Raw genomic sequence first — 57,671 nt, forward strand, 5'->3', positions numbered from 1 at the left:
CGACTGGCTGGAGAAGTTTTTTTAGCTATATAACCCTAAATCAAAAACTAAATACACATGAAATTCTCTTATTCACTGGCTTTACTCTTGTTAAGCATAATAGGCTATGGTCAGGAAAATCCTTACTGGTTTACAGATGATATCAAAAAAAAGGTAGCAGACTCTACCCAAAGTCAATCCTGGAGAAGCCAGATGACAGCAACATACTACTCAATAAGCGGACAATATAAACCGGCATTGGAAAGTTGGGATGAGACTTTTGGACGTGTAAAAAAGTTGAGTACTGAAGATAGTCTGAGATTCACAAAATTAATCCCTGTCAATGCAAAAGATTATATCTTAGCCAGAGCTGCCAGTGAACAGATTATCATCATTAATGAAGCTCATCATAATGCCAGTCACAGAGCATTTGCCTCTTCCTTACTCCAAGGGTTGTATGACAAAGGCTACAGATATTTGGGCCTCGAAACATTGGCGAGTGATTCTTTAAATATTACAAAATTTGCTGCTCTCAGTAGCGGATATTATTCCAAAGAACCGGAATTTGGAAATTTTATCTACAATGCTTTGAAAATTGGATTTAAACTTTTCCCCTACGAAGCAGAAGGAAATAACAAAGAAAGAGAAATTGGAGAAGCAAAAAATATCTTCGATTTTATGCAGAAAAATAAAGATGGCAAATATCTCATCTACTGCGGTTATCAGCATGCTTATGAAGGTATTCATAAATCCTGGGAGAAAACAATGGCAGGACGACTTTCAGACCTTACGGAGATCAATCCTTTTACGATTGATCAGACTCAGTTTTCAGAAAAAAGTAGCCTGAAATTTAATGACCCTCTTTTAAGACTTGTGAAAAATACTGTCCCTGTTGTTTTAAAAGATCAGAATCATGGAATATACAATGGGGAAGACAAAGAGTTGTATACCGATATTAAAATCATTCATCCCGTTACAAAATATGTTGAAGGCAGACCCAATTGGATGTTGAACAAAAACAGAAAGTTTTATAAAATTCCAGCCTCTAAAGTTTCGATATATCCGGCCTTGGTTTTAGCATACAGAAAAGGAGAGTTTGAAAAACAGGGAATTCCTGCTGATACTATTGAGCTCAAAACGTCCAATGACAGTCGTTTTTTAATCCTGGATAAAGGTAATTATGAAATTGTTATCAAAGACAAAGAGTATAAAGTCATTAATAGATTTGAAAAAAAGATAAAATAATAGCTAGAATAGCTTGATAAAAAAGGGTAATGAAAAATAAGTTAAGAAAAATAACTGTCAATGCTGTAGAATACTTGTATTTAGTTGCAGATCAATATTATTTCGAATCTAAAACTAATACTTTGACTGTAAAAGTTTTTTTAAACGGACAAAAACAAACCCCTTTAATCATCAAATTTATGACTGTCAATGATTATGTGATGGGACAACCTTTAAAGTCAGGGGTAAAGTTATTTAATAAAATAAAAAACACTGAAGAGGTGGTTAATCTTAATGAGCCTAAATATATTAAAGAGCTTATTGTTCTTGGATTAAAGGATGGATGGTCAGGAACTAATTTAATAATAATAAAAAACGGACTTAATTATTTGAGTGAATTAGGCTTTCAAACCGATCAATTAAAACCAGAAAATAACAAATAATTTTTTTCCTAAATGTAATACAAAAAGGCCCGCAGTTGTTTTTAATAAGGAAACATCAAACAAACATCTCCATGAAATCATCTATTTTAACAATATTATTTTCAGGCTTTTTCGTTACAGCTTATGGTCAGACTGCAGAACAATCGAAAGCGATAGACAGTTATATAAAGAAAGTTATTCAAATCAACGAGATACCGGGAATGGCCGTAGGAATTGTAACGAATAATAAAGTGACTTTCCAGAAATATTATGGAACAGAAAATTTGGAAAGCGATAAAAAAGTAGATCAGAATTCCATGTTCAGGGTGTATTCTAGTACAAAACTGATGTCAAATGTTGGGCTTTTTCAGCTAGTGGAGCAAGGAAAACTTTCTGTGGAAGATAAAATTTCAAAATATATTGACAATATACCGGCAGAATGGCAAAATGTTAAGGTGAAAAATCTTCTTTCCCACTCTTCAGGACTTCCGGACTGGATTAATTTCAATGATATTGCAACAGATGCTACCAACGCTGAAGTTATTAACCGCTTATCAAAAGAAAAAATGGAATTTGAAACCGGAAGTGATTACAGATATAATCAGACCAACTACATGCTGATTACGATGATCATTGAAAAAATAACAGGAGAGAAATTTGAAGATTATATCCTGAAGAATCAGTTTTCAGACTCCAAAAATAAGGTAGTGTTTTCATCGAATTCCGTTGAAAAAATCCCTAATAGAATTGTAAAATATAACTACAACAAAAATACACATCAATACGAAAAATCCACATTTGTAGAAGGGAGAAGAGCGCATTCAGCGAATGGCTTAGCGATTGCATTGCTTGCATTTTTACAATGGAGCATTCATTTGAGTAAAAATGATTTTCTGAAACCTGCCACACAAGCGTTGATGTGGAAACCGTTTGAATACAAAAATAAAGAGATCACCTTTACTCATGGTTGGGATACGGACATCTTTAATGCTATAAAATCCTATGATTTCTCAGGAGGAAATGTGAGTGCTTACAGAATTTTTCCGGATCAGAATATAGCTATTATAGTGATGTACAACGGATATAAAGAATTTCCTGTTTTTTATCCTATGATCAATCAGATTGCCGGCATGATGGATAAACGAATGCTGAACCCATATATGGTGGCAGAAGAATATACAAAGTCTGAACCTATTGTTCATCCCAATCTTAAAAAAGAAAATTATGGCTACCGGACTGAAAAGGATAATATCATTTTTTCTTATCAATTTCCAGAAGGGAAAAGTGTAGAGTACATCAAAAGTATTTCTGTGACAGGTTCTTTTAACAACTGGAATCCTGATGATCAGGTGTATTATATGAATCTGAAAAGGAACAATGCTTTTGAATTAACACTCCCAAAATCTCATTTCGAAAGTGGGAAAACTTACCAGTTTAAATTTGTTATGAATAAAAAAAACTGGCTTTCTGTACCTTACAATGCTGCTAATGTAGATGGAACCAAGGATCATAATCTGACTTTCAAAATTGATTAAAAAGAATATTTTAAAATCGCTGTAATAGAAACAGTCTTTTCTGTATTAAGCTGTTTTATCCTATCTTTGTATTATGATACGTATTACAAAAATTTTTACATTCGAGACGGCTCACGTGCTTTACAACTACGATGGGAAGTGTAAAAATATGCATGGACATTCCTATAAACTGTTTGTAACAGTGAAAGGAAAACCGATTAATGATATTGAAAATCCTAAAAATGGAATGGTGGTAGATTTCGGAGATATCAAAAGTATCGTAAAATCTGAGATCGTAGATGTATGGGACCATGCGGTTCTTGTCAATGCACTGTCTCCACACAAAGAACTGGGAGATGACCTTGAGCAGAAAGGCCATAAAGTAATCTATTGCAGCTTCCAGCCGACTTGTGAAAACATGTTGTATGCTATTGCTGCTAAAATCAAATCAAGACTTCCCGAAGGAATTTCTTTAGCTTATCTTAAACTTCATGAGACAGAAAACTCTTATGGAGAATGGTTTGCAGAAGATAATCAATAATTTTTCACAAAACTCAGAAAGTGTTAAAAACAACAATTAATTTAGAACCTGGGAAAAAAGTATACTTCGCTTCGGATCAGCATTTTGGTGCTCCTACACCCAAGGAAAGCAAGGTGCGCGAGGAGAGGTTTATACGCTGGATGGATGAGATCAAAGAGGATGCTCAGGTTTTGTTTTTAATGGGAGATCTTTTTGATTTCTGGCATGAATGGAAGCATGTTATTCCTAAAGGATACGTTCGTGTGCTTGGAAAAATTGCAGAATTGAAAGACAGAGGAATTCATATTTATTTCTTTGTAGGAAATCATGATCTCTGGATGAAAGATTATCTGGAAGAAGAAATCGGATGTACCGTATTCTATCAGAAACAATATTTTGAAATGGGAGGAAAGCAGTTTCTGCTGGCTCATGGAGATGGTTTGGGACCTGGTGACAAAGGATATAAAAGAATGAAGAAACTATTCACCAATCCGGCGGCTCAATGGTTTTTCAAATGGCTTCACCCTGATATCGCGATGAAAATTGCATTATACCTTTCACAAAAAAATAAAATGATCTCCGGAGAAGAAGACAAAGCTTTTTTGGGAGAAGATAAAGAGTTTCTGATTATTTATTCCAAAGAAAAGCTGAAAACTCAGAAGATTGATTATTTCATCTATGGTCACAGACACCTGCCAATGGTACTGGATCTGCAACAAAACGCAAAATATATCAACCTTGGAGACTGGATATCCTATTTCACTTACGGAGTTTTTGAAAAGGATTTTGAACTCAAGACATTTGAAAAATAAAGCAAAAAAAATTACCCCTAAAAAGAGGTAACTTTCGAACGGGTGGAAAAACCCACTCTTGTTTTTAATCCATATTCCAAGTAATACATTGCAATAAGTCTACCAAAATAGGTTTTATATAGTAAAAAATTATTAAATAACAATATTTTATCTCTGTAATTGCCTTGTAGTAAGGGATTAAGGAATTTAAAAATTATGGAATTGAAAAATATATTCAACATAAAGACAGAACAGGATTTTCTAAGTGCATCATTGAAAACATTTCGTTATCAATATGAAAATGTTGAAATATACCGGAAATTCGTTGATTTTCTGAAGGTGAACCCCGATGAGGTAGATAGCCTGGTGAAAATTCCGTTTCTTCCTATTGAAATGTTTAAAAACCATCAGATTCTGGATAAAAATGTGGATACGGATCTTTACTTTCAAAGTTCGGGAACCACCCAGATGAACCTTTCCAAACATTTTATTGCAGATCCGGAGCTTTATGAAGAAAGCATTTATAAAAGTTTTGAACAATTTATCGGAAAACCGGAAGATTTTATTTTTCTTGGGCTACTTCCAAGCTATCTTGAGAGACAAAACTCATCACTGATCTATATGGTAGACTATCTGATGAAGAAGTCTGCAAAACCGGAAAACGGATATTTTCTTTATAATCATGCTGAGCTTTTTGAATTATTAAATACACTGCAGGGCAAAAAAGTTATTCTTTTTGGGGTTTCTTTTGCCCTATTAGACTTTCTTGATTACTGTCATTCCGAGCAAAGCGATGAATCCCTGAACTTCCCTGAAAATTTAATCGTAATTGAAACCGGCGGTATGAAAGGGCGAAAAGAAGAAATGACCAAGGATGAATTGTTGAAAATCTTGCAGGAAGGACTTAAAACGGACAGAATATATTCAGAATATTCCATGACAGAGTTACTTTCACAGGCTTATTCCCTTGGAAATAATGAATACGAATGTCCGAACTGGATGAGAATCATGGTTCGGAATGCAGAAGATCCTTTGGCTTACGAAAAAGAAGGCCGTACAGGAGCTATTAATATCATTGATCTTGCCAATACGCATTCCTGCTCATTTATTGCAACACAGGATTTAGGGAAAATAATGGGTGATAAATTTCAGGTCTTAGGAAGAATAGATCATTCAGATATCAGAGGATGCAGCCTGCTGGTGAGTTGATGATTTTGGACATAAGAGAACAATTGTGAATGGTCAATTCGCTTCGCTTGTCAATTTTTGTATCATAAAATAATTTGCGACTTTTGCTGAGTGAAACGCCCTTGCGAACCTTTAAATACTTGGATATTAAAGATTTTGCGGGCATTGCGTTTTATTAAAATATTTTTACCATCATAAAAAATGATCAAAATAGAAGAACTCATACATGCCTACATCCATTCCCATTGCGATTTTGAAAAAGAAATTGTACTGACGAATTATTTTCAGGCAGATTGGGAAGCGGACATATTAATCATAGATTCGGAAGGTGGAAGTCATGAAATTGAGATCAAGCTTTCAAAGAGTGATTTTAAAAATGATTTTAAAAAATCATATATCAACAAAGATACCGGGGAAAAATTTCTGAAACATGATAAAATTTCCTGTGGAGATTATGTATGCAATTCCTTTAGTTTTTTGCTCCCGATGGGAATGGTAGACGCAGCTCTTATCCCTGAACATTGTGGAATCATCGAATTCTATCATAATGCAGATACCTGGGAAACTGAATTCTATCTGATCCGCCAGCCTAAAAAGCTTCATGAAGATTCTTACTGGAAACTGAATGACAAAGATCTTTTCATCAGGAAAATGGCGCTTAATCTTCTTCAGCGCAAAATGGAAATTAAAGGGAAACATGAAGAGCTCATCTTTAAAAATCCTTTTGAAATCAAAAAGCTGAAATAAAAAAATGTTGGGTTTAACGAAAAGTTTAATCTCTATTTTTAAGTTTTATGGAAGCAAAGGTGAAATCAATGACATTGATTCTTACTAATCCAACATTACAATTAGCCTCATAAGCAAAATAGTTGTAACAACTTTGCCCCTTTTAAATAAAAAGTTTCTCTTATAAAAAACTTTGCGTTTACAAGAATTTCAAAACAATTTATTCAAATCAGAAATAAAAAAATCCTGCCGCCTGACAGGATTTTATCATTAAATATTATTTTAAAATTAATCTGCAATTTCAGCAGTATCTCTCTGAAGTAAGAACTTGTAGATCAATCCGCCTACAACTCCTCCCAAAATAGGGGCTACCCAGAACAGCCAAAGCTGTGACATGGCAATTCCTCCCATAAAGACTGCCTGAGAAAGGGACCTCGCAGGGTTTACAGAGGTATTGGTAATCGGGATAGAGATCAGGTGGATCAACGTAAGCGCAAGACCGATGGCAAGACCGGCAAACTTACCGTTAGCCCACTTATCTGTAGCTCCCATGATTACAATTAGGAAAAATGCGGTTAATAGAAACTCGGCAAGAAATGCTGCTCCCATACTGAAAGCTTTTCCATTGTAAACGGCTTCACCGTAAAAGTTCGTGGCAAAATCTCCGGGTTTTGAGAATTCTACCGCTCCGGCACCGTTAAGGATTGTGTACAGACATCCTGCTGCTACAATCGCTCCCAAACACTGGGCTACAATGTAAGGAATAAGGTCTTTAGCAGGAAATCTTCCTCCTGCTAAAAGCCCGAAAGAAACTGCCGGATTAAAATGCCCTCCTGAGATATGCCCTACAGCGTAAGCCATGGTAAGAACAGTAAGACCGAAGGCTAAAGCAACGCCTAAAAGTCCGATGCCGATGTCTGGAACACCCGCTGCGAAAACAGCGCTTCCACACCCTCCGAAAACAAGCCAAAATGTGCCGAAAAATTCAGCGAAAAGTTTTTTTATCATGTTGTTTATTGTTTATGTATCTCAAATGTAAAATTTAAATCTTAAAGTAAAAAGTTAAAACTGAAAAAATATTTCAAAAAAGAGGGAACAAAAATTGCAAAATCTGTAATTTGGTGTAATGTTTGTTTGGGATTTATTGAGAGAGTATTATCATCAGTCTTGAAAGATCTAACATAAATGTTTTATCTTTCATTTGTAATTTAAAAGGAAGGTGAATGAGAAAGTTTTTTTGTGTGGTCTTTGTACCTTTTATTTATAGTTTACATTATTCGCAGGCAGCCAAAAAAGCTTTTCCCTGCTATGATCTTGCCACTGTATTAAAGGTAGAACCTACACCGCTTTATAAATCTCATCTTGATGCTTCAAAGGGTTTTGGAGTGCAGTTATTGAAAGATTCCAAAACCGTACAGAAATATATCAACAACGGAAAATTCCACAAAATAAAAAAATCCGGCAAAGGGTATCAGGTTCAGAGACTTGATTACAGCAGGGCTTATATGGTATCCAAGGCAAAAACTACTCTGGAAAAAATAGGGTCAAAGTTCAGTAAGGATACAAAAGGCGGTACATTTACGGTTTCATCCATTACCAGAACCCTTGAAGACCAGTGCAGGCTGAGAAGAGTGAATTCTAACGCCTCACTAGGAATTAGTTCTCACAACTATGGCAACTCTTTTGATATTTCTTACATAAGATTCAACAACGTTTTAAAATACAATCCGAAAATGGAAATAGCTCTGGAGAAAGTTTTAAAGCATTATGAGAAGGCTGGTAGAATATATTACATCAAAGAGAAGCAGCAGAGCTGTTATCATATTACTGTGAAAAATTATTAATTAAAATCCTCTTGCATAGCATATTTAGTTTGTATATTTTATACGACTAAAAACTATGCTTATGTCAACATTAAACATTGTAGACTATATGCTGCCTGTAGAAGAATGTAGAGCAGCGTCAAACCAGTGGAAAGCATGTCTTTCTGACTTTTCCAAAATTCAAAAGCTTATCCCTACCAACTATGTTTTTAATATTTCCAGAGAACACCTTGAATGGATGAAGGGGTTTAAGGATTATAAAGACTTCTGTGCTGCAGTAGGAATTTACAGAGACCGATTGATTCTTATCTTTTATCCTATGAACAATGATGGGGTAAAAATAGATGTAAAAGAATATCCATATAGTTTCCTTACCGAACTTGAAAAAGATCTGAGATTGCAGGAAATTCAGGAGTATACACTTATTAGAAACGCCGTTCTATCCAAAGATCTTGAAAGCATGGAAAAAATACCAATATGGGATTGCCTGTTTCCAATACACCCATTCTTGAACAGGACAAAGCTGTAGATGCTATTGAACGTTGGAGAAATCAAGGTATGGATTGGTTTTATAAAGAGACCAGAGAAAATCAGGGAAGTGGAATTTTCAGAAAATTCTATGTTCCTACAGCAGACCTTTGTCTTTCAGATGAAGGATTGGCAGGTATTACCTGTTCTTTTGGGATCAGATACAATGATATTTACGGAAAAATGTTGGTAACGCTTATCTTTATCTCTTTCCGTGAAAACCTTAGAAATGCAGAACTGGGAGCAGAATCAATTTCCAATACTTACGACTGGGCAAAACCATGTCCTCCTATTTGCCGTATCCCGGATGTAGATGTAGGAAGTGAATTTTAAAACGATCTATTGAGGAATGGCTGAACTTTATAAGGCAATTTTATTCCTGAATTATGCACTGCTCCTGTCCGTTATACTACTGGGAGCAGCAAAATACCGCATATTAAATCATAAAGAAAAGCAATATTTTCATTGTATTGCTTTTCTTTTTTTTATTGAATTGCTGAATCTGGCGCTGCCTTATATCTTCAGACTGAATGATACCTCATTCCTTTATCCCTTATACATTGCGGGAGAGTTTTTCCTGCTTACAGGTTTATTTATCAGAAAGCTAGACTGGCCAAGATATGTTTTGTGGATTGTAGGTGTATTGGCAACAGGTTTTATGATCTCGAAATACGGATTTGATTATCCTGCCAATGCTGATATAGCGAAAGTGGTTTCCAATATTATCATCATCTGTCTTTCCGGATTTACTCTGATTCGGGAGATTAAGAATACCTCTACACAGAACCGCTTTCTTTTGGTAGATGCCAGTATTTTTTTCTATTACTCTGTCTCAGTGTTTATTTTTATCATTCAGCACCAGATCGCCAATCTGTCCGAAAACGATTATTATACTATTCTCAGTGCCAATAATATTCTTTCGAGTATTTTGTACTGTTCATTTTTATATACTTTTTTCAGATTAAAGAAGTAACACTAAATATCAATCTGCTGATCCTGATAATTGTTACCATAACAGTTATCGTATCCTTTATTCTGCTAGCTTACAGAGCTTTTATTACCAGAATTATTAAGGAAAAAAATGTACAGCATGAAGCGGAAGTTCTTCATCAGAAAAAATTAGTTCTGGAAAACATCAAGGCCCAGGAAGAAGAAAGGAAAAGAATTGCTGTGATGATTCATGATGATATCGGAAACCGCCTCAATATTCTTTCTTTGTGGTTGAATAACCTCGATACTCAGGGTGATGAGCTCATCAAAAAAATATCTACGGTCAGATGTCTTCCCTGATTGATGCTGCCAGAAGTATTTCCCATTCATTATATCCTGTAAACCTGGAATCTGTGGGTCTGGTTTTATATGTTGAAGAATTAATAGCCAACCTTTCCCATAAAATCAATATTTCCCTGCAGGTAATGTCTGGATATGAAAAGAAAGATCTTTTCGTGGAAGTACAGCTGTACAGGATTATTCAGGAGTTTACCACCAATGTGATCAAGCATTCCGATGCAACGGATATTTGGATTTACATTAAAGATTATCCTGAAAATATGGCCGTTGTAATTTCTGATAACGGACAGGGATTTGAATATGAAGAAGTGAAAAAAGGGATGGGAATCAAAAATATTGAATCCCGTATCAAATCAATGAACGCCACACACAAATGGAAAAAACATTTTCAAATAAAGGAAGTCGTTTAATTATAAAAATTCCAAAATATCATGAGTTCCCAAATCAAACTAGCACTGATTGATGATGAACAGCTCATCCTTGAAGGGGTAAAAATGTTGCTGTCCAATGAAAAAAATATATCGGTTTGCCTTACCGCAGATAATGGCCCCGATTTTATAGAAGACCTCGGAAAACTTTCAAAAGATGAATTTCCTGATATTGCTCTCGTAGATGTTCAGATGAAACCTATGAATGGTTTTGAACTGGTAGAAATCCTGAAAGAAAAATATCCGGATCTTAAAATTATTATCCTGTCATCCCATTATAAAACCTCTATTCTCGGATATATGGTTAAGCTGGGAGTATCAGCATTTCTTCCCAAAAACTCGAATAAAAAAACCTTTATTGAAGCCATCACAATGGTAGATAAAAATGGTGTCTTTTTTACGGCCGAAGATCATCAGATGCTGTTTACTTATATGAACAGCTCTGCCAAAAAAAAATCTCTTTTTGAAACAGAAGATGAATTATCCGAAAGAGAAAAAGATGTGGTAAAACTGATCTGTCAGGAATTGACCAACAATGAAATCGGAGAAAAACTCTTTATCAGCCCCAGAACTGTAGAAAGTCACAGACAACGTATCCTGGAGAAAATCGGAGCCAAGAATACTGTGGGTATAGTAATCTATGCCATTGTCAACAATATTTACTCCCTTGAAAAAATCTAAATTGATTCCGTAGAAATACGGATTTTTTTATTTGGTACTTTTCACTCTAGCGAACCTTATTTTTCTTCTGTTATTTTGGAATGTCTCTTTCAGAGATGGTAGTTGAAAAAAAACACAAACAGGATCTTTAGTAAAAATTAAAGTAGAAACATGAATGGTAACAGAGTGATTTCCGTCGGAATTTTCTTTGACGGTACAGGAAATAATGGAGCAAATATTCTTTCACCGGATAAACCGCTGAACAATAATGAAAGCTATTATGGTACTTTCAGCAATATCTATAAATTATACAGTTTATTCGTTGGAGATGAAAAATATATATTGAAGGAATTGGTACCGCGACAGGCAGTGAAGATAATAATTTTGCCATGGCAACCTGTGCAAATCCACCCTATGGAAGCGGATATTCGTCAGATGATAAACTTCAGAAAGCCGGAGATTTTGTGCGGAAAATAATCCATGATGAGACAAAGGAATACCATTTCTATATCTATGGATTCGGGAGAGGAGGGATGCTAGCAAGAACTTTCTGTAATCAGCTTCTGACTTTTTATGCGGTAGGAAATTGCAGAATAAAATTTTTGGGGCTTTTTGATACGATTGAGTCTAAGCCTTTTAATAATTATAACATGAAGATCTCTGCACAGGTAGAGAATGCTCTGCATTTCTGTGCAGTTAATGAGGGCAGGTTTTTCTTTCCATTGACAGGTTTGTTTGAGAATTCGAAAACAATGCAGGATCAGAAATTGGAAAATCAGTCTTCAGTTTGGAAAGAAATATTTGTTCCTGGAGATCATGCTGATATTGGAGGAGGATATCTGGAAGGTCCACAATCTGTTTATATTTCTACAGATTTCATTAATGTTGATGATCTGCATGACTACGTTTCAGATATCAGAAATGCAAAAACCAATGCTGATGGAAATAAAATATGGGATGCTTTACTCTCGGAATATAAAGTGGAAACGGTGGATGGCCTTTCACAGGCCTATGTTTGCCGGGATAAAGTATATAATGACCTGTCAAAAGTATATGGAAAACTCATGATGGACGAAACCAATACCATATTATCAGTATTTAGTACTGAGAATGAAGCGTATTTTGGAACAGATTATAATAAGCATGCTTTTCTCAATCGGTTTTATATCAAAATGAAAGAATATGTAAAGGATCTTTCTACAAACAAAAAACCGATATATGATTTCGAAAGATTTGTGGATTATACCCATATTTCTTCAAACTTCGGATTGTATAGTGATAGTTTCCGGTACAGAACTCAGCGTGAAATTAATATTGAGTTGATTAATAATGGATTAAATGTATCAAGTCGTACCTCCGTTGATGAAACAAGCCGTACAAAAAGGCTTTCCGTAGAACTTCATCTTCCGGAGGACAGCTTTGTTGCAGATTTCCTATATGGAACAAACGTTCCCAATAATGATATCTGGGTTCGTTCTATTATAAAAGCACCGGCAGCTACGATATTAAATGAATGGAAGAATTAATGAAAAAACTTCTCAGTTTTAAATTTAGGTTAGGGGACATCTGAGGGTGTCTCCTTTTTTTCGGTTTAATGTATTACATATAAAGGAAAAACTGCTGAATCCTGACCACTTTTTTTATTTCTCGGCTATTCATTTCTTTTTCCGTATTTTTGCACCCGAAAATTCATTATTCATTACTAATTATTAATTAAGATGCTTTCGGTTCAAAGTTTAGGATTACACCATTCAGGAAATTATTTATTTCAAAATGTCAATTTCACCATTAAAAAGGATGATAAAGTAGGTCTCGTTGGTAAAAATGGAGCAGGAAAATCCACTTTGTTGAAAATGCTTTCCGGAGAAATTAATTTCTACGAGGGAGAAGTTGTCACTGAAGGAAGTGTTACCATTGGTTTCCTTAAACAGGATCTTGATTTCGTAAAAGGAAGAACGGTCTGGGCAGAAACCATGCAGGCTTTTGAACAGATCAATGCCTGGAAAAACGAACTGGAAGAGGTGAATCACCAGATGACAGTAAGAACAGATTACGAAAGTGATTCCTACACGGATCTGATTAATAAAATGACCGAGCTGAACGACCTTTTGATGAATCATGATGCCTACAATCTTGAAGGTGACATGGAAAAAGTGTTATTCGGTTTAGGATTTAAAGCAGATGACTTCCAGAAAATTACCGATGAATTTTCCGGAGGATGGAGAATGAGAATCGAATTGGCAAAATTACTTCTTCAGAAGAACGACATTATGCTTCTCGATGAGCCTACCAACCACCTGGATATGGAATCTATCATCTGGCTGGAGAACTTCCTGAAAGATTATCCGGGAGCTATTGTTCTGGTAAGCCACGATAAACAGTTTATGACAGCGGTGTGCAACCGTACTTTTGATATCAACAATAAAAAAGTTGATGATTATAAAGCGAATTACTCGAAATATCTTGTCATGAGAGAAGATCGCCGTGAGAAACTGATTCAGGCTAAAAAGAATCAGGATGCGGAGATCAAACAAATGGAGGATAACATTAATAAGTTCCGTGCAAGTGCTACCAAAGCATCTTTCGCGCAGTCACTTATTAAAAAATTAGATAAAATCGAACGTATCGAAGTGGATAACGAGGACGTTTCGAAATTCAATATCCGTTTCGTACAGTCTATGGTTCCGGGGAAAGTGATCTTCGAAGCCATCAATCTTGGAAAAGCTTATGGACAGAAGCAGATTTTTGATGATGTAGACTTTATCGTTCAGAGAGGAGACAGAATTGCCCTTTTGGGACAGAACGGACAAGGAAAAACGACATTGGCTAAAATTTTAGCCGGAGATATTAAAGATTATTCCGGAACCTGGAATCTTGGACATAATGTTAACATCGGATATTTCGCTCAGAATCAGGAAGAGGTTTTAACACCTAATAAAACGGTTCTGGAAGAAGCTGAAGATGCAGCAACAGAAGAAACAAGACCAAGAGTAAGAGACTTATTAGGATCTTTCCTTTTCCAGGGAGATGCCGTTACTAAAAAAACAAAAGTACTTTCCGGAGGAGAGAGAAACCGTCTGGCACTTTGTAAACTGTTACTTCGTCCTTTCAACACGCTGATCATGGACGAACCTACCAACCACCTTGATATCCAGTCTAAGGAAATTATCAAGCTGGCACTGCAGAATTTTGAAGGAACTTTAATTGTCATCTCTCACGACAGGGAATTCCTTCAGGGACTTTGTGATAAGATCTACGAATTCCGTGATGGGAAAATGAAAGAATTCCTTGGAGATATCAACGAATATCTTGAGTACAGACAGAAAGAAACCATCAGAGAGATTTCTGCAGAAAAAGCCAAACTTCATACGGAAGTAAAGGTGGAACCTAAGAAAGTAGAGGAGAAGCCTGTTGTAAGCAGTAGCCAGTCTTCCAATATTGTAAGTAAAGAACAGAAAAATATTCAGAATAAAATCAAGAAAGTGGAAGAGAAAATTTCTGAGCTTGAAACAAAAGTAGAGCAGATGGAAGCATCTTTTGCCAAAGAAAATCCTTCAGATGAAACCTTAGAAGAATACAACAAAGCTAAGGAGGAGCTGGATACCGCTTTACAGGAGTGGGAATATCTTGGAACCCAACTGGATTAAACTACAATAGAAATGCTTCATCAAATCAGTAAGATGAAGCATTTTTTTGTAACAAAATTGTACTTGTTTCTACCTATTGTCAACAATCATTAAGTAATTTAATAAAAGTTTAAGGAAACAATTAAATTATTTTCATAATTTTGAACCATGATTTTTAAAGAAAGCAGAAACCTAAAGAGTTTTATCTCCAAGCTGTTGTTTGGAGTGTATTTTCTCGCGCTGCTTTCTCAAAGCTTTCACCATCATGATTCTGTAGACTATTTTAAGGCTTTTCATCTTAAAAAAGCAGAGAATACGATGACGAAAGCCGTTACTAAAGAGAAAGCTGGCGACTGTCTGGCCTGCCACTTTTTGGTTACCGGACATACATTAGCTCCTGAAGAATTCAATTTTACTTTTGAGCATTACAGCCATGAAGTAAAACAAATCATCGCCATCCAGGAGAAAATCTGGTCACAGACCAAATTCACCTTCCAGCTTCGGGGACCGCCCGCACTTGCATAATTCATAGATTCTATAGGGTTTAAAGTTCAATGTTTACTGCTTTAAATTCAATGTTTAAAGTTTAAGGTTTCAAGATGTTGGGAAAAATACCTGATAATCTGTAATTGATATTTAATATTTAATAATGTTCAATTACTATTTTCCGGTTTCTTAACTTCTTATCAAGATACATTGTACCATCAAAACTAACCCTTCCCACAAATTTTAACGAAAAATGTACCCTGTTGAAACGGGTACGCAATCAATCTATTTACAATGAAATTGATATATTGCCTGCTGCTGATCTTTTGCGGATCAGTATTTACAAGTGCACAAAAAAATTATACTGTAGAGGGAACCGTTCAGGATTTCCATGATAAAACATTGCTGGAAAATGCAGTGATTAAAATCGGGAACTTTACAGCCAAAACCAATAAGAAAGGTCAATTTTCTTTTGATAAAATTCCTGCAGGAAAGTATACACTCATTGCACAGCATCCTGATTGCAATGATTATACTGAAAATATAGGAGTTGATAAGGATGTTCAGCTGGTGATTACACTGGAACACCACATTAAAGATATTGAAACCGTGACTATTCATGGTAGTCATAAAAACAATGGAAGCATGGTGGTTAAAACACTTGATAAATCAACGCTTTCAAGAAATGTTACCGAAAACTTAGGGAATTTATTAACTAATATTTCCGGTGTTAACGTTCTTAAAACAGGAAATAATATTGCTAAACCTATTATCCATGGGCTTTATGGAAGCAGGGTTTCCATTATGAATGATGGGGTAAAGCTTGCCGAACAGGAATGGGGAGTAGAGCATGCTCCCAATGTGGATGTCAACAATTTTGAACATATCGACGTGATAAAAGGGGCATCAGCCTTGAAATATGGAGCAGGAGCTGTAGGAGGAGTTGTTGTTTTACAACCTCAGGTTTTACCTAAAAAAGATACCATTATGGGAAGTGTTTCTCTTTCCGGAATTTCAAACGGAAGAGGGGCTGATCTTAATGTAAAACTTGCAAAAACCTGGGAAAATGGCTGGGGTATAAAAACCAATGGAAGCTATAAAAAACTGGGAGATCTTGAAGCTCCGGATTATGGCTTGATGAATACTGGTCTTGAGAGCTCAGGATTTAATTTTGGTGTACAGAAAATGACATTTGAAAAAGGTTTTTCTTTTGATTATTATCTGACTAAAAGCACAGTCGGGATTCTTAGAAGTTCTCACGTTGGGAATTCCGAAGATCTGCGTAATGCTCTTACATCACTAGCGCCAATCTATCAAAGAGATTTTAGCTATGATATTGACAATCCTAAACAGGAAATCGAGCATCATATTGCTAAGGTTTCAGCGTATAAAAGGTTCGAAAATTTTGGAAAAATAACCGCCACTTACAGCTTTCAATACAATCATAGAAAAGAATATGATATCAGACGTACAGAAGCTTTGAGCAAAAAACCGGCATTGGATCTTGAACTGATCACCAATGATCTGAATGTGAACCACCTGATAGAAAGAGGAAATTGGAATCTTGAAACAGGGATTAATGCTGGATACCAAAACAATTATTCCAATACTCAGACCGAGGCGAGACGTCTTGTTCCGAACTATGACAGGTACTATGCAGGAATTTATTCCGTATTGAAATATAAAATTGCACCGGAGCTGGATCTTGAACTGGGAGGCAGATACGATTATGATCACTACGAAGTAACAAAATGGTATGATCTGAGTGACTGGAATAAAAAGTATGCAGCAGATTATTCAGATTTTGTAGTAAGAATCAACCAAAACAGAATTCTTACCAAGCCGTCTTTAAGTTATAATAATATTTCAGTAAACGGGGGAATTGTTTATCATCCATCCGAATATTTTAACCTGAAATTCAATTACGCCAGGGTTTCAAGATCTCCGAATATCGCAGAACTTTTTGCAGACGGACTTCACCATTCTGCAGCTATTATTGAAAGAGGAGATATGAGAATGAAAAGTGAAACCGGAAATCAGTTTAACTTGGTGGCAGATGTAAAAGCAAATGTCTTAAAAGGACTGAATATTTCTGTTAACCCATATTTCTTTTATACTCAGAATTTTATCAACCAGATTCCTACAGGATATCAGAATACTCAGTGGGGCGGAGCTTTTGTGGTATACAACTATCAACAGATCAATGCAAAAATGTATGGATTGGATATTGATGCTCAGCTTAAGATCACAGATAATCTGACTTACAAAGGAAGCGGATCTTACGTTTATGGGCAGGATCAGACTCATGATGTACCGCTTATTCTTATGATGCCTCCGAACTTTAACAATTCATTGGAATTCAATAAAAAAGAATGGAAGAACTTCTATTTCACCGTAAGTAACAATACATATCTGAAACAGACGAGATTTCCTGTTTATAACGTTCCGATCAGATTATTTGATTCAGACGGAAATCCTTACAATGAAGAAGTGGATATTTCTACACCTCCAAACGGATATTCCCTTTGGAACCTTCAGACAGGGGTAAATCTGTCTAAAAATTTCGGAATTGATTTCTCAGTTCGAAATGTATTCAATACGTCTTACAGAGATTATCTGAACAGACTTCGTTTCTTTTCCAACGAAATGGGAAGAAACTTCATTTTAACTCTTAAATATCAATTTTAATTATTTAAAATCAAAAACATGAAAAATATTTTTAAAAATACAACACTTATCTTAGGACTTTTATTCTTAGCTGTTTCTTTAAGCTTAACATCGTGTAACAGAAGCGATGATGAAGCAGATGACCTTCCTCAGGAAGAATTGTCAGATGTCCTTTTAAGAGTAACAGATCAGGCTGACCCTAATAATCCTATTGTTTATGATTATCAGGTGAACAGTACTACTAATCCTAATGTTAAACTGATCAACGGACATACTTATAATGTAGAAGTTATTTTCAAAAACGGAGATGAAGATGCTACTCAGGAAATTAAAGACGCAAAGGATGAACATTTCCTTGTATATAATTTTCCTAACTCAGATATTACCTTAACCCGTACAGATGACGAAAAATCAACCAGAGATGATGGAAACCGTGTTGGGTTGAAAACAAAATGGGTAGTCAATACTGCGGTAAAAAATGCTTCTGCACCTAGTCAGCTGGTACTTACATTGTTCCATGAGCCGGTAACGGTTTCTGAAGCTTCTGCCGTAAGTGGAAACGGAGTGATTTACGGAACTCATACAGGAGGAGAAACTGATGCACAGGCTAACTATAATATTGTTAATTAATATACCTTTAATCTTGTTTGGACCACCGGAATTCTCCGGTGGTTTTTTATTTAACAATATTTGGCTTTATTAGTTGATTTTAAATGGGCTTTTTTCATAAAAAATTCCTATTTTTGCAACCTAAAATTTTAATCAATAATGAAGGTTACCGCACAAAACCATGATGACGTAAGTGCATTGCTTACAGTAACATTGGAAAAATCTGACTACAAAGAAAAAGTAGAGAAGCAGTTGATTAATTATGCTAAAAATGCGCAAGTTCCTGGATTCAGAAAAGGGAAAGTGCCTTTGAGTATGGTTAAAAAACAATATGAAGCAGGTATTGCATTTGAAGAAATCAACAGACAAGTTTCTGATGCTTTAAACAACTATGTTAATGAAAACAAATTAAGATTAGTTGGTCAGCCTGTTCCTCAGCCAGTAAACGAATTAAATTACAACGCTGATCAAATAGAAGTTGCTTTCGAAGTAGGATATGAGCCTGAATTCACTATAGATTTAGCTAAATATGAAGCTCCTCATTACAAAGTAGAAGCTTCTGATAAAGAAATCAGTAAGAGCATTGAAAACATGCAGAAGCGTTTCGCTGAGCAGGTTCCTCAAGATAAAATCACTAAAGATTCTTACATTGCTTTAGAAGTTTCTCAGGTTGTGGAAGAAGATGCTGAAGGAGAGCACCACCACCACCCAAAAAACCTTACTATTACTGCTGAAAACAAAGAAGCTTTCAAATTGGTAAAAGGTTTGAAAATGGAAGGTTCTGTAAAAGTAACGAAAGAAACTCTTGCAGGTGACGAAGAATTAGCTAAAGAATTAGGATTCAGCAAAGAAGAAGTTGAGTACCTACACCACAATGAAGTAGAAGTTAAAGTAAAAGATTTCTATTCATTAAACTTAGCTGAACTTAACCAGGATCTATTCGACAAAGTATACGGAGAAGGAAACATTAAGTCTGAAGATGAGCTTAAAGATAAAGTGAAAACTGAATTAGACGAGTATTTCCAACAGAATGCTGATGTTCACTTCGTGAATAAAGTATTAGAGCAAGTAACAGAGAAAGAAGAAGTAAAACTACCTGAATCTTTCCTTGTGAAGTGGTTATTATTCTCTAACCAGAATATCCAGTCTGAAGAACAGGCTAAAGAAATTCTTGAAGCTGAGAAAAACCAATTGAAATATCAGATCATCGAAGGTAAATTGATGACTGAGAACGAAATCAACCTTGACTATGCTGATGTATTAGCTCAGGCTGAGCAGTTAGTGAAAAACCAATTGGCAATCTACGGAATCCACCACTTAGGGGATGAAGAAATCCAAAAATATGCTGTTGAAATGTTGAAAGACCAGGAGCAGGTAAGACAAATTTCTTCTGAAGTAGCAATGGCTAAATTGAAAGATGTAATTCTTGAAAAAGCTAGCAAAAAAGAAACTAAAATTTCTCACGACGAATTTTTAGAAGAGCTTAAGAAATAATTATATCCAGATATAAATATTTGAAAACCGTCAATTTTTTGGCGGTTTTTTTTATTATATATCCCACCTGAAAATCATTAATCATTAATCAATTATCAATCATTACTAATTGCTCATTATTTATTTGTATGTCCGCCAATATTCCTATATTTACTCTTTAAACTTTATTATAAATATGAAAAAGATCATCATTCCGTTTTTCTGCGCTGTACTTTTCTCAGTGCCTGCAGCAGCTCAGAAAAAAGGGGCTGCATCTGCTAAAACAGAAGCCGTACAATCAAAACTTACACCTAAAGAGGTTATTGATAATTATTTCAAAGCGTTAGGTGGAAAAGATAAACTGGACGCTGTAAAATCTACCATTACTGATAACACAGTGGCTGTACAGGGAATGGAAATCCAAATGACAACTAAGAAATTAGGAAATAAATTCAAATCTGTACAATCTTTCATGGGGAAAGAAATGGTACAGCTTTTTGATGGTGAAAAAGGATATTTTGATCAGATGGGAACCAAAACAGATATTCCTGCTGACAAAATTGCTGAACTTAAAAAAGGAAAGCCAATGGATGCTTTAGCATTTGATGCTTCTAATTTCCAGGCTGTATCTACAGAAAAACTTGACGGAAAAGATTATAATGTATTGTCTTCAGACAAAGGTAAATTCTATTTCGATGCCGGAACAGGACTTTTATATAAAACAGATGCCGGAGAAGGTAAAGCAACCATTAAAAGCTATATGGCGGTAGACGGAATACAGTTCCCTGCTGAAGTAGAAGCTGAAGGTGGAGGTCAGAAAATGACAATTAAAACCACAAAAGTGGTTATTAACTCCGGAGTTTCGGATGCTGATTTTAAATAATAAGATACTTTTTAAGACACAAAAACCGGGAATTCCCCGGTTTTTTTAATATATAAATAATTTTAACTCAAATTTAACTATAAAATTGATTTAATGATTTCTTCACCTTCTGAATAAATATTAGTTTTAAGCCGTAAATAAAATCAAATAACCATGAAAAAAGTATTATCTTCATTTGCAGTCATTTTCCTGATGTCTGCGAATGCCTTTGGACAGAATATTCCAGTGGATCCATCTGTACGAATTGGTACTCTTTCCAACGGAATGAAGTACTATATCAAAAAAAACACATTACCTGAGAAAAAAGTAGACTTCCGTCTGGCAATCAATGCCGGATCTATCCTTGAAGATGAGAATCAAAGAGGGTTGGCTCACTTTATGGAGCATATGAATTTCAATGGTACCAAAAATTTTCCGGATAATAAATTAGTAGACTTTCTACAGTCGATCGGAGTGAAATTCGGGCAGCACCTTAATGCCTATACAAGTTTTGACGAAACGGTTTACATGCTTCCTGTGCCATTAGATAAACCAGGAAATCTGGATGCCGGACTGAAAGTAATGGAAGACTGGGCATTTAATGCAACACTTTCCGATGAGCAGATCAATAAAGAAAGAGGAGTGGTGTTGGAAGAGCTGAGACTGGGTCTTGGAGCTGATAAAAGGATGATGGATAAATACCTTCCAAAACTTTTATATAAATCTCAGTATGCAGACAGACTGCCAATTGGTAAAAAAGAAGTTTTGGAAAACTTCAAACCAGATGTTATCCGAAAATTCCACCAGGACTGGTACAGACCGGATCTGATGGCAATCATTGTGGTAGGAGACATCAATGTGGACGAAATTGAAAAGAAGATCAAGGATAACTTCAGCAAATATAAAAACCCTTCAAAACCAAGAGAAAGAAAATCTTTTGATCTTCCGAATCATAAAGAAACTCTGGTAGCTATTGAAACAGATCCTGATGCTACCAATTCTATGGTACAGTTTATCATGAAAGATGCTGATGCCTATAAACCTGATGTAACGGTAGAACAGTACAACCAAAGTCTTGTAGAAAATCTTTCAACGACAATGTTAAATAACAGATTGAGAGAGCTGATTAACTCTACAAACCCACCTTTCACTTTCGGATCAGTATACCACGGAGGAACTTATGCAAGAAGCAAAGAAGCGTTCCAGGGATTTGCTATGGTGAAAGAGGGAAATCAGCTGAATGCGTTGAAAGTTTTATTGGAAGAAGTTGAAAGAGCAAAAAGATTTGGATTTACACAATCTGAGCTGGACAGAGCAAAATCTCAGGTGCTTTCCAATATTGAAAGATCTTATAACAACAAAGACAAAACAGAAAGTGAGATTCTGATAGACGAGTATGTAAGAAACTTCCTGGAGCAGGAACCAATTCCTGGAATTGCTTGGGAATATGAAGATACGAAAGCTTTCTTACCATCCGTTACGCTTGCACAAACCAATGAAATCATCAAGAAAATGGTGAAAGATGACAGCAGGGTAATTATTGTTACAGGACCTAAAAAAGATAATGTAACCATGCCTACAGAAGCAATGGTACTGAATACATTTGATGCTGTGAAAATGGCAGATCTTAAGCCTTATGAAGAAAAAGCAACCATCAAGAACCTGGTGAAGCCTTTCAAATCTGAAGGAAAAATTGCTAAAACGGAAACAGATGCCAAGTTGGGAACAACAACGTGGACTTTAAGCAACGGAGCGAAAGTTACTTTCAAAAAAACAGATTTTAAAGACGATGAAATCGTATTTACAGCAAGAAGCTTAGGAGGAAGTTCTCTTATCCCAGATGCTGATTACAATAAAACCCAGTTTGCCTTCGCAGCATTAACAGAAGCTGGGGTAGGAGGATTCTCTAAAGCAGACCTTACCAATTATCTTGCCGGTAAACAGGTGAACGTAAATCCTATGGTAACTTCTCTTTTTGAAGGCGTTTCCGGAAGAACCACACAAAAGGATTTAGGAACTGCTATGGAGCTTATGTATGCTTATTTTACAAGCTTAAATTATAATCCTGCTTCCTTTAATGCTTATAAAGAAAAGCAATCTGCAATGTTGAATAACCTGTTGTCTAATCCTCAGGCTTATTTCTCTAATGAGCATGCAAAATTCATGAACCAGAAGAACCCTAGATTTATCGGGGTATTCCCAATGGAGAAAGACTGGGCCAATACAGACTATAAAAAAGCTTACGATATTTATAAAGATAAATTTGCCAATGCCGGAAACTTCCAGTTCTATTTTGTAGGAAACATAGACGAAGCCAAATTTAAAGATGAAGTTCTGCAATATATTGCAAGTCTGCCATCGTCAGGAAAAACAACAATGTATAAAGATACAGGGTACAGAACGATGACCGGTGATTACAACAAAGTGTATAAAAAAGGAAAAGACCCTAAGAGTATGGTGTCTATCTCTTACAGCGGAGAGGCTCCTTACAATGAAAAAGAAGCTTTAGCATTATCAGCGCTTGGAGAAGTGGCTACTATTAAAGTTATCGAAAAGCTAAGAGAAGATGAAAGTGGTATCTATGGAGGTGGCGCCCGAGGAGGAATGAATAAAATACCGTACGGAACGTATAGTTTCGGTATTAATTTCCCTTGTGGTCCTGAAAATGCAGAGAAGCTGACTAAAAGTGCTATTGCAGAGCTTCAGAAGCTTATAGATAATGGCCCTGAACAAAAAGACCTTGATAAATACAAAGAAGGTGAATATAATGACAACAAAACAGAACTGAAAGATAATATGTTCTGGATGAATGCCATTGCTAAGAACCAGCTAGACGGAAGTGACAAGTATGATATCTTAAATTATCAGGATAAAGTAAAAGCACTTACGGTAAAAGATCTTCAGAATGTAGCTAAAAAATATCTTACAAAAGGAAGAATTGTAGCAACGCTAATGCCGGAAGATGGTTGGGAAAAAGCCAAAAAAGAAGAACCTAAAAAAGCAGAAACTGTAACTGTAAAAGCAGGCGCTGCTAATTAATATTTTTAATTAAAATAAGAGAACCGTTGTACATTACAACGGTTTTTTTGTTTGAAAAAGGACAATATAATAGTAGATTAACCATGATTTATGAGTAGATGAAGAAAATGATATTATTTTTAATTAGTCTATTTTAATTAATTTGTGAATGTTTTTAATTAAAAATCATTTTAAGCAATATAAAAGAAATAATTTATTTTCATTTTGTAATATTTAATTTTTTTAACTTCAATTTAACCCTGTGGTAAAAGGCTGATTGCATAGAGAATCGATATTTTTGAGGGTCAAAAATAATGTAGATGAAAAAAATATTATCTTCGTTTTCAGCCATCTTCCTGATGTCTCTAAATGTCTGTGGACAAAACATCCCTGTGGATCCGTCCTTAAGAATCGGTACTCTTTCCAACGGGATGAAGTATTACATCAAAAAAAATGTTTTACCTGAGAAAAAAGTAGAATTCCGTCTGGCAATCAATGCAGGATCTATTCTTGAAGACGAAAATCAAAGAGGACTGGCTCACTTTATGGAGCACATGAACTTCAACGGAACCAAAAATTTTCCGGATAATAAATTAGTCGACTTTTTACAATCTATCGGAGTAAAATTCGGACAGCACCTTAATGCTTATACCGGTTTTGACGAAACAGTTTATATGCTTCCAGTCCCATTAGATAAACCGGGAAATCTGGATGCCGGACTGAAAGTAATGGAAGACTGGGCATTTAATACAACACTTTCTGATGAGCAGATCAATAAAGAAAGAGGAGTCGTATTGGAAGAACTAAGGTTAGGTCTTGGACCTGATAAGAGAATGATGGATAAATATCTTCCTAAGCTTTTATATAAATCTCAGTATGCAGAAAGACTACCAATCGGTAAAAAAGAAGTACTGGAAAACTTCAAACCCGATCTTATCCGAAAATTCCACCAGGACTGGTACAGACCGAATCTGATGGCAATTGTTGTTGTTGGAGATATCAATGTAGATGAAATAGAGAAAAAGATTAAGAATAACTTCAGTCAATATAAAAATCCTTCAAAACCAAGAGAAAGAAAATCTTTTGATCTTCCGAACCATCAAGAAGCACTGGTAGCTATTGAAACAGATCCTGATGCAACAGGTTCAGGAGTGCAATTCATCATCAAAGATTCCGAAGTGTACCAACCGGATATAACAGTTCAGCAGTATGATCACAGTGTTGCAGAAAGCCTTGTGAATATGATGCTCAACAGCAGATTGGCAGAGCTGGTTAACTCTGTAAATCCACCTTTTACTTATGGTTCTGTTTATCACGGAGGAACTTTTGCAAGAAATAAAGAAGCATTCCAGGGATCAGCTGCTACAAAAGACGGTGATCAGCTGAATGGGCTAAAAGTTCTTTTGGAAGAAGTGGAAAGAGCCAAAAGATTTGGATTTACCCAATCTGAGCTGGACAGAGCAAAAGATCAGATGCTTTCTTCTTATGAATGGGCTTACAACAACAAAGATAAAAACCAAAGTGGTGAGCTTATCGATGGTTATGTGAACAATTTCCTGAGACAGGAACCAATACCTGGAATTACCTGGGGATATGAACATATTAAAGAAATCCTTCCGACCATAGCACTGGAACAGACCAATAGAATTATCAAAAAGCTGGTAAAAGATGATAGCAGGGTTATAGTTATCACTGGTCCAAAAAAGGATAATATTACAATGCCAACAGAAGGGATGGTTCTGAAAACATTTGATGCCGTAAAAATGGCTGATCTTAAGCCTTATGAAGAAAAAACGAAAACCGAAAGTTTAATAAAGCCTTTTAAATCTGAAGGAAAAATTACTAAAACAGAAGCAGATGCTAAATTAGGAACTACCACATGGACTTTGAGCAACGGTGCTAAGGTCACTTTCAAGAAAACAGACTTTAAAGATGATGAAATTGTTTTTGCAGCAATAGGCCTGGGTGGAGTGTCTGTCATTCCCGATACTGATTACAATAAAACAAAATACGCATTTGATGCTTTGCTTGAAGCTGGACTAGCCGGGCTTTCCAAAACAGATCTTGCACACTATCTCGCAGGGAAACAGGTGAGTGCAAGCGCTTATGTGGGTGGCCTTACAGAAGGTGTTTCCGGAACAAGCTCGAAAAAGGATCTGAAGACCGCGATGGAGTTAATCTATGCTTGTTTTACAGATTTAAACTATAACCCCGAATCATTCAACGCCTACAAAACAAAAAAATCTGCAATGCTGGCGAATGTAGATTCGGATCCGGGATATTATTTTTCTAATGAATATTCCAAATTTATCAATCAGAAAAACCCACGGTTCACCGGCCTCGAACCTACGGAAAAAGATTGGGCAAATACAGATTATAAGAAAGCTTACGATATCTACAAACAAAAATTTGCTAATGCAGGTAATTTCCATTTCTATTTTGTAGGAAATATAGATGAAGTACAGCTTAAAAATGAAGTCCTGCAATATATTGCTTCACTTCCTGCAAGTGGAAAATCATCTACATTTAAAGATACAGGCTACAGACCGGTGAAAGGAGAATATACTAAGGTTTATAAAAAAGGAAAAGAACCGAAGAGCCTTGTAACAATTTCTTACAGTGGAGAAGCTCCTTACAATGAGAAAGAAGCGATGGCACTTTCGGCTCTTGGAGAAGTAGCTACCATTAAAGTTCTTGAAAAACTAAGAGAAGATGAAAGTGGCATTTATGGAGGAGGAGCAAGTGGAAGCTTCAGTAAAATACCATACAGTGCGTATGATTTTAGTGTTAATTTCCCCTGTGGCCCTGAAAATGTAGAAAAGCTTACCAAAAGTGCCATGGCAGAATTACAAAAATTGATAGATAAAGGACCAGAGCAAAAGGATCTTGATAAATACAAAGAAGGAGAATACAACGAATATAAAACAAGTCTTAAAGATAATGGATTCTGGCTGCAGGGTATCACCCAGAATCAATTAGACGGAAGTGACAAATATGATATCTTAAATTATCAGGATAAAGTAAAAGCACTTACAGTAAAAGATCTTCAGGATGTTGCCAGAAAATACCTTACGAAAGAAAAAAATATAGCAACGTTAATGCCGGAAGATGGTTGGGAAAAGGCTAGAAAAGGGGAAGTTAAAAAAGCAGAAACCTCCAATTAACCTATTTTTTATAAGCTTTAATAAATAAGAAAACCGCAGGTCTCTCTGCGGTTTTTATTATTTCATTCAAATACATATCGGTTAAGAACCATATTCTTTTTTCCATTCTTCAGCAGCTTCGCTCAGAACGGTGTAAAATTCTTCACCATACTTTCTCGTCAGTGGAGTTTTTAAAAACTTATAAACAGGCACCTGAAGTTCTTTTCCAAGGGTACAGGCATCACTGCATACATTCCACTCGTGATAATTCAATGCGGTAAATGCCGAATATTCCGTAACACGGATTGGGTAAAGGTGGCAGGATATAGGTTTCTGCCAGTCCACGGCACCATCTTCGTACGCTTTTTCAATACCACATTTCGTAATTCCTTTTTCATCGAACGTTACATAAGCACATTCGCGGTTCTCCACCATTGGAGTAACATACATTCCGTCGTGCGGATCAGTAGTCCAGGTTCCCTGTTCTTCAAGGGCTTTAATTCCTTCCTGAGTAAGGTAAGGTTTTATTTTGTCAAAAATACTGTCCAATATCTCAAGCTCGTTTTTATCCAACGGAGCTCCCACATCTCCTTCCACACAACATGCACCTTTACATTTTGTAAGGTTGCAAACAAATTCTTCGGAAAAAATTTCCTCTGAAATCAATTTATCGTCTATCTGAATCATAATTTTCTAAAATAAATCAAAAACTGTACCTGCTTTAAAGGTCAGTAAACTAATAATAATAACCCATACACTGGCTTCACGCATCCAGTATTTAGGTAAAAATCTCATCATTCTGCTCAGAATAATACTTGAGGGAAATGCCAGAAGAAGCAGATATTCATAGCTTTTATTCATGTATAAAATGATGGAAACAAGCTGTGCCACCGAAAAAACCAATAGGAAAGTGTATTTATACCTGCTTATCGGACTTTTCTTGTTATAATTTTTAAAATGGTCATATACCGCATAAATAAGCATCAGAACCACAGGTATCAATGGCAGAAGTTCTGTGTAATCTGTTACCGGTTTCATTCTTCCAAACGGAAAATAATCAATATTCCATGATGTGAACTGAACAAAATACATGACAGAAAAATAGCTGAATGTAATCAAAACAATTCCCAATAGAAACCTGAAAAGGTTCAGGGTGATTTTGGCAGAAGTTGCAATCACGTGGATGATAACAAAAACAGCCATCGGCCATGTTGTAGGGAGAAAAATAAAGTTCAGAGCTACAATAGATCCCACCAATACATAAGACTTCTTCCTGATATCTTCATCTGCACTCGTCAGTAGCAGGATAAGAAAGGAATTGGTAAGCAGAGAAACCGCAATTCCTATATCCAGATTTCCTGGATACAGCCCGAAAATAAAAAATGTGTATAAAAATAAGGGCAGATGGGTCTGATAATTAAGGGCAACACTGTGAAAACAAAAATATCCCAAAGCAATTCCCAGAAAAGTTATTCCGGCAACTATGGCTTCGTAAGTATTGAAATTCAGTATGTTAAATATTATGACTACTAAAAGAAGAAAACCAATATAAACAGGAATTGAAAAAATATTGCTTTCTTTTGAAAGTAATTTAAACATTTTTTATAAATTTGTACAAAGTTAATTTAAAAAAGGAAAATAATGACGTCTTTCTTTCTATTCTTAAGCAAAGTTTTCAAATGGTCTTTCGGTTTCTTTGATGCTTTCGGTAATGTTTTAAACTGGATTCTATTTATAGTTTGCTGTGTACTATTCACTTATTGGTGCTATGTACTGGTGGTTACACTAGGTGGCGATAAAGATAAAGACTATTATTCTCCAACGGAAGGTAAGCACCCTTACTACGATCCGAATATCTACAAAAAAGAAGGTTAATTAATTGGTTATATAGTAAAAAACCGATCAAACATTATGATTTGATCGGTTTTTTTATTACTAACGATTAAAATTTCTTTTGCTTAGTCGTGAATAGGAAGTACCAGCACAGGAATACTTGAACTTTTTGTAATCCCTTTTGTTAAGCTTCCCACGAATACATCATAGATTCCGCTTCTGCCATGTGATCCCATCACAATATAATCTGCATTTTTTGCCTTTGCATGTTCCAGAATAATATCTTTGGCAAGTCCCTGTTTTAAAAGGTGCTCACAATCGATATCATGACTGATGATTCTTTGCTCAATTTTATTAAGCTGCACCAGCTCTTCTCTGATTTCATTGGCTTCCACTTCAGGAAAATATTGAAATCCCATATCACCAATGGCAAAGCCGATATCTGATGGCGCTACGTGGATCAGGTAAATTCTGCCGTTAAGCTGTTTTGCAAATTTTATGGCACCGTCTACCAATTGGTCTGTCTTGTCCCCAAAATCTACGGGTAATACAATATTTATCATAACCTCTAATTTTGTTACCTAAAGATAGGAAAAATTTGTCAGACTTTGATGTTAAATACTTATAATATTCGGATATCAAGGATTTTTTTCTCTTCAAGGTAAGCTTCCAGAATATCATTTTCATCTACTTTTCCAACCCCTTTTGGAGTTCCTGTGAAAATAAGGTCACCTACTCTTAATGTAAAATACTGAGATGCAAAAGCTATAATATCATCAAAGTTGAACATCATATCTTTTGTATTGCCATCCTGTACCTTCTCTTTATTCTTTAATAACGAAAACTGAAGGTTCTCAAGGCTGAAGCTCTCTTTTTTGAAAAAACTGCTTACCACAGCCGAACCGTCAAAACCTTTGGCAAGCTCCCACGGAAGACCTTTTGATTTCAGTTCACTCTGAAGATCTCTTGCCGTAAAATCTATTCCCAGGCCAATTTCTTCATAATGCTTATGCGCTGTTTCTTTCTGAATATATTTTCCTCCTTTTGAAATTTTTAGTACCACTTCAAGTTCGTAGTGAATATCATTGGAGAATTCGGGAATGTAAAAATCATTTCCCTTTAAAACGGCTGTATCCGGTTTCATGAAGATAACAGGATTCTCAGGAATTTCATTTCCTAATTCTTTTGCATGCTCACTGTAATTTCTTCCTATGCAGATTATTTTCATAACTTAATTAATTTACTTTACCTTTAAAATATCCTTTACCTTCTTCTATATATTTTTCAGGACCATATCTTCTTTGAACTTTGAGTTCAGTATATCCGAAGATGCTATCTCCTTTTTTATAAGATTCTTTATCCAGAATAAGTTTACTGTCCAAAACTTTATAATATTCTCCTGTGTCCAAAAAATCAAAGAGTTTTACATTGTCAGTATATGAATAGGGAGAGATTTTATATCTGCTTTGAAAAATATCTATCTGAAAACCACCACCGCTGAAACCATCTCCAACAGAAAATGTAACATTTAGCATTGGATTTTCAGTAATAGAACAGCTATAATATGCTGGACTTATACTGTCTGACTTTGTCTTAAAATCATTGGTTTTAATATCTTCACTCTCTGAACCCCAAATACTTGTTTGCTTTTGCTGATCAAAAGATTTAAAAAGAGGTTTCTGGCTTAAACTATGATCAACTTCTACGCTGTTCCATACCAATATGAATTTTCCTATTATGAAAACAAGAAAGCCAAGAATAACAACGAGAAAAATCTTTCCAAATTTTTTGACCATATTAAACCTTAATGCGTAAACTCATTCCCGCAATAATAACATTTGAATTTGTGACTCGTCAGGAAAGAAATACCAAAGAAACTGGTAGCACTGTCATCCCTGTAGATGTGGTTGGAACCACATTTCGGGCATACAAAATCAAACTCAGGATCTTCAATGGTATGTTCTACTTCCAGCGAATATTGCTCGTTGTCTTTATAGTCTTGCAGGATCTGCTGTGCTTTTTCCACATCTTCTTCAAACACCTGAAGCTGTATTCCTCCTACCGCCTGTGACAGAAGCCAATCCGACTGGATCAGCTGCTCATTCGCAATGAAACTGTTGATGCCGTTTTCAGCCAGTATCTGCTTGTCCCTGTTAGCTTCAAAGGCAGTTTCATAAAATTTAAAACGAACCAGGTCAGACATATTTAAAATCTACTTGATAATTGAATTTTTGTAAAAACCTTCTTAGTATATAATGGAAAGTCAGCATTCTGAAGCCATCCGAAATATCCTAAGTCTTTTTGGAATACCGCTTTCACGCCCTGTCCTTTATATTTTCCAAAGTTGAAAACCTCTTCCATTTTTTCATTATATCCGATAAATCCTGCAAGATCTGCATTCTTATTATGGAATGTGAATTCACTTAACGGTGCTATTTCATTCGGGATATCATCATATTTTCCAACCTGGGCATCCAGAACTTCAAATGTTGCCCATACATCAGCTTCTGCAGAGTGTGCATTTTCCAATGTTTTTCCACAGTAGAACTGGTAAGCAGCACTTAAGTTTCTAGGCTCTTTTTTGTGGAAAATAGTCTGTGCATCTATCAGTCTGAATTTACTCAGATCAAAATCCATTCCTACTCTTAAAAGTTCTTCAGCCAAAAGGGGAACATCAAATCTGTTAGAATTAAATCCTCCCAAATCACTGCCGGTAATCATTTCCATTACTTTAGATGCAATGTCTCTGAAAGTAGGCGCGTCTTTTACATCTTCATCATAAATACCGTGGATCTCACTGCTTTCTTTAGGAATAAGCATTTCCGGGTTTACACGCCATGTTTTGCTTTCTCTGGAGGCGTCCGGATTTACTTTTAAAATACAGATTTCAACAATTCTGTCTTTTCCTATGTTGGTTCCTGTGGTTTCCAGGTCAAAAATACAAAGTGGTTTATGGAGTTTTAAATTCATGTTGACTATTAATAAATTGAAACGTGTTTTATTTAAATGAGTTTATTTTAATTGTGCCTGAAAAATAAGAGACACCAATATATAATAAATAACAAGCATTGGAATTCCAATAACCTGGAATATCGCAAGAATAGCAATTCCTCCCACCAGTAATACAACTTTAGGGTAATTATCTTTTAATTGTTTTGATTTGAATTTCATCGCCATCATTTTGATCGGGCTGATCAGAAGCCATGAAGTGAGAAGAGTCAGCAGAACCAATAACAATTCATTATCAAACAAAAAGCTGAAAGTTCCGGTTTCTTTAAAGGCATAATAAAGACCAAACAGTAAAACGGTGTTGGTAGGCGTATTCAATCCTTTGAAATAATAGCGTTGTTCTTCATCAAGGTTAAAGATGGCAAGTCTCAGGCAGGAAAATACAGTGACAATTAATCCCAGATATTTGATCTCAAATGGAAAATGAATTCCAAGAAGCTCAGCTCCAAAAGGCTCAAGGGCTTTGTACATCGTCAGTCCCGGGATTACACCAAAGCTTACCATATCAGCAAGAGAATCCAACTGAAGACCAAGATTAGAGTTTGATTTTAAAGCTCTGGCCACAAAGCCATCGAAAAAATCGAAGATAGAAGAGAGAATAAGACAGATTGCCGTTGTCTGATAATCTCCTAAAATTAAATGTATTGCACCTACACAGCCTGCAAATAAGTTAGCCAGAGTTAAGGCATTGGCCAGATTATTCTTTATAAAATCCATAAGCACAAAATTACAGTTTTTAAAAATTCTAACTCAAAATAATATGAACTAAAAAATGCATTAAAGTGATTTTGATGTAAATTTGCTCCATGAAATTTTTAGAAGGATTTAGAAAACAGGAAGTTCTGGCATTGGTTTACAGGATTTTTTTAGCCTATGTTTTTTATCAGATTGCCAGACTTTTATTCTGGTATTTTAATAAAGATCTGATTAAAGTTGACTCGGTTTCTGATTACATAAAGCTGGCTTTCCATGGTACGGCTTTCGATACCACAGCTATTTTGTATGTCAACGCATTATTTATACTCCTGAGTTTATTGCCGCTGGTTATTAATACCAAGAAAATATTTCAGAAAGTCCTATTCTGGCTGTATTTCATCACCAACGGTATTGCTTATGCCATGAATTTCGGGGATTTTATTTACTATAAATTCGCTCAGGCAAGGCTTACTTCGGCTGTATTTCAGGTGGCTGAACATGAATCCAATGTATCTAAAACACTGATGATCTCTGTGGGAGAACATCCTTTTGTATTGATTTGGTACGTCGTGTTGATGATCTTATGGGTTTTTCTATACAAAAAGGTGAAAGTAGAAGATACAAAACCTGCGAAACTACTTCCTTACTTTATTACATCTATTCTTACTTTGTGTATAACAGCGGTGCTGGTTGTGGGAGGAATCAGAGGAGATTTTAAGCATAGCACGAGACCTATTAATATGGTGGATGCTACTCGTTTTGTAACAAATCCGCTTCAGGGAAACATTGTACTCAATAGTACATTCTCCTTTTTCAGGACTTTAAATACCAATAATTTTAAGGAAGTTCATTTTGTAGATGAAAAATATATTGAAGACTATGTACAGCCTTATAAAGTATATGACAGAAAAGTGGAGAATCGTCCCAATATTGTTATTTTTATTGTAGAATCTTTCGGGAGAGAATATTCAGGAGCTTTCAATAAAGATAAAAATATCAAAGATTACGTTTCTTATACTCCTTTTATGGATAGTCTGGCTACCCAAAGCCTTATTTTCCCGAATACTTTTGCAAACGGAAGACAGTCTATTCATGGGATGAGCAGTGTATTGGCCGGAATTCCGAGTCTTACCGATGCGTTTACAGGATCTCCTTATTCCAATCAGAAAATTCAATCTATTGTTTCCGTATGTAATGATCTTGGGTATGATACTTCTTTTTATCATGGTGCCCCAAATGGTTCTATGGGATTTCTTGGATTCGGAAATATCTTAGGATTTAAACATTATTTCGGAAAAACAGAATATAATCATGATGAAGATTTTGACGGAATGTGGGCCATCTGGGATGAGCCTTTCCTTCAGTATTTCGCTAAGAATGTAGGGAAGAAACAACCTTTTATGACTACTGTATTTACCGCATCATCTCATCACCCTTTTAAAATCCCTGAAAAATATAACGGGAAATTTAAAAAAGGAAAAATAGAAATCCATGAGCCGATGCAGTATACCGATTATGCGATCAAACAATATTTTGAGACGGTTAAAAAGCAACCTTGGTACAACAATACCATTTTTGTTTTCACGGGAGACCATACCAATCAGGTTTATTATCCGGAATATGAAAGAGCAATGAATCGCTATGCAGTTCCATTGGTTTTCTATTCTCCGAATCCTGCGTATCAGCTAAAAGGTGTTAGCCAGGAAATCGCACAACAAGCAGATATTTATCCTACACTGGCAGATCTTATCGGGTATAACAAACCTATCCGAAGCTGGGGGAGAAGTTTGGTAAGTGATAAAAAATATCCTTTCATCGTAGTCAACTCGGATGGAAGTACGGATCAGTTCATGATCGGAAATTATATTTACCGCTTTGATGGAAAAGAAATCATCGGAGTCTATGATAAATCTGATCTGAGCCTTGAAAAAAATATCATGAATGAAGTTAAAAATCCGGAAACAGAACAAGGAAAGAAAACGGCAAAGGCCTGGTATCAGGATTATATGGATAGGGTGATTAACAGGAAGCTGTATTAGGCAGAAGACAAAAAATAGAATGGCGAAATAGTCAATAAACTGATTGGCAAATTAATTGTTTTAGCATTTATTGATTTTACTTTTCTTTGTCTCTTTATGCTTTGTATAATAAAAATTTTTGTTCGTTGAAAATTAATTTATATTTTTATCAATACGTAGATAATAATATTGTATAAAATTAAAACTATAAGAAATATGGAAAAATTATTGTTAACATTTGCACTTTCCCTGTTCAGTGTGCTTACGTTTGCACAGATAGAAGGGAAATGGAGAACGATAGATGACGAGACAGGAAAACCTAAATCTATTGTTGAAATTTTTAAAAAATCTGATGGAAAATACTACGGAAAAGTTGTTCAGTTATTGATTACACCTGAAAATCCTAATTGTGTAGAATGTAAAGATGACAGAAAAATAAGCCAATTTTAGGTATGGAAGTTATCAGAGGACTTTCAAAAGATGGGGCTGAATTTAATGGAGGAACTATTACAAATCCGAAAAATGGTAAAACCTATAAGTGTTTTATTATCAGAAAAGGAGATAAACTAACCGTAAAAGGATATATCGGAATATCTCTTATCGGGAAAACCCAGACTTGGGAAAAAGTATAATGTAAGTTTAAATAGAATTTTAGATGACATCTCAGAAATGGGATGTCATTTTTTGTGGATAAAAATTCTGTGAAAATTCTTCGGAACATAAAAAAGGTACAAGAAGGACGCATTTAAGAAGGAAAATTAATTTTAAATACAGTTAATATTATGACTTCTCATGGAAATGAAGACCGTTTTTATGATGTGTATAATAAAAAAACACTATTTTTGTAGTCTAAATTTTTCGAATAAATATGGCAGAATATACTTTTCGTGAGGTAATTGCACAGGCAATGAGCGAGGAAATGCGTAAAGACGAATCCATCTTTTTAATGGGGGAGGAAGTAGCAGAATACAATGGTGCATATAAAGCTTCCAAAGGAATGTTGGATGAGTTTGGTCCTAAAAGAGTAATCGATACCCCAATTGCAGAACTTGGTTTTACAGGAATTGCTGTGGGTGCTGCGATGAATGGTAACAGACCCATCGTAGAGTATATGACATTCAATTTCTCATTGGTAGGAATTGATCAGATTATCAATAATGCTGCAAAAATCCGTCAGATGAGTGGTGGACAATGGAATTGTCCAATCGTTTTCCGTGGTCCTACAGCTTCTGCAGGTCAATTAGGTGCTACTCACTCTCAGGCTTTTGAAAACTGGTTTGCAAACATTCCAGGTCTTAAAGTAGTAGTTCCTTCAAATCCTTACGATGCGAAAGGGTTGTTGAAAACTGCAATTCAGGATAATGATCCGGTTATTTTCATGGAATCTGAGCAGATGTATGGAGATAAAATGGAAATTCCTGAAGAAGAATACTACTTACCGTTAGGAAAAGCAGATATCAAGAGAGAAGGTACAGATGTTACTTTAGTTTCTTTTGGTAAGATCATGAAACTGGCTTTACAGGCTGCTGAAGATATGGCGAAAGAAGGAATCTCTGTAGAAGTTATCGATCTTAGAACAGTTCGTCCTCTGGATTTTGATACTGTTTTAGCTTCCGTTAAGAAAACAAACAGATTGGTTATTTTAGAAGAAGCTTGGCCATTTGCTTCTATTTCTTCTGAAATCACTTATATGGTACAGCAAAAAGCATTTGATTATTTAGATGCTCCTATCAAGAGAATTACGACTCCTGATGCTCCTGCACCTTACTCTGCTGCATTATTTGCAGAATGGTTCCCTAAACTTGAAAAAGTAAAAGAGGAAATCAAAAAAGCGATGTACGTAAAATAGTTATAGAGAAAAACTTCCGAAAGGAAGTTTTTTCATTTATTATATTCATGAAGAAAAATTCTTGACGTCATAAAATTAGTATAAATTTGCGCCTTTAAAATAAATTAAGCTGATATGGCAGAAGTTACAGAAGATGGCTACCACTTCGACATAAAGAAACTTTCCTTCATAGGAGTTTTAGTGTCTCTAGGAATTGTTTTTGGAGATATTGGTACCTCTCCGCTTTACGTAATGAAAGCAATTGTGAATGCAAGATCCCAAGGGAGCAATATGCCTTTCAATGAATACATAGAAGGTGCTCTTTCCTGTATTATCTGGACCCTTACCCTGCAGACCACGATAAAATATGTGATCATTGCTTTGAGAGCAGATAACAAAGGTGAAGGGGGTATCCTTGCTTTGTTTTCACTGGTAAGAAACCTTAAAAAAGGATGGTTGTACCTCATTGCAATCATTGGTGCTGCAGCCCTTATTGCAGACGGGGTTATTACACCATCACTGACGGTAATGTCAGCTATTGAAGGTCTTGAAATTTATAACCCACATACTCCTGTGGTCCCTATCACCATTGGAATACTGATTGCCATTTTTGTGGTGCAGCAGTTTGGAACCAGTTTTATCGGAAAATTTTTTGGTCCTGTAATGGTGGTTTGGTTCCTGGTATTAGGAGGACTGGGAGTAATGCATTTGAGTGAAAATTTTGAGATTTTAAGATCTTTCAACCCTTATTACGCTTATAAACTTATTGCCAACTCTCCAAGTGCTATTGTTATTTTAGGAGCTGTTTTCCTTTGTACAACCGGAGCAGAAGCATTGTATTCTGATTTAGGGCACTGTGGCGCAAAAAACATCAGAATAAGCTGGGCATTCGTTAAGATTATGCTTATTCTGAATTATCTTGGACAAGGAGCATGGCTTTTAACCAATTATAACAAACCTGGGTTTTCTGTAGTGAATCCTTTCTTTGGAATCATGGAAGAATGGATGATCATCCCGGGAGTAATTTTAGCAACAGCAGCAGCAATTATTGCCAGTCAGGCGTTAATTACCGGTTCTTTCACCATATTTTCAGAAGCAATGTCTCTTAACCTTTGGCCTAATCAGAAAATTGATTATCCTTCCGGAGTAAAAGGACAGATGTATATCCCAAGAATCAACTGGGGACTTCTTATCCTGTGTATCATTGTTGTGCTTCACTTCAGAGAATCAGGAAAAATGGAAGCCGCTTACGGACTTTCCATTACGGTGACCATGCTGATGACAACCGTTCTGTTGGTCTTCTGGCTCCTGAAACACAGAGTAAGCAAAGTCTTGATTCTGGTTTTCGCAATGGTTTATATGGCAATCGAATTAGGTTTCTTCAGTGCCAACATTATCAAATTTATGGAAGGTGGATGGATCACCGTTGTTTTGGCTGGTTCTATCGGAATTTCTATGTATGCATGGTATAACGGAAGACTGATCAAAACAAGATTTATCCAGTTTGTGAAAATAGAAAAATATGTGTCTATTCTTAAAGACATGAAACTGGACGAAACTATTCCGAAATATGCTACCAATCTGGCTTATCTGAGCAGAGCTAAAAGAAATGATGAAGTGGAATCTAAAATTATTTATTCCATCATCAAAAAACAACCGAAAAGAGCAGATCATTACTTCATCCTGAGCATTGTAAACCAGGAAGATCCATATACTTTCAGATATACTGTAGACGAGATCCTTCCGGGAACCGTATATAAAATCAATTTCCTTTTAGGATTTAAAGTAGACCGAAGAATCAACGATTATTTCAATATGGTCCTTAAAGATCTAATGACAGACGGAACCATTCCTTCAAGAAGCAGCCACCCATCTTTAAGAGCTCATGATATACCACCGGATCTTAAATATGTGATCATAGATAACACCTATATCAACGATATCCTTTTAACTGTTAAACAGAAGATTACTCTTAACATTTACAATTTTGTGAAGTATATCGGAAGTGACGACTTTAAGGCTTGGGGAGTCTCTTCGCATAACGTTGAAGTAGAATCTGCACCGATCACAGAATTAACAGTTTATGATAATAAGATCGAGCAGTCCGGGTATTTCCGTCACAACTCGTAGCCACTCGTATTTAACCATACTATCTATTTAAATAAAATTCAATAAATTTGTAGATAATTTTTTTAATGGATACAATACAAAAAGAAAAGAATATAGCTTTGATCAAGGATGTTTTGAGAAACTACTTATTAGAAAAAGGGTTCAGAAACACACCTGAAAGATATACGATATTGGAAGAGATTTATAATATGGATCATCACTTTAATGTTGATGATCTGTATCTTCTCATGATGCAGAAAAAATATCATGTTTCCAAAGCAACCATTTACAACACGATTGAAATTTTCCTTGATGCAGGTTTAATCCGTAAGCATCAGTTCGGAGAAAAGACATTAACTTCTTCGTCTTATGAAAAGTCTTATTTTGACAAACAGCATGACCACCTGGTGATCTACAAAAAAGACTCTGATAAAGAAATTGAAGAAATTATTGAATTCTGTGACCCAAGAATTCAAGGAATCAAAGAAGCCATTGAAGAAGCATTTGGCGTAAAAATTGATTCTCATTCGCTATATTTCTATGGCACTAAGAATGACTAATTAATGAGAATAGCCCTTTTTCTGTTACTCTTTATTTCTACGCTCAACTTTGCGCAGGATAAAACCCCTGTGAAGAGAGATCCTTATTTGCAGGCTCCTTCACCGGCTCAGCCCAAACAGGTGAGACCTGAAGATAAAGTAAAGATCATCCATGCGGACGAGATCAAGAAAAGCCCTGAAAAATACGACGGGAATCAATACTTTACCGGAAATGTTCAGATAGAACACCAAGGCTCCATTCTTACAGCAGATGAAGTTGTTCTGTATAATGAAGAGAACTTTGTAAAAGCAATAGGTAATACAAGGCTTCAAAATACCGACGGTTCTGTGATCACAGCAGGAGAAATGGAATATGATGCCAATACCCAGAAAGGTGTTGCCAGAAAAAATGTGGTTTTAACAGATCCGAAGCAAACCATTAAAACAGATATTCTGTATTATGACAGGCTGGCTAATCAGGCTTATTTTAACACAGGAGGGACAATTTCTGACGGGCAGAATGTAACCTACGCCAAAGTAGGAACCTATTTTCTCAATACAAGAGTGGTAGATCTTACTGGGAATGTAAAAATTGAAACCCCGCAGTATACTATAGAAGGACCCAACATCAAACAGAATCAGAACACAAAAATTGCTGATTTTCTAGGTCCTACAACCATTACCAGCAAAACCAATCCAAGAAACAGAATCTACACCGAAAAAGGAACTTATAAAATGGATTCCAAGGAGGCTTTTCTAACCAAAAACTCCAGAATCTATTATAATGAGAAAATTCTTACCGGTGATGATATGTACTATAATCAAATCTCAGGATTCGGTAAGGCAACAGGAAATGTAACTCTTGATGATCCTATAGAAAAAGATATATAAAAGGAGGTTACGGAGAAATTTTTGAGAAAAAAGACTCTGCCATGATGACTAAAAGTCCGTATGCTGTAAAAGTGATGGAAAAAGACTCCATTTATTTCGCTGCAGAAAAATTATCTCCTATCAAAGACCGGATACAGTAGATATCAAAGTGAAGAAAAGCTATCTGAGAGCTTTCAAAAAAGCCCGTATCTATAAATCCAATGCACAGGGAAGAGCAGATTCCATTGCTTTCAATGAAACAGACGGAATCATGCATATGTATACCAATCCGATTCTTTGGAGCGGTGAAAAGCAGGTTACCGGAGATAAAGTAGAAGCTTATTTCAATACTAAAACAGAAGATATTGACTCCTTAAAAGTAATAGGAAATGCCTTTGCCATAAGTAAAGTTGACTCACTTACCCTGAAAGATGAGTTCAATCAGGTGAAAGGAAAATTCATGACGGTATACTATGAGAAAAATGCGATTAAAGAAGCAAGAGTCGTTGGAAATGCCCAGTCTATCGTGTATGTTGATGATACTGATCAGGAAACCAAAAAACCGGAAAGAATAGGGATTACATTATCAACCTGCGGAATTATCGGAGCATTGTTTGAAGAAAGAGCACTTCAGATTATTTCATGCAGTATTGGAGCTGCTTCCGATACTTATCCTATGAGTATGATAGAACCTTCGAAAAGAAAATTCCCGGATTTTAACTGGAATACCAAAGACAGAATCAGGAAATGGCAGGATATCCTTGTAGATACTCCAAATAACGAAGAAATACAATATACAGCTGATAGTGAGCTATTCGATAAAGCGCAGAAAGCAATTGACGACGAAAAAGCTAAAGAAGAAGCTAAAAAACCAAAGAGAGTAAGAAAATAGAAAACAAGTAGGTATGAAAAAAATTCTGTTACTGTTATTATTTTTTCCATTGATGTTTTTTTCCCAAGATTTACAACCAGGTGAATTTGTATGGAGTAAAGAACGAAAATTACAGAAAGAGGATTATAAATTGATTACCCATGATGATCGTATTTCAATCAGATCAGCAATCAACTTTTCTTATCAGTTAAGGGGATTTAATGCACTAAGTAATAATTTTAATAAAAAGATTATCAATAAATTTTCCAGCAGTGCTTCATCAATAAATCCTGATTCTCGCAATATTCCGGCTATGATAGAATATCAGCAGGTCAATTTTGATTTAGCCGAAGTATATGCCCGAAAAATGCGTAAAGACCTTCTTATTCATAAAAATACGCTGTGGAAAGGTTTTACTTATGCCAATGAAATGTTTAATAATCTGACAGCTGAATATACAAAAGCTCAGGCCCTGATAGACAATGAAACCAATTATGGCCTCAATACTCAGAAGCTGCAGGACTGGAAACAGAAAATTCAGAATGAACTTGATGAACTTTCTGATTTTGATTACAACAATACATCTAAAATAAAAATAAAAAAAGATTCTAAAGAAGAGAACTGATTTAGACTTTCATAACATATTTATGGAAATGCATAAAGATTTTTTTATATATCAGGCTCAAACCACCAAATTTGCTGCCGGTTTTGAAGTTGAAAAAGCAGTAGGAAGCTACATTTATGGTACAGACGGAAAAAGATATCTTGACTTTGTAGCAGGAGTTTCTGCTAATACTTTGGGACACTCGCACCCTAAAATAGTGGATGCCATTAAAGAGCAGGCCGATAAATATCTTCACGTAATGGTTTACGGAGAATATGCACAGGAAAAACCAATCGCATTATGCAGACTGCTTGCAGAAGCCACTCCGGATCCTCTGGAGGTTACTTACCTTGTGAATAGCGGTGCAGAAGCTATCGATGGAAGCTTAAAGCTGGCTAAAAGATATACAGGAAGAGAAGAAATAGTTTCCTTTAAAAATTCTTACCATGGAAATACTCATGGGGCTTTAAGTGTTTCCGGAAATGAAACTCACAAGAGAGAATTCCGTCCTTTACTACCAATGGTGTCTTTCATTGAGTTTAACAATGAAGATGACTTTGATAAAATTACGGAGAAGACTGCTTGTGTTATTCTTGAGACCATTCAGGGAGCAGCAGGCTTTCTGGTTCCAAATAACGACTATCTGATCAAATTAAAAAGAAGATGTGAAGAAGTAGGAGCGCTTTTAATTCTGGACGAAATACAGCCCGGATTTGGAAGAACAGGGAAGTTATTCTCTTTTGAACATTTTGGAATTGTTCCGGATATTCTGGTGATGGGAAAAGGAATGGGTGGTGGAGTTCCTGTAGGAGCTTTTATGAGTTCCAGAGAAATTATGGAAACGCTTTCTCACTCACCAAAACTTGGGCATATTACTACTTTTGGAGGAAATCCATTAATTGCAGCATCAAGTTATGCCACATTAAAAGAAGTGTTGGATAGTGGTTTAATGAACGAAGTTGAGGAAAAAGAAAAGTTGTTCAGAGAACTTTTGGTTCATCCTAAAATTAAAAATATCAACGGTAAAGGGTTGATGCTTGCCGTGAACTTAGGAACTCCTGAATATACGCTGGAAGTAGCTAAAAAATGTATGGAAAAAGGGCTGATTGTTTTCTGGCAGCTGTACAGAAATGAATACCTGAGAATCTCTCCGCCGCTTACATTATCTCTGGACGAAATCCGGGAAGGATGCCAGATTATTCTTGATATACTGAATGAAAATTAAAGATAAAATCTCTCTGTAAATGAGAGATTTTTTTATGTTTTGCATGGTAATTTTTAGCTTTAAAACCTGACATCACAGAGATTTAAATCCAGTGATAAATATCATACAGATTCTATAAAAAAGTAATTGTTTTTTTGCGTAATAAAAAAATTAATTTATATATTGCGGGACGATAAAACAAAGATTATATGGCGAAACATAAAGTCCATTACGAATTTCCAATGCACTGTTTATCAGAGATTTTATATGAATATCTGGCGACTGCAGAGGGATTGTCTGAATGGTTTGCGGATGAGGTAACAGAGAAAGGCGATGATTTCTTTTTTAGCTGGGGTGGAGGACCTGCTGAGAAGGCCACTTTGATCAGATATAAGCCTGAAGGTTTCGTGCGTTTCAGATGGGAAGAAGATGAAGGAACAAAAAATTTCTTTGAAATGACTATCACTATCGATGATATTACAGAAGATCTTGCTTTAAATATTACAGATTTCTGTGAAGAAGGTGATGAAGAGGAAAATGCAATGTATTGGGAAAATCTTATCGAAAACCTGAGAATAAAACTAGGTGCGGCATAATACCGGGCTATATGAAATGATAAAACTGATGAACGATTTATCGTTCATTATTTTTTTGTAAATAAATCATATCAAAAATTGGAAAATCAATATTTTACATCAGACGAGTTAAGTGTAAAGAACAGAGCTTTTCTTTGGGGAGACTCAGTAAAAGTATCTTTCTTTGTAAGAAATGGTGGATTGATCATGGACGAAGAATGCTATTTTTTCCTGATGGCTTCCATGAGAAAGATGAGACTGAATATTCCTTTAACTTACACCCTGGAGTTTTTCCAGAACCTTTTTCAAAAAGAAATCATTGAAGGTAAAGGAGTCAAGAACGGAATTATCAATTTCCAGGTGTTCAGAAATAATGATGGAGTGACCTTGGCAAAATCTTCAGTTTCCTATTTTTACGAAGTAACGGAAATGGCGGATGTGCTTGCAGTTCATCAAAGACCTTTGGAATTGGATTTGATTAAAGAAATTAACGTTAATAACAATCTTTTGAGCAATATCAGGGTTCACTGTCCGGAAAATATTTACGGAGTGATCTATGCCCAGGAAAATGACCTTGATGACGTGATTCTTCTGAATCCAAACAAAAGAATAGCGCGCACCACTGCAGGAAATCTTCTCTTTTTGGAAGGTGACGTGATCAAAGTACCCAAACAGACAGAAGGAGCTTACATTTCTCCTTTGATGGAAAACTTTGTTACTTTTTTACATAAAAATAATCTTGCTGATATTCAGGAACACGAGATTATCGCATTTGAATCTCAGAAAGCTGAAGAAATTTTAATGATTTCAGACGAGAAAGGTATATTTTCTGTAGGTAAGATAAGAAACAAGACTTTTGAAACTTCCCGTTTTTCTGAACTGGTAGAAAGCTGGAAGAAAAGTTTTAATTCATAAAAATTGACAAACCCGGTAAACAACAAAGTTCCAGAAGTCCTTTACCGGGTTTTATTCTGAGTAAATCAGAAATTGTTTTTTTATTTAATATTCGTTGATAATCTCAACAAATTTTTGTGCGATTTCTTTCTGCCCTTTTTCACTGGTAATATAATTCCTGTTGTCAGAATTATTGATGAAGCCAAGTTCTACCAATACAGCAGGTGCTTTGGTTTCTCTCAGCATATGAAGATTGCTCTCCGATATTTTTCGGGCATTGAATTTCTTATAGATTTTTCCAGCTAATTCCTTTGAAACATCAGAATTTTGAACGTACACTTCAAATCCGTTGTCAGATCTTTCTTTTTCAGGAGAGCTGTTCACGTGAAGGGAAATAACCATTTCAGGGTTTAGCTTGTTGATCAGATCTGTTCTTTCTGCAAGAGTAGGATAACTGTCTGAATCCCTTGTTAAAATAACTTCATATTGATTCTGGCTTTCATTGATCTTCCGGATTTCCTTAGCAACGCTTAATGCAATATTTTTTTCCAGAATTTCACCATAAGTTGCTCCAAAATCATTTCCGCCATGTCCGGCATCGATGACAATATATTTTTTGTTGATAGGAGTAAATGATAAAAAAGCTGTAGAAAATATTGATAAAGCAAGTAATGTAATACCTTTCATATCAGTGATTTTAGTTTTTCAAAGAACGGAAAAACTTTCTTTAAAATTGGTTAAAAGAATCTTAAAGTTTGTTAATTATCAGAGTAATGCGAAAAATATACTTTTAGTTCAGTGAAATATCTTCTGGCGAATTGGCCCAGAGAAGAAATTCTCCTCCAAGATTCTGCATGATAGATTTCCAGAGTGTCTGATCGTTGGGAAGTGTATAATCAAGATTATAAACATCCACTACAGTCCACATTTTCCTCTGAACTTCACTATCCAGCTGATTAGGAGACCACCCGGAATATCCTGAAAATATTTTGATATGATTAATATCCAGTTCACTGCTTAAAACCGCATTAATAATACGTTCAATATCTTCTGTAAGATAGTATTCATCAGTGATGTCTGTATAGATCTCAGTAACTCTTTTACCTTTTACAATGAAGAATACTTTGTCGTTTTCTACAGGCCCTCCATCATAAACCTCAATTTTAAAGTCAAAAAAATCTTTGAATTTGCTACTCATCTGGCTATTCTTTTTATTCAATATCAAACCAAATGCACCACTTTCATTATGTTCAATAACCAATACTACCGATCTTGAAAAAATATCGCCGGAAATGTCAGGGGTCGAGATTAATATTTTACCTTTGTATGAGTGATTCATACTCAAATTTAATAAAAAATATTTATGGAAAACCTGCACGACAAAAGAAAAGTGTACGAGAAATCCCAACTTATTGAAAGTGAGATAAAACAAAATCCAATTGAGCAGTTCAGAGACTGGTTTTTGGAAGCCAATGAGAGTCCGATGATCTCAGAAGCTAATGCTATGGCGGTTTCTACCGTAGAAGAAGATGGGTGTCCAAGAACAAGAATGGTGCTTCTTAAAGCATATACCCATGAGGGGTTTATTTTTTATACCAATTATAACAGCAGAAAAGGAAAAGCAATAGAAAGCAATCATAAAGCCTGCCTGCATTTTTTCTGGCCTAATCTTGAAAGGCAGATCATTATCAAGGCTGATCTTGAAAAGGTAGCAGAAAATCTTAGCGATGGTTATTTCCATTCCAGGCCAAAAGGAAGTCAGCTTGGCGCTGTGGTCTCTCCGCAAAGCCAGGAGATTCCTAATAGAGAATTTCTGGAAGATAAGTTAAAAGAGCTGGAAAAGGAGTATGAACATACGGAAGTGCCAAGACCTGCCAATTGGGGCGGATATCTTGCCAGACCCTATGAAATTGAATTCTGGCAGGGAAGACCCAATCGTCTTCATGATAGGATTATTTATGAGCTTGAAGACCTTGACTGGAAAATTTCAAGATTGGCTCCGTAATGGAAAAATAAGAGGTTAAAAACTAGATGATGCGTTATATTTTAATGCATGTCATGATCGGTTTATCAATAGAAGCGGGCTTTAGCCCGCTTATTTTATTGGGTCTGATAATACCGGCTTTAGTCAAAACTTAATAATTATAAACCAGTTAAACCTTCTTGACGGTTGGATTTCCTATCACAATTTGACATAAAAAAAGCTGTTTCTAAGAAACAGCCTTGAATTTTTGTAATCTGAATGATTATTTTTTCTTAGCACCTGAAACTGCATTTGATAAATCAGCTCCAGCTTTGAATTTAGCAACTTTTTTAGCAGCAATTTTGATTGGTTTTTTAGTTGCAGGGTTAATACCTTGTCTAGCCGCTCTCTCAGCTACTGAGAAAGTACCGAAACCTACTAAAGAAACTTTTCCGTCTTTTTTCTTTAAAGTAGTTGTAACGTTACCAATGAAAGATTCTAAAGCAGCTTTTGCTGCAACTTTAGTGATACCTGCATCTTTTGCGATTGCGTCGATTAATTCAGACTTGTTCATAATTTTTAATATTAAAGTTAGTTCGTAATTATAGCAAATATAGTACTATTTTCTAATTGTGCAATTTTTTTATTAAAACTTGTAAAATTTTTTTGCTTTTCACTGAAATCAGTTAAAATATGATAATTCCACTTTTCACAGAAAATCTACGTTACAGGTTACTAAAATCATGCCAAATGCTTATGTGTATTGACTTTAGCAAAAAGTTAATATTATTTTTCGTATTTATTAAATCCTAAATTGTGTATAAACAATTAATTTTTTTGACCATATGATTGTTAAATCTATAAGTAATTTTTAAATTTCTTATGTTTTGTGAAATTAAACCCCTGTGTTTGTGGGAGTTTTAAAATGATAATAAAGACCTGTTTTATTAATTTTTATTAATAAATTTGCAGCATGTTAATAGAAGTTTTCAAGTCTAAGATTCATAGGGTGAGAGTAACTGCCTCTGACCTTAATTATATAGGGAGTATAACGATCGATGAAGATCTTATAGAAGCTGCCGGTCTGGTAGTGGGAGAAAGAGTCTATATCGTGAATGTGAACAACGGAGAACGTTTTGATACCTACGTGATCAAAGGGAAAAGAAAATCAGGAGAAGTGTGTCTGAATGGTCCCGCAGCAAGAAAAGTACAGAAAGATGATATTATCATCATTATTGCTTATGCTCAGATGACTCCGGAGGAAGCAAAAGATTTCCAGCCGAAGATCGTTTTCCCGGATGAAAAAACAAACCTTCTTACGTAGTACATGGAGAAAACATCAAAAAGTCCGGTAAAATCAATACTTACAATAGTAATATCGCTTGCTTTTGCAGGCTTTTTTTTATGGCTTGCCTTAAGAGGGCTGGATTTTAAAGTCATTCAAAAATCACTGGCAAAAGCTAATTATATCTGGGTATTGTTTGCTTCCGTATTTGGTCTTCTGGCTTACTGGTTCAGGGCAATCCGCTGGAATCTGATGCTGGAGCCGATGGGACACAGAATTTCCAATTCCAATGCGCTTTGGTCCATTTCATTTGGTTATCTGATGAACCTTACGATTCCCAGAAGTGGCGAAGTAGCAAGGGCAACCGCTTTATATGGGGTGGAAAAAGTACCTGTAGATAAATCTTTTGGAACTATTATTCTGGAAAGAGTAGTAGACCTGATCTGTATGCTTGGTTTCTTAGGACTGACATTATTGTTCAAATATGATGCAATTCTGTCATTCTATAAAAACTCAGGAGTCAATATCAATCCTACTAAAATAATATTCATCCTTTCCATTCTGGTAATAGGAACAGTCTTATTTTTTGTATTTAGAAAGAAACTGGCAGAAGTTCCGTTTTTAGGAAAAGTGGTTAGCTTTATTGACGGGATTTTTCAGGGGATAACTTCCATCTTTAAATTAAAAGAAAAAGGGAAATTCATTCTTTATACATTAGGAATCTGGATTTGCTATTATTTAGCAGCTTATCTGGTATGCTTTGCCCTTCCTGAAACTTCAGCATTTACCTTTGCAGATGGATTTTTCATTATTGTAGTGGGAACACTGGGAATGATTATTCCTGCCAGCGGAGGAATCGGAGCGTATAACCTTGCCATGAAGTATGGTTTTATGGCTCTTTTCATTTCAGTAGGAAAAAGTGCAGATTTTGGAGGTGAAATGGGACTTACCTATTCCTTTATTTCTTTACCGTTGCAGATTGTGATTATGCTGGTGATGGGATTAATTTCCATTCCTATGCTGGCCAAAGCAAGAAATGCTGCTGTTTCAGATAAAGAATTTGAAAATTAATTCAATACATTTTTTATATAATGCAAGGTTCAATTTTTTAATTGGACCTTTTTTTATGAGCATTTTTGTGATTTAAAGAGTTTAAAATTAAGCGGTATGGAACATTTTTTCATCAATAAATTTGGTCAATTCGTAAATCACTTCTATCTTAATGCAAAAAATAATCATAATATAAAACACTATGGCAATTAATCTACAGAAAGGACAAAAGATCGAGATAGGATTGACGAAAATGACGATTGGATTAGGCTGGGATCCGAATGAAGGAACCGGCTACGATTTTGACCTGGATGCTTCTGCAATCATGATTGATTCTGACAGAAAATTAGTAAGCGAAGAATACTTCGTTTTTTACAATAACCTGAATTCTCCGGATGGAGCACTTACCCATACAGGAGATGATCCGAGTGGTAAAAACAGTGATGGTGACGATGATGAAGCGATCATTATAGACCTTGATAAAGTAGATTCAAGAGTAGAAGAGATCCTTTTTGTGGTCACCATAGAAGACTTTGAAAGAAGAAGACAGAATTTCGGACAGGTAAGAAACTCCTATATCAGAGTAGTAGATAACCATTCCAACCAGGAAACAGCAAAATATGAACTGGATGAAGATTTCTCCATCGAAACAGGAGTAGAATTCGGAAGACTGTACAAAAGAAACGGAAGCTGGAAATTTGAAGCTTCAGGGATAGGATACAGAGCAGATTTAGGCTTCTTCCTTGAAAAATACTACAAGGGGCAAATCATCAAATAAATCATCAAATACACAAAAACTATAACTATGGCAATTAATTTACAGAAAGGACAAACGATAGATTTAAGAAAGAATGACCGCGGAGAAAGCGTTTATGATCTTTCAAAAGTAACCATCGGTCTAGGATGGGATGTAAGAAAACAAAGCAGTGGATTCTTCGGTAAACTGTTCAGCAAGGAAGCAGAATATGATCTTGATGCTGTAGCCTTTCTTTTGGATGGCAACGGAAAAGTAGCTAATCTTGGAAGAACGGTGCAGACCAATGACGGAAGACAGATGGGGCTTTATCAGGGAGATGTGGTTTTCTTCAATTCTATGCAGCACCCAAGCGGAAATGTATGGCTTACCGGAGATAACAGAACCGGAGCTGGAGATGGCGATGATGAGCAGATCATTGTAAGACTGGATCAGCTGGATCAGAGCTATCAGAAGATTGTGTTTATTGTTACCATTTATCAGGGAAGAACCAATAACCAGCACTTCGGAATGATCGAAAATGCATTTATCCGTGCGGTAGATGCTTCAGGAAAAGAAATTACAAAATACAGCCTTTCCGGCGATTCAAGCATGAATGGTAAGTGTGCAATGGTTTTTGCAGAAGCCTACCGTCACAATGGCGACTGGAAATTCCGCGCTGTAGGAGAGCCTCATAATACAGATAATTTTATCGATATTCTGAGACAGCAATACGCTTATTCGAATTAGATTTTCAATTTTTTCAACTCATATAAAAGCCGGCTTGGAAGTCTCCGACTCCCTCCGCCGGCTTCAGAATTAATACTTGTCTATAATGAGCAGGAGATTATTAGCTTATTTTTTATTGGATACTTCAGGGTCTATGAACGGAGAACCTATTCAGGCACTGAACAATGGTTTCAACGGTCTTATCAGTATGCTTCGCGCGGATCCGCAGGCGATGGACAGCCTGCATTTAAGTGTCATTACCTTTGATAGAGAGGTTAAGAATATTATACCCTTAACAAATCTGGCAAGTTTTTATCCAATGGAGATTACTTGTCCGGATAGTGGCCCTACGCATACAGGAGCTGCTTTGGAAATGGTTTCTGAACTGGTTCAGAGAGAAATTGTAAAAGAATCTGCCGATGCAAAAGGAGACTGGCAGCCGTTACTGTTTATATTTACGGATGGAAAACCTTCGGATATTCAGAAGTACAGGCAGATGATCCCTGTGATCAGAGGGATGGAATTTGGGGCTATCGTAGGATGTGCAGCAGGCCCGAAAGCAGATGAGCAGTTTTTGAAAGAACTGACCGATCATGTGGTAAAACTGGATACTACAGACGCGATTACTCTTTCTTCCTTTTTCAAATGGGTGAGCTCTTCCATTACACAGGGAGGACAATCTCAGAATACGGGAGAAAATATGACATTACCTCCGCCACCATCGGAGCTTACTATTATTATTTAAAATATTGTCTTTACACCATGAGAAGACTGCCTATTTATTTTTTAGTAGATATCTCCGAATCTATGGTAGGAGAGCCTATTGAGCAGGTACAGGAAGGTATCGCCAATATCATCAGGGAATTAAAAAAAGATCCGTATTCACTGGAAACGGTTTACATTTCTGTGATAGGTTTTGCAGGAGAAGCGGAAGTGATTACTCCCATGCAGGATATTATCAGTTTTTATCCGCCAAAAATCCCAATCGGAAGTGGAACGTCGCTTTCCCAGGGATTAATCAAAGTAATGGATTGTATCGACAAGGATATTGTGAAAACAACGTATGAAAAAAAAGGCGACTGGAAACCTATAGTGTTCCTTTTTACAGACGGAGTTCCCACTGATGATGCCACCAAAGCCATTGAAAGATGGAATACCAAATACAATGGAAAATCTAACACTATTGCCGTTTCTATTGGAGAAAATACCAATTATAAACTTCTCGGTTCTCTGGCAGACCATGTTTTACTGTTCAATAATTCTGATGAGAATTCTTACAAAGAGTTTTTCAAATGGGTAACGGATTCTATTAAAACAACCAGCCAGAGTGTCACAGAAGCAAAAAAAGAAGGAATTAATTTGTCTAAAATTGATTCCATTATTCTGGAGAAAGTAGATCCTGAAATGGAACAGAGATTTCCTGATAATAACTTTGTCGTACTGAATGGGAAATGCCAGGAAACGGAAAAGCTTTATCTGATGAAGTTTAAAAAAGCATTCGCAGAATCAAGCATACCGGGAATGGCTACAAGATATTACAGACTGGACGGAGCATATAAAATTGATGAAAGAGCCTACTACAGACTTTCTTCCAGTCAGAAAACGCATCTTAAAATCAATATCGAAGAACTGGACGGAGGAACTTCATGCCCTCACTGTGCCAATCCCATTGCGCTGGCTACCTGCTCATGTGGAGGAATTCATTGTCTGAGGGGAGAAGGATACAGTAAATGTCCGTGGTGTGGAACTTCGGATTATTATGGATTTTCCGGAGGAGGATTTGACATTAACAGAACGTTGGGCTAATGATGGGGAAATTTTTCAGGAAATCAGCTGATGAATCCAAACCCAAAAGTATGGAACAGGCTCTTATTTATAAAGAAAAGGAAGAATTCAAAGACGTTCATTGGGTATTGAAAAATGCCAGTGCCAAACAGTTCTATGAGTTCAGTTTCGAGATGCAAGAGTTTCCCAACATCAGGATTCAGAATATCGGAAACCTGGAAGAAACAGGACTTAGTTTTGAAAATGATACTATTTCAGGAATTCCGTTAAAGAATAATATGTACCATCTGGATGTTCGGTTTTATCACACTCATGATCAGAATCAAATTGAAATAAAAAAAATCCAACTGTTTGTCAACGCAGATCCTAAAGCCTTGTGGAGAAATATTCCAAGCGATACCAATGCTGCTTTTTATAAATCGGAAGAACACTCATACAAAGGTTCTTTTTCAGACAAAAAAATTGTTGTAGTTTCCAAAAGAGGACGTTCTCACGCTCATGAAGGTAAATTTCGTGAAGACGATTTTGCCGTAAATACGCTTCCCAACGGCTGGAATATTATTTCTGTTTCAGATGGAGCGGGCTCTGCCTCAGCTGCCAGAGAAGGTTCAAGGCTGGCAACTACAACGATCAACCATTTTTTTAACTCACAGGAGATTTTAAACCAGATTGAAAATAACATCAATGTTTTATATATCAATCAGTTCCCTGATAAAGAACAATTGAAAGCCAAGCAGGATACCATCAATATCTTATCGGAAAGTGTCTTGCATGTTTATCACACATTAGAAAAAAAAGCGGCAGAAAATGCCCTTTCTGTGAATGATCTGCACACTACACTTATTTTTACTTTGCTTAAGAAATTCAGTTTCGGATATGTGATTCTGAGCTTTGGAGTGGGTGACTGTCCGATCAATCTGATTAATACAGACTTTTCTGAAGTAAAATTGTTAAACCAGATGGATGTGGGAGAGTTTGGTGGTGGCACTCGTTTTATCACCATGAAAGAAATTTTTAATGATAAAATGGCTTCCCGTTTCCAAATTACCTGTGTAGAAGATTTTTCCTATCTCGTGCTGATGACAGATGGTATTTATGATCCTAAATTTACCACAGAAAATAAACTGGAAGATGTAGAAAGCTGGAAAGCACTTTTTGAAGACCTTGCCGGAAATAATGATGACCGGACGAAAGCAGATTTTATTAACGATGAAAAAATTGATGAAGAGCTTTTAATCTGGAGCGATTTCTGGAGCAGAGGAAATCATGATGACCGTACATTGGCCATAATCTATTAATACCATGAAAAAAACTATTAAGGTTGTCTCTGTTCTGGATACGGCCAAATCCTATGAATACGTAGATGAAAACCCTATCCGGGGCGGAGTGAAAGATGTTTATTTTTCGCCTGATAAAGACTATGTAGTCGCTTTCTACCGAAATCCGCTGGATGTAGGACAGAAAGAAAGAATCATGAGGATTGTTTCTACTTATCTGCAAAGTATACAGAATGGAAATGCTTCAGACTACTTTCTGAATGAAATATTCAGATGGCCTTATGATATTGTTGAAAGAAATAGACTAACGGGAATTGTAGTTCCTGTTTATCACGATAAATTTTATTTTGCCAAAGGCTATATTGGCTCAGATAATATCCAGGGACAGGATAAAGTGGGGAAGTGGTTTACCGCTCCCATGTTCAGGAATCAGCAGTATCCGTTGAGACTTGATCAGTCAGAATTGGGAGATTGGCTGGGCTATTTCCAGATTGCTGTCAATATCAGCCGAGGAGTGAAAAAGCTGCATCAGATGGGACTGGCACACTCCGATTTGTCTTATAACAATATTCTGGTAGATCCCGTTACAAAATCTGCCTGTATTATCGATATTGACGGTCTTGTGGTTCCCAAACTCTTTCCACCGGAAGTCATAGGAACCGCCGACTTTATTGCACCCGAAGTTCTGAAAACACAACATTTAAAACTTCAGGATCCGAATAGGCATTTACCCAATCAAAAAACAGATCTGCATGCACTTGCCGTTCTGATTTATATGTATCTTTTGAGAAGACATCCGCTGCGTGGAGGAAAAATCTGGGATCTGGATTCCGAAAAGGACGAAATTTTATCCATGGGAGAAAAAGCCATGTTTATAGAACATCTGGAAAATAATTCCAACCATGTGAAGTCGGATCATCTCAGAAAGTGGGATGCATTCTGGGGAGATCCTCAAAAGATTCCGTACACCGTTACAGGTCCATATATTTCAGAATTGTTCAGAAAAACATTCATTGACGGTTTGCATGATCCTATCAGACGTCCCACGGCCAATGAATGGGAAGCCGCATTATTGAAAACCGTAGATTTGATCCAGCCTTGCCAGAATTCCGGCTGTATAGAAAAATGGTATGTCTTTGATAATAGCAGCAATCCAAAATGTCCGTTCTGCGGAACACCTCATCAGGGAACATTACCCGTTTTAGACTTATATTTTAAATTTGATGATGAGGTATGGAAACCGGAAAATCACAGGCTCATGGTTTATCATAATCAGTATCTGTTCAAATGGCATGTTTCCAGGAAAGTGATACGTAACGAAAATCTGACGATGCAGGATAAAATGCCGGTAGGATATTTTACGTTCCACCAGGGAAGATGGGTATTGGTCAACCAAAGCTTATCAGGAATGAAGGATGTCACAGAACAGAAAGAAATTCCACCAGGCTCTATGGTAGAACTCATTGATGGTAAAAAAATACTGCTTTCCTCAGAAGAAGGCGGAAGATTGATCTATGTAACGATGGCAAACCAGTAAAGACTAACGGATAATCAAGGCTTGTTTCCGGAGTGTCATTCTGAATGGAATGAAATGTAATGAAGAATCTCACAGATGATTGTGGCCATTTGTGCTCATTTATTTGTGAGATTTGTGTTTAAATCATTTAAATCAAAGGAAACATTCAACGGCTATAGCAAAACTTTAAAAAAACATTTACTGTCTTTCCGTTTCCATAAAATAAGAATACTGATCCTCGTCCACAATTCTAAATCCAAGACTTTGATAAAGATACTGTGCTTTATTGGTTTTTAAAACACTTAATGAAACCGTTTTTCCAGCTAATGAAGCTTCTTCTAAAATATCTGACAAGATCTTTTTTCCAAGTCCTTTGCCCTGTTGGCTTGGATCAATCTGAAGCTGTAAAACCTCGATATTGGTAAACGTTCTGTCTACTTTTAATAGTCCAATGGGCTGATCATGTAAAAAAATAATATTAGCTTTTTCAAACTGATACAAAACTCTTTGCAGGGTTGTTTCTCTGTCAGTAGAAAGTCCTGAAGTTTCATAGTGCAGATTCATGGTTTTCATTCTGAGATTGAGAAGAAAATCAATGTCAGTTTCATCAGCTTGTTTATAATGCAGGTCAGGATTCATATTCAAAAATTAGAGTTCTTACTTTAATGCAATTTTTAGTCCCATTTCTTCTTTCATGTACAGCAAAACTTCGGCATTTCCTCTGGCGTCGTCTACCGGATTGTGCGTGTGTTCCGTTTTGCGGAGATGTTTCCATTGGGCAAAAGTATCTTTTTCCAGCCCGCAGTACAGATCAGAAAGTCTTCTGGAAGAAAAGCCAAAAGGATTTCTTCCGATAAAATGATGAAAATACCAGCAGATAAACATCCAGTCGAAACCATTATTGTCACTTATGAAAATAGGTCTGCCTTTGGAATGAGTGGTAATCCAGTCTTCAAAGGCCAGCATTACTTTCTCAGGATCATCAAAATTCATTGTTTCTTCCCTGCTGAAACCGGAAACTGCTAAAGCATCTGGGTTGAACTTCTCAGAAACAGGCTTTAATTTTCCATAAAAAGTAGTCTCCAGTTCTTTATTCACGAGTACCGCTCCGAAACAGGTCATTGAAAAATCTCCGGGAATCGGACCGTCCGACTCTATGTCAACCATAATGTAGCTCATTGGAAATAGTTTTTAACTGGACGAAGATATTGAAATAAGCTGAGAGATGGAAGATGGAAGCGGAAGGAAAGGAAGCTGGAAGTTATTTTTGTGTAGTAAAGAACTCTTTTGTCTTTTAAATTAAAATGCTCTTTTAAAAAATATCCCAATCAAAAACCTCCATAAGTTCATCGTCTTAAAGATCCTCCATTTCCTATCCTCCATCTTCCAGCCTTATACTATCTCAAAAAAGCCCCTTCTCCCAATTTTTATTTTAGTTTGAGGGGTGAGTTGCATTTCTTCATTTGAGTCTGTTATTCTAAGGGTATTGATCTGAACTCCTCCATTCTCTATTAATCTCCTGATCGCCGATTTGCTGAGGTCATTTTTAAGTTGATGACACAGTTCAACGAGAGAGATTCTGTTCCCTGTACTTTTCAGTGAATCAATAGCCACAGGTTCATACACTTTCTCTTCAAAATTTTTATTCTGAAATTGGTTGATAAAAAACTGTTCTGCATTTTCCGCTGAAGCAGGATCGTGGTATTGACTGATAATATTTTTAGCAATCAGCTTCTTGATATTCATTGGATTTTCCCCTTCTTGTATGCTGGAAAGAAGCATCGTTTTTTCTTCCATAGAAAAATCTGTAGTCAGGTTGATAAATTCTTCAATCAAAGCATCCGGAATAGACATGGTTTTCCCAAACATTTCATTGGGTTCGTCCGTCAGTCCGATAATATTGTTCAGGGATTTGCTCATTTTTTCCTTTCCGTCAAGCCCTCTCAGCAATGGCATACACATGACAATCTGAGCAGGCATTTGATGTACTTCCTGAAGCTGTCTTCCCATGGTACAGTTGAAGAGCTGATCCGTGCCACCCATTTCAATATCACACTCTATTTTTACAGAATCAAAACCCTGAAGAATCGGGTAAACCAGTTCATGCATGGCAATAGGTGTATTTTCTGTGAATCTTTTATTAAAATCATTCCGGTGCATCAATTGAGCCACGGTCACTTTTGAAAGCAGTTGGATGATCTCAGAAAAATCAAGAGCATCCAGCCAGTCAGAATTGAAAACAATCTTTGTCTTCTGTACATCAATGACCTTGGAAAGCTGATTGATATAAGTCTGGGCATTATGCTGCACATCTTCAGCACTTAAAGGTTTTCTGGCTTTATTTTTTCCGGTGGGATCGCCAATTCTTGCCGTAAAGCTTCCTACGACAATAATAATATGATGGCCCAGATCCTGAAACTGTTTCAGTTTTTTTAAGACTACAGCATGTCCCAGATGCAGATCCGGAGCGGTGGGATCAAATCCCAGTTTGATGGAAAGTTTTCTGTTTTCCTTTTCGGCTTGAGCCAGTTTTTCTTCCAAACCGTTTTCAGGCAGGATGATAGCCACATTTTCTTGTAATGGATGAATCATGTTTGAATAGTTTTAAAATGAAAAAAGCCCGGACAGGTACTGTCCGGGCTTCTATATAAACGTTAGATTATTTTATTGGATTACAGATATAGAAAGTCTTCCCGAACGATAGCCCGGTGCATAATATTCACTGAAGAATGGAAGACGTAATATACTGTTCAGATGTTTCATTATAAGGTAAATATACAGGAATTTCCTGAAGATCCAATATTTAAACCATTAAGACGCATTGTAGGGTTATAACAAGATTTGTTTTAAAAGAAAAACTTAACCATCCATCAATCTTAATGGCTTAAAATAATGGTTCAAAACAATTTTACTTGCGATTTTTGAAGCTAATTTCATGCCATAAATCCCTTAAAAATAAAATACAAGATAAAGATGTAAAAACTGTATTTTATTATTTTCTTTGTTGCCTGATAAGAATTCTGTAAAATAGGGCTTATTCTCTGTTTTTCTCTCGTTGTTTTCATGAAAAAAATTAATGGTTAAGAACATTTTTAGAGTATAAATTTTTAATCTGACCTTTCCAGATTTCCAGATTTTCAGGAGAAGCTTTATCTGCTTTATCAAAAAAGAAATGTCTGATAATTTCAAGCCCGGAATAGATAAAAATACCATTGTCAGAAGTTAAAGTAAGGGCTTTATCCATGCCTGTTTTTTCATATTCTTCATGAGATTTTCCATGGGTATTGATGATAACGGTTTTTTTGC

The 57,671-nt window shown here is 36.0% G+C and carries 58 protein-coding genes and 2 pseudogenes (2 of these 60 cut by a window edge); 44 read left to right on the forward strand and 16 right to left on the reverse strand.

Annotation, left to right across the window (positions count from 1 at the left end; genetic code table 11):
- The 8 genes from KBP46_RS19365 to KBP46_RS19400 all read left to right on the forward strand — a co-directional run.
- Positions 1–25: the 3' portion of a thioesterase family protein gene (locus tag KBP46_RS19365; protein WP_120232134.1), read on the forward strand. The gene continues 362 nt to the left of window position 1, outside the view; only the last 25 of its 387 coding nucleotides appear in the window; its start codon lies beyond the left edge, outside the window; the stop codon is at positions 23–25.
- Positions 26–57: 32 nt separating this feature from the next.
- Entirely contained in the window at positions 58–1,224 is a 1,167-nt protein-coding gene (locus KBP46_RS19370; RefSeq protein WP_216443942.1) for a hypothetical protein, read from the forward strand.
- Between the two features lie 29 nt (positions 1,225–1,253).
- Entirely contained in the window at positions 1,254–1,646 is a 393-nt protein-coding gene (locus tag KBP46_RS19375; protein ID WP_062676142.1) for a hypothetical protein, read from the forward strand.
- A 71-nt stretch (positions 1,647–1,717) separates the two neighbouring features.
- Positions 1,718–3,160 (forward strand): serine hydrolase, encoded by a 1,443-nt coding sequence (locus KBP46_RS19380; protein ID WP_216443943.1) that lies wholly within the window; start codon positions 1,718–1,720, stop codon positions 3,158–3,160.
- A gap of 73 nt (positions 3,161–3,233) precedes the next feature.
- A complete protein-coding gene (locus tag KBP46_RS19385) occupies positions 3,234–3,680 on the forward strand; it encodes a 6-carboxytetrahydropterin synthase (RefSeq protein WP_047097353.1) in 447 nt (148 codons plus the stop codon).
- A 20-nt stretch (positions 3,681–3,700) separates the two neighbouring features.
- Positions 3,701–4,471, forward strand: coding sequence for a UDP-2,3-diacylglucosamine diphosphatase (locus KBP46_RS19390; protein WP_062676140.1), 771 nt, complete (start codon positions 3,701–3,703; stop codon positions 4,469–4,471).
- A 195-nt stretch (positions 4,472–4,666) separates the two neighbouring features.
- On the forward strand, positions 4,667–5,659 hold the full coding sequence (locus KBP46_RS19395) for an acyl transferase (RefSeq protein ID WP_216443944.1): 993 nt from the start codon (positions 4,667–4,669) through the stop codon (positions 5,657–5,659).
- Between the two features lie 180 nt (positions 5,660–5,839).
- Positions 5,840–6,385 (forward strand): hypothetical protein, encoded by a 546-nt coding sequence (locus KBP46_RS19400; protein WP_120232130.1) that lies wholly within the window; start codon positions 5,840–5,842, stop codon positions 6,383–6,385.
- A gap of 267 nt (positions 6,386–6,652) precedes the next feature.
- Here the strand turns inward: KBP46_RS19400 and aqpZ are convergent, their stop codons facing one another.
- Complete coding sequence (gene aqpZ, locus KBP46_RS19405) at positions 6,653–7,369, reverse strand: aquaporin Z (RefSeq protein ID WP_034696881.1); 717 nt, start codon at positions 7,367–7,369, stop codon at positions 6,653–6,655.
- A gap of 218 nt (positions 7,370–7,587) precedes the next feature.
- Here aqpZ and KBP46_RS19410 point away from each other — a divergent pair, with 218 nt between their 5' ends.
- From KBP46_RS19410 to KBP46_RS19475, 16 genes are all read left to right on the forward strand, one after another.
- Positions 7,588–8,208, forward strand: a complete 621-nt coding sequence (locus KBP46_RS19410) for a DUF5715 family protein (RefSeq protein WP_062676138.1) — start codon at positions 7,588–7,590, stop codon at positions 8,206–8,208.
- A gap of 61 nt (positions 8,209–8,269) precedes the next feature.
- Entirely contained in the window at positions 8,270–8,716 is a 447-nt protein-coding gene (locus KBP46_RS23905) for a hypothetical protein (protein ID WP_253297093.1), read from the forward strand.
- Positions 8,665–9,048: a hypothetical protein gene (locus KBP46_RS23910; RefSeq protein WP_253297094.1), complete on the forward strand. Its 384-nt coding sequence runs from the start codon at positions 8,665–8,667 to the stop codon at positions 9,046–9,048. Before KBP46_RS23905 ends, KBP46_RS23910 begins: the two co-directional genes overlap by 52 nt.
- A gap of 16 nt (positions 9,049–9,064) precedes the next feature.
- Positions 9,065–9,688 (forward strand): hypothetical protein, encoded by a 624-nt coding sequence (locus tag KBP46_RS19420; RefSeq protein WP_062676136.1) that lies wholly within the window; start codon positions 9,065–9,067, stop codon positions 9,686–9,688.
- Positions 9,689–9,992: 304 nt separating this feature from the next.
- A complete protein-coding gene (locus KBP46_RS23915) occupies positions 9,993–10,415 on the forward strand; it encodes a sensor histidine kinase (RefSeq protein ID WP_253297095.1) in 423 nt (140 codons plus the stop codon).
- A 21-nt stretch (positions 10,416–10,436) separates the two neighbouring features.
- The gene (locus KBP46_RS19430) at positions 10,437–11,114 is read left to right on the forward strand and encodes a response regulator (protein WP_062676134.1); all 678 of its coding nucleotides are present in this window, start codon (positions 10,437–10,439) and stop codon (positions 11,112–11,114) included.
- A 150-nt stretch (positions 11,115–11,264) separates the two neighbouring features.
- Entirely contained in the window at positions 11,265–11,570 is a 306-nt protein-coding gene (locus KBP46_RS23920; protein ID WP_253297096.1) for a hypothetical protein, read from the forward strand.
- Positions 11,483–12,619, forward strand: a complete 1,137-nt coding sequence (locus tag KBP46_RS19435) for a DUF2235 domain-containing protein (RefSeq protein WP_253297097.1) — start codon at positions 11,483–11,485, stop codon at positions 12,617–12,619. Before KBP46_RS23920 ends, KBP46_RS19435 begins: the two co-directional genes overlap by 88 nt.
- 192 nt (positions 12,620–12,811) lie before the next feature.
- The gene (locus KBP46_RS19440; RefSeq protein WP_062676132.1) at positions 12,812–14,740 is read left to right on the forward strand and encodes an ABC-F family ATP-binding cassette domain-containing protein; all 1,929 of its coding nucleotides are present in this window, start codon (positions 12,812–12,814) and stop codon (positions 14,738–14,740) included.
- Positions 14,741–14,887: 147 nt separating this feature from the next.
- The gene (locus tag KBP46_RS19445) at positions 14,888–15,244 is read left to right on the forward strand and encodes a hypothetical protein (RefSeq protein ID WP_227943437.1); all 357 of its coding nucleotides are present in this window, start codon (positions 14,888–14,890) and stop codon (positions 15,242–15,244) included.
- 255 nt (positions 15,245–15,499) lie between these two features.
- On the forward strand, positions 15,500–17,893 hold the full coding sequence (locus KBP46_RS19450) for a TonB-dependent receptor (protein WP_216443945.1): 2,394 nt from the start codon (positions 15,500–15,502) through the stop codon (positions 17,891–17,893).
- An 18-nt stretch (positions 17,894–17,911) separates the two neighbouring features.
- Positions 17,912–18,502 (forward strand): hypothetical protein, encoded by a 591-nt coding sequence (locus tag KBP46_RS19455; protein ID WP_062676129.1) that lies wholly within the window; start codon positions 17,912–17,914, stop codon positions 18,500–18,502.
- Between the two features lie 138 nt (positions 18,503–18,640).
- Positions 18,641–19,975, forward strand: a complete 1,335-nt coding sequence (locus KBP46_RS19460) for a trigger factor (RefSeq protein ID WP_216443946.1) — start codon at positions 18,641–18,643, stop codon at positions 19,973–19,975.
- 175 nt (positions 19,976–20,150) lie between these two features.
- Positions 20,151–20,837, forward strand: coding sequence for a hypothetical protein (locus tag KBP46_RS19465; protein ID WP_062673827.1), 687 nt, complete (start codon positions 20,151–20,153; stop codon positions 20,835–20,837).
- A gap of 153 nt (positions 20,838–20,990) precedes the next feature.
- A complete protein-coding gene (locus tag KBP46_RS19470; protein WP_062673828.1) occupies positions 20,991–23,855 on the forward strand; it encodes a pitrilysin family protein in 2,865 nt (954 codons plus the stop codon).
- A 299-nt stretch (positions 23,856–24,154) separates the two neighbouring features.
- A complete protein-coding gene (locus KBP46_RS19475) occupies positions 24,155–26,998 on the forward strand; it encodes a pitrilysin family protein (RefSeq protein ID WP_216443947.1) in 2,844 nt (947 codons plus the stop codon).
- A gap of 81 nt (positions 26,999–27,079) precedes the next feature.
- Here KBP46_RS19475 and KBP46_RS19480 read toward each other — a convergent pair whose 3' ends face one another.
- Positions 27,080–27,664: a DUF3109 family protein gene (locus tag KBP46_RS19480; RefSeq protein WP_034696856.1), complete on the reverse strand. Its 585-nt coding sequence runs from the start codon at positions 27,662–27,664 to the stop codon at positions 27,080–27,082.
- 6 nt (positions 27,665–27,670) lie between these two features.
- Positions 27,671–28,576 carry a DUF6427 family protein gene (locus KBP46_RS19485; protein WP_062673830.1) on the reverse strand — a complete coding sequence of 302 codons (906 nt, stop codon included), beginning with the start codon at positions 28,574–28,576 and terminating at the stop codon, positions 27,671–27,673.
- A gap of 42 nt (positions 28,577–28,618) precedes the next feature.
- Here KBP46_RS19485 and KBP46_RS19490 point away from each other — a divergent pair, with 42 nt between their 5' ends.
- Positions 28,619–28,852 carry a hypothetical protein gene (locus KBP46_RS19490; protein WP_002976854.1) on the forward strand — a complete coding sequence of 78 codons (234 nt, stop codon included), beginning with the start codon at positions 28,619–28,621 and terminating at the stop codon, positions 28,850–28,852.
- Between the two features lie 83 nt (positions 28,853–28,935).
- On the opposite strand, the gene KBP46_RS19495 is transcribed toward KBP46_RS19490, so the two are convergent.
- The 6 genes from KBP46_RS19495 to KBP46_RS19520 are packed head-to-tail and all read right to left on the reverse strand — an operon-like array spanning position 28,936 to position 32,536.
- The gene (locus KBP46_RS19495; protein ID WP_062673831.1) at positions 28,936–29,373 is read right to left on the reverse strand and encodes a universal stress protein; all 438 of its coding nucleotides are present in this window, start codon (positions 29,371–29,373) and stop codon (positions 28,936–28,938) included.
- Positions 29,374–29,432: 59 nt separating this feature from the next.
- Positions 29,433–30,038, reverse strand: a complete 606-nt coding sequence (locus KBP46_RS19500; protein WP_062673832.1) for a fumarylacetoacetate hydrolase family protein — start codon at positions 30,036–30,038, stop codon at positions 29,433–29,435.
- A 7-nt stretch (positions 30,039–30,045) separates the two neighbouring features.
- Positions 30,046–30,606 carry a hypothetical protein gene (locus tag KBP46_RS19505; protein ID WP_216443948.1) on the reverse strand — a complete coding sequence of 187 codons (561 nt, stop codon included), beginning with the start codon at positions 30,604–30,606 and terminating at the stop codon, positions 30,046–30,048.
- A gap of 8 nt (positions 30,607–30,614) precedes the next feature.
- A complete protein-coding gene (locus tag KBP46_RS19510) occupies positions 30,615–31,013 on the reverse strand; it encodes a DUF2007 domain-containing protein (RefSeq protein WP_216443949.1) in 399 nt (132 codons plus the stop codon).
- 2 nt (positions 31,014–31,015) lie between these two features.
- Entirely contained in the window at positions 31,016–31,780 is a 765-nt protein-coding gene (locus tag KBP46_RS19515; RefSeq protein WP_216443950.1) for a 3'-5' exonuclease, read from the reverse strand.
- A 42-nt stretch (positions 31,781–31,822) separates the two neighbouring features.
- Entirely contained in the window at positions 31,823–32,536 is a 714-nt protein-coding gene (locus KBP46_RS19520) for a phosphatidylcholine/phosphatidylserine synthase (protein WP_062673840.1), read from the reverse strand.
- Between the two features lie 89 nt (positions 32,537–32,625).
- Between KBP46_RS19520 and KBP46_RS19525 the strand changes: the two genes are divergently transcribed.
- The 10 genes and pseudogenes from KBP46_RS19525 to KBP46_RS19570 all read left to right on the forward strand — a co-directional run bounded on the left by KBP46_RS19525 (position 32,626) and on the right by KBP46_RS19570 (position 44,048).
- Positions 32,626–34,554 (forward strand): LTA synthase family protein, encoded by a 1,929-nt coding sequence (locus KBP46_RS19525; protein ID WP_216443951.1) that lies wholly within the window; start codon positions 32,626–32,628, stop codon positions 34,552–34,554.
- 195 nt (positions 34,555–34,749) lie between these two features.
- Positions 34,750–35,165 (forward strand): annotated as a pseudogene (locus tag KBP46_RS19530) (DUF2147 domain-containing protein).
- Between the two features lie 236 nt (positions 35,166–35,401).
- On the forward strand, positions 35,402–36,382 hold the full coding sequence (locus KBP46_RS19535; protein WP_034696867.1) for a pyruvate dehydrogenase complex E1 component subunit beta: 981 nt from the start codon (positions 35,402–35,404) through the stop codon (positions 36,380–36,382).
- Positions 36,383–36,496: 114 nt separating this feature from the next.
- Entirely contained in the window at positions 36,497–38,491 is a 1,995-nt protein-coding gene (locus KBP46_RS19540; RefSeq protein ID WP_216443952.1) for a KUP/HAK/KT family potassium transporter, read from the forward strand.
- Positions 38,492–38,556: 65 nt separating this feature from the next.
- Positions 38,557–39,030, forward strand: coding sequence for a Fur family transcriptional regulator (locus KBP46_RS19545; RefSeq protein WP_002976876.1), 474 nt, complete (start codon positions 38,557–38,559; stop codon positions 39,028–39,030).
- Positions 39,031–39,033: 3 nt separating this feature from the next.
- Positions 39,034–40,771 (forward strand): annotated as a pseudogene (locus KBP46_RS19550) (OstA-like protein).
- A 13-nt stretch (positions 40,772–40,784) separates the two neighbouring features.
- Complete coding sequence (locus KBP46_RS19555) at positions 40,785–41,375, forward strand: hypothetical protein (RefSeq protein WP_131797507.1); 591 nt, start codon at positions 40,785–40,787, stop codon at positions 41,373–41,375.
- A gap of 28 nt (positions 41,376–41,403) precedes the next feature.
- Positions 41,404–42,579 (forward strand): aspartate aminotransferase family protein, encoded by a 1,176-nt coding sequence (locus KBP46_RS19560; protein WP_062674773.1) that lies wholly within the window; start codon positions 41,404–41,406, stop codon positions 42,577–42,579.
- A gap of 188 nt (positions 42,580–42,767) precedes the next feature.
- Positions 42,768–43,154, forward strand: a complete 387-nt coding sequence (locus tag KBP46_RS19565) for an START-like domain-containing protein (RefSeq protein WP_034696870.1) — start codon at positions 42,768–42,770, stop codon at positions 43,152–43,154.
- A gap of 78 nt (positions 43,155–43,232) precedes the next feature.
- A complete protein-coding gene (locus tag KBP46_RS19570; RefSeq protein ID WP_216443953.1) occupies positions 43,233–44,048 on the forward strand; it encodes an aminotransferase class IV in 816 nt (271 codons plus the stop codon).
- 84 nt (positions 44,049–44,132) lie between these two features.
- Here KBP46_RS19570 and KBP46_RS19575 read toward each other — a convergent pair whose 3' ends face one another.
- Positions 44,133–44,714, reverse strand: coding sequence for an N-acetylmuramoyl-L-alanine amidase (locus KBP46_RS19575; RefSeq protein WP_062673854.1), 582 nt, complete (start codon positions 44,712–44,714; stop codon positions 44,133–44,135).
- Between the two features lie 103 nt (positions 44,715–44,817).
- A complete protein-coding gene (locus KBP46_RS19580) occupies positions 44,818–45,366 on the reverse strand; it encodes a YqgE/AlgH family protein (protein WP_062673856.1) in 549 nt (182 codons plus the stop codon).
- 24 nt (positions 45,367–45,390) lie between these two features.
- Here KBP46_RS19580 and pdxH point away from each other — a divergent pair, with 24 nt between their 5' ends.
- On the forward strand, positions 45,391–46,032 hold the full coding sequence (gene pdxH / locus KBP46_RS19585; protein WP_216443954.1) for a pyridoxamine 5'-phosphate oxidase: 642 nt from the start codon (positions 45,391–45,393) through the stop codon (positions 46,030–46,032).
- 241 nt (positions 46,033–46,273) lie between these two features.
- Here pdxH and KBP46_RS19590 read toward each other — a convergent pair whose 3' ends face one another.
- Positions 46,274–46,564: an HU family DNA-binding protein gene (locus tag KBP46_RS19590; protein ID WP_002976900.1), complete on the reverse strand. Its 291-nt coding sequence runs from the start codon at positions 46,562–46,564 to the stop codon at positions 46,274–46,276.
- A 399-nt stretch (positions 46,565–46,963) separates the two neighbouring features.
- Between KBP46_RS19590 and panD the strand changes: the two genes are divergently transcribed.
- From panD to KBP46_RS19630, 8 genes are all read left to right on the forward strand, one after another.
- On the forward strand, positions 46,964–47,314 hold the full coding sequence (panD, locus tag KBP46_RS19595; RefSeq protein ID WP_002976902.1) for an aspartate 1-decarboxylase: 351 nt from the start codon (positions 46,964–46,966) through the stop codon (positions 47,312–47,314).
- A 3-nt stretch (positions 47,315–47,317) separates the two neighbouring features.
- Positions 47,318–48,346 carry a lysylphosphatidylglycerol synthase transmembrane domain-containing protein gene (locus KBP46_RS19600; protein ID WP_062673859.1) on the forward strand — a complete coding sequence of 343 codons (1,029 nt, stop codon included), beginning with the start codon at positions 47,318–47,320 and terminating at the stop codon, positions 48,344–48,346.
- Positions 48,347–48,527: 181 nt separating this feature from the next.
- Positions 48,528–49,103: a TerD family protein gene (locus tag KBP46_RS19605; RefSeq protein WP_216443955.1), complete on the forward strand. Its 576-nt coding sequence runs from the start codon at positions 48,528–48,530 to the stop codon at positions 49,101–49,103.
- Positions 49,104–49,130: 27 nt separating this feature from the next.
- Positions 49,131–49,808 carry a TerD family protein gene (locus tag KBP46_RS19610; protein WP_034698935.1) on the forward strand — a complete coding sequence of 226 codons (678 nt, stop codon included), beginning with the start codon at positions 49,131–49,133 and terminating at the stop codon, positions 49,806–49,808.
- 85 nt (positions 49,809–49,893) lie between these two features.
- Entirely contained in the window at positions 49,894–50,532 is a 639-nt protein-coding gene (locus KBP46_RS19615) for a VWA domain-containing protein (RefSeq protein WP_216443956.1), read from the forward strand.
- Between the two features lie 17 nt (positions 50,533–50,549).
- Complete coding sequence (locus KBP46_RS19620; RefSeq protein ID WP_216443957.1) at positions 50,550–51,593, forward strand: TerY-C metal binding domain-containing protein; 1,044 nt, start codon at positions 50,550–50,552, stop codon at positions 51,591–51,593.
- Positions 51,593–52,870 carry a PP2C family serine/threonine-protein phosphatase gene (locus KBP46_RS19625; RefSeq protein ID WP_216443958.1) on the forward strand — a complete coding sequence of 426 codons (1,278 nt, stop codon included), beginning with the start codon at positions 51,593–51,595 and terminating at the stop codon, positions 52,868–52,870. Before KBP46_RS19620 ends, KBP46_RS19625 begins: the two co-directional genes overlap by 1 nt.
- 4 nt (positions 52,871–52,874) lie before the next feature.
- Positions 52,875–54,386: a helix-hairpin-helix domain-containing protein gene (locus KBP46_RS19630; protein ID WP_216443959.1), complete on the forward strand. Its 1,512-nt coding sequence runs from the start codon at positions 52,875–52,877 to the stop codon at positions 54,384–54,386.
- Between the two features lie 177 nt (positions 54,387–54,563).
- Here KBP46_RS19630 and KBP46_RS19635 read toward each other — a convergent pair whose 3' ends face one another.
- From KBP46_RS19635 to KBP46_RS19650, 4 genes are all read right to left on the reverse strand, one after another.
- Positions 54,564–55,004: an N-acetyltransferase gene (locus tag KBP46_RS19635; protein WP_216443960.1), complete on the reverse strand. Its 441-nt coding sequence runs from the start codon at positions 55,002–55,004 to the stop codon at positions 54,564–54,566.
- Positions 55,005–55,022: 18 nt separating this feature from the next.
- Positions 55,023–55,544, reverse strand: a complete 522-nt coding sequence (locus KBP46_RS19640) for a 3'-5' exoribonuclease (RefSeq protein ID WP_216443961.1) — start codon at positions 55,542–55,544, stop codon at positions 55,023–55,025.
- A gap of 213 nt (positions 55,545–55,757) precedes the next feature.
- Positions 55,758–56,957, reverse strand: a complete 1,200-nt coding sequence (gene tyrS, locus KBP46_RS19645; protein ID WP_123279250.1) for a tyrosine--tRNA ligase — start codon at positions 56,955–56,957, stop codon at positions 55,758–55,760.
- A 481-nt stretch (positions 56,958–57,438) separates the two neighbouring features.
- Positions 57,439–57,671, reverse strand: partial view of an NAD(P)H-dependent oxidoreductase gene (locus KBP46_RS19650; RefSeq protein ID WP_216443962.1) — the final stretch only. It continues 358 nt past the right edge of the window; only the last 233 of its 591 coding nucleotides appear in the window; its start codon lies off the right edge, out of view; it ends in the stop codon at positions 57,439–57,441.

Origin of the sequence: Chryseobacterium sp. PCH239, from assembly GCF_018924625.1 — a bacterium.
Classification (GTDB): Bacteria; Bacteroidota; Bacteroidia; order Flavobacteriales; family Weeksellaceae; genus Chryseobacterium; species Chryseobacterium cucumeris.

Coding starts and splice junctions, on each gene's coding strand:
- KBP46_RS19370 (WP_216443942.1), top strand. CDS start 58: ATGAAATTCTCTTATTCACTGGCTTTACTCTTGTTAAGCATAATAGGC.
- KBP46_RS19375 (WP_062676142.1), top strand. CDS start 1,254: ATGAAAAATAAGTTAAGAAAAATAACTGTCAATGCTGTAGAATACTTG.
- KBP46_RS19380 (WP_216443943.1), top strand. CDS start 1,718: ATGAAATCATCTATTTTAACAATATTATTTTCAGGCTTTTTCGTTACA.
- KBP46_RS19385 (WP_047097353.1), top strand. CDS start 3,234: ATGATACGTATTACAAAAATTTTTACATTCGAGACGGCTCACGTGCTT.
- KBP46_RS19395 (WP_216443944.1), top strand. CDS start 4,667: ATGGAATTGAAAAATATATTCAACATAAAGACAGAACAGGATTTTCTA.
- KBP46_RS19400 (WP_120232130.1), top strand. CDS start 5,840: ATGATCAAAATAGAAGAACTCATACATGCCTACATCCATTCCCATTGC.
- KBP46_RS19410 (WP_062676138.1), top strand. CDS start 7,588: ATGAGAAAGTTTTTTTGTGTGGTCTTTGTACCTTTTATTTATAGTTTA.
- KBP46_RS23905 (WP_253297093.1), top strand. CDS start 8,270: ATGTCAACATTAAACATTGTAGACTATATGCTGCCTGTAGAAGAATGT.
- KBP46_RS23910 (WP_253297094.1), top strand. CDS start 8,665: ATGGGATTGCCTGTTTCCAATACACCCATTCTTGAACAGGACAAAGCT.
- KBP46_RS19420 (WP_062676136.1), top strand. CDS start 9,065: ATGGCTGAACTTTATAAGGCAATTTTATTCCTGAATTATGCACTGCTC.
- KBP46_RS23915 (WP_253297095.1), top strand. CDS start 9,993: ATGTCTTCCCTGATTGATGCTGCCAGAAGTATTTCCCATTCATTATAT.
- KBP46_RS19430 (WP_062676134.1), top strand. CDS start 10,437: ATGAGTTCCCAAATCAAACTAGCACTGATTGATGATGAACAGCTCATC.
- KBP46_RS23920 (WP_253297096.1), top strand. CDS start 11,265: ATGAATGGTAACAGAGTGATTTCCGTCGGAATTTTCTTTGACGGTACA.
- KBP46_RS19435 (WP_253297097.1), top strand. CDS start 11,483: ATGGCAACCTGTGCAAATCCACCCTATGGAAGCGGATATTCGTCAGAT.
- KBP46_RS19440 (WP_062676132.1), top strand. CDS start 12,812: ATGCTTTCGGTTCAAAGTTTAGGATTACACCATTCAGGAAATTATTTA.
- KBP46_RS19445 (WP_227943437.1), top strand. CDS start 14,888: ATGATTTTTAAAGAAAGCAGAAACCTAAAGAGTTTTATCTCCAAGCTG.
- KBP46_RS19450 (WP_216443945.1), top strand. CDS start 15,500: ATGAAATTGATATATTGCCTGCTGCTGATCTTTTGCGGATCAGTATTT.
- KBP46_RS19455 (WP_062676129.1), top strand. CDS start 17,912: ATGAAAAATATTTTTAAAAATACAACACTTATCTTAGGACTTTTATTC.
- KBP46_RS19460 (WP_216443946.1), top strand. CDS start 18,641: ATGAAGGTTACCGCACAAAACCATGATGACGTAAGTGCATTGCTTACA.
- KBP46_RS19465 (WP_062673827.1), top strand. CDS start 20,151: ATGAAAAAGATCATCATTCCGTTTTTCTGCGCTGTACTTTTCTCAGTG.
- KBP46_RS19470 (WP_062673828.1), top strand. CDS start 20,991: ATGAAAAAAGTATTATCTTCATTTGCAGTCATTTTCCTGATGTCTGCG.
- KBP46_RS19475 (WP_216443947.1), top strand. CDS start 24,155: ATGAAAAAAATATTATCTTCGTTTTCAGCCATCTTCCTGATGTCTCTA.
- KBP46_RS19480 (WP_034696856.1), bottom strand. CDS start 27,664: ATGATTCAGATAGACGATAAATTGATTTCAGAGGAAATTTTTTCCGAA.
- KBP46_RS19485 (WP_062673830.1), bottom strand. CDS start 28,576: ATGTTTAAATTACTTTCAAAAGAAAGCAATATTTTTTCAATTCCTGTT.
- KBP46_RS19490 (WP_002976854.1), top strand. CDS start 28,619: ATGACGTCTTTCTTTCTATTCTTAAGCAAAGTTTTCAAATGGTCTTTC.
- KBP46_RS19495 (WP_062673831.1), bottom strand. CDS start 29,373: ATGATAAATATTGTATTACCCGTAGATTTTGGGGACAAGACAGACCAA.
- KBP46_RS19500 (WP_062673832.1), bottom strand. CDS start 30,038: ATGAAAATAATCTGCATAGGAAGAAATTACAGTGAGCATGCAAAAGAA.
- KBP46_RS19505 (WP_216443948.1), bottom strand. CDS start 30,606: ATGGTCAAAAAATTTGGAAAGATTTTTCTCGTTGTTATTCTTGGCTTT.
- KBP46_RS19510 (WP_216443949.1), bottom strand. CDS start 31,013: ATGTCTGACCTGGTTCGTTTTAAATTTTATGAAACTGCCTTTGAAGCT.
- KBP46_RS19515 (WP_216443950.1), bottom strand. CDS start 31,780: ATGAATTTAAAACTCCATAAACCACTTTGTATTTTTGACCTGGAAACC.
- KBP46_RS19520 (WP_062673840.1), bottom strand. CDS start 32,536: ATGGATTTTATAAAGAATAATCTGGCCAATGCCTTAACTCTGGCTAAC.
- KBP46_RS19525 (WP_216443951.1), top strand. CDS start 32,626: ATGAAATTTTTAGAAGGATTTAGAAAACAGGAAGTTCTGGCATTGGTT.
- KBP46_RS19535 (WP_034696867.1), top strand. CDS start 35,402: ATGGCAGAATATACTTTTCGTGAGGTAATTGCACAGGCAATGAGCGAG.
- KBP46_RS19540 (WP_216443952.1), top strand. CDS start 36,497: ATGGCAGAAGTTACAGAAGATGGCTACCACTTCGACATAAAGAAACTT.
- KBP46_RS19545 (WP_002976876.1), top strand. CDS start 38,557: ATGGATACAATACAAAAAGAAAAGAATATAGCTTTGATCAAGGATGTT.
- KBP46_RS19555 (WP_131797507.1), top strand. CDS start 40,785: ATGAAAAAAATTCTGTTACTGTTATTATTTTTTCCATTGATGTTTTTT.
- KBP46_RS19560 (WP_062674773.1), top strand. CDS start 41,404: ATGCATAAAGATTTTTTTATATATCAGGCTCAAACCACCAAATTTGCT.
- KBP46_RS19565 (WP_034696870.1), top strand. CDS start 42,768: ATGGCGAAACATAAAGTCCATTACGAATTTCCAATGCACTGTTTATCA.
- KBP46_RS19575 (WP_062673854.1), bottom strand. CDS start 44,714: ATGAAAGGTATTACATTACTTGCTTTATCAATATTTTCTACAGCTTTT.
- KBP46_RS19580 (WP_062673856.1), bottom strand. CDS start 45,366: ATGAATCACTCATACAAAGGTAAAATATTAATCTCGACCCCTGACATT.
- pdxH (WP_216443954.1), top strand. CDS start 45,391: ATGGAAAACCTGCACGACAAAAGAAAAGTGTACGAGAAATCCCAACTT.
- KBP46_RS19590 (WP_002976900.1), bottom strand. CDS start 46,564: ATGAACAAGTCTGAATTAATCGACGCAATCGCAAAAGATGCAGGTATC.
- panD (WP_002976902.1), top strand. CDS start 46,964: ATGTTAATAGAAGTTTTCAAGTCTAAGATTCATAGGGTGAGAGTAACT.
- KBP46_RS19600 (WP_062673859.1), top strand. CDS start 47,318: ATGGAGAAAACATCAAAAAGTCCGGTAAAATCAATACTTACAATAGTA.
- KBP46_RS19605 (WP_216443955.1), top strand. CDS start 48,528: ATGGCAATTAATCTACAGAAAGGACAAAAGATCGAGATAGGATTGACG.
- KBP46_RS19610 (WP_034698935.1), top strand. CDS start 49,131: ATGGCAATTAATTTACAGAAAGGACAAACGATAGATTTAAGAAAGAAT.
- KBP46_RS19615 (WP_216443956.1), top strand. CDS start 49,894: ATGAGCAGGAGATTATTAGCTTATTTTTTATTGGATACTTCAGGGTCT.
- KBP46_RS19620 (WP_216443957.1), top strand. CDS start 50,550: ATGAGAAGACTGCCTATTTATTTTTTAGTAGATATCTCCGAATCTATG.
- KBP46_RS19625 (WP_216443958.1), top strand. CDS start 51,593: ATGATGGGGAAATTTTTCAGGAAATCAGCTGATGAATCCAAACCCAAA.
- KBP46_RS19630 (WP_216443959.1), top strand. CDS start 52,875: ATGAAAAAAACTATTAAGGTTGTCTCTGTTCTGGATACGGCCAAATCC.
- KBP46_RS19635 (WP_216443960.1), bottom strand. CDS start 55,004: ATGAATCCTGACCTGCATTATAAACAAGCTGATGAAACTGACATTGAT.
- KBP46_RS19640 (WP_216443961.1), bottom strand. CDS start 55,544: ATGAGCTACATTATGGTTGACATAGAGTCGGACGGTCCGATTCCCGGA.
- tyrS (WP_123279250.1), bottom strand. CDS start 56,957: ATGATTCATCCATTACAAGAAAATGTGGCTATCATCCTGCCTGAAAAC.